Source organism: Neptunomonas sp. CHC150, assembly GCF_030397555.1.
GTDB lineage: Bacteria > Pseudomonadota > Gammaproteobacteria > Pseudomonadales > Balneatricaceae > Neptunomonas > Neptunomonas phycophila.
On record NZ_JAPNXU010000011.1, the window covers coordinates 1 to 57,671 of the forward strand.

The window sequence follows — 57,671 nt, forward strand, 5'->3', positions numbered from 1 at the left end:
AAAAAAACATCGTCACCGAGCGGGGTATCAATTGCCAACAAACGGCTTTGCTGCTTAAAATCAGCCATACACTTCCCTGTACATCACAATAATAGAAATAGACTACACACCCATATTTTAGACTTTACTACATCAATAAGCCCCTAACGACAACCTTACATACCTGTACAACGTAAACTGCCACTCAAAGTATTCCAGTGGCCGTCATTGTTCTCTACATTAAACTCAAAACCATAACTCCATGGCGACTCCTCATCGACCACCTCAAAGCTAATAGCGATACGGATATGAGCCGATTCAGGATGGCTGGTTACCTTGATACGTGATTCGTCGAATTGAGCCAAAACAGACAAATAATAACCTAAGATATCTCGAACTGTTTCGCTGCTTACATCACTAACTGATTGGCAAGAGCTGATTGTGCTAAACGGTTGATCACCTTGCTGCATCAACAGAGCAAACGCCTCAGCATGGGTTGGTAACGAAACCGCCTTATGCGACGCTTCATCATTATGAGCCAGCGCCATTTGTGCGCTCAGCATCAAAATAACTGCCCCCATAAAACGACTAATTGATGAACGTTCCATAAAAGACAGCATAACCTGCTCCTTGATAATGATTAGCAAACTGAGCTGGCGTTTGCTTAACGACTTCGTCTTTAGAGTTAGAGTAATGGTAGATATAACCATCAGCGAAAATACCAATATGCTTACGAGGTACGTTCGACATAGTTTTGCGAGCAAGATCAACGTTGCTACGTTTCGTTACAAAAGCGAGACAAGCGCTAAGGCACGGACCTTTATCACTCCACAAGCCAACTTTAGGGCATCGAGAGAAAACTTCTTGCACTCGAATTGTGGCACCTTCACCTGACGATTGCTTCTGATTACCGCATTGATAACCAAACTCATACCCTAAAACATGAGACACAAAATGCGCACAATGGTTAAGGTTATCAGCGACTAAGTTTTGGTCGCAGTGGCTTGAAATATGGTCACCTAATAATGCTTCTAGCTCTTCCTTGCTAATCATTTTGACATCCTTTGGTAAAAATAGAGCGCAATAACCTGAGCCATTGCGCTTTGTAAAACGTTACAGACGAACACCTGTAGCGATGTCATAACCAGCAGGCACACTACCTTCTGGTTGATGCTGCTCGTTCCATGTTGTGTATTTCATCTCTACTTTAGTAAAGTTAAGAGAAATGGCTTCAACAGGACGGTCACCGTTACTCATCACACTATAACCACTGATTAGCGTATTAGTCAGTGTGTACTCCATGTAAGTTTCGATACCTGAAGAGCTGGTTTGAGCCATATGAATTTTTGCTGTTTTACCTTGGCCAACGCAAGATTCAGCAAAGAATAGTGGAGAAGTCTTATCCATTTTAGTCGTTAGCGTGATCTCACCAACAACCGGCGTCGTTGATTCACGATCTTTACCCTGACCAGGTTTAGTGGTCAAGCTACGAGTCACGTTCCATTCCATTGAGTCACACTCGACCCAATTCTCGTGGCCCGCTGCCGTCACATCACCATCAATGCCATCGATTTTTAAATAAATTGCCATGAGTTTGCAGTTCCTTTTTTTGACAAATTTATGATGCAGAGAAAGCCCCTACACTTAATAATCCTTTAATTAGGCAAATTACAGCTAAGCTCAATTAAAGGGTGTTCTCCAGTTAAAACCTACTACCCTATTCGGGCTTCTCTTAGAAAAACACGCATAAAAAAGGAGGCCAGCGCTATTCACAGCAAGATACCGTGATACTCATGGAAGACATCCTTTTCTCACCTTTATTGGGTGGCAAATACCTTTATTTAGCTATCTAACAACAAATAATTGGAATGACTATGTATTTACTTTTCAGTAAATAATTGAGGAATCAAAGCCCCTTCTTCACCACAGTCATTACCTGAAATACAAAAACCACTGTTGTACAAATATTTATCGAACCACTTAATTTCATTGCGAGCAAACTGGTGGTTTTTGTTAGCCGATTCATTAATGTGGCTAATAAAGTATGCGCCTGTAGCGGATAAGAACATACGACCACGCTCAAACTCGAACTGACCCGGCTGATTCGCTAACTCACAACTGGTCCACCAATTGATGCGAGTTTCACCGTTTTGTTCCCTGATTTTACCGGAGTCTACCGTAGAACTTGTACATTTGGATTGCAGTTGTGTTTCGATAACTGTATTTAAAAATTCGCGCGGTTTGGATGTTCCCAAAGCTTGCAAAGACTCTGGATAATACTCAGACGGGTACGTTTGTAAACGCAGAATACGCTCCTTAGAAGAAGCTTCAGCAGCAGGAGCAAAAATAACGCTCCCCCCTTGCAGTGCAGGGTTAACTTGATGCTGAACTACCGCATAATCGTCAGGTAAAGCAAATCGAAAATTCTGACTGCCCGCGCTTTTTTCGGCCGCATAAGCACCACTAGCCAATGTGCTAGAAACTACTAACGCCATCACAAACGTACGACTATTTTTCATGTGCTGCATCCTGCTCATCTGTAGAAAGGTTAAAACTAAATTCGCTATTGTCATCCACATCAATATGAACCGAAGCCAACGCGTGACTATCACCCATGGACTCTAAGATTCGCATTGATATTTCAGGTAATAAACTACGATTAATAATATGGATTGCATTACGAGCCCCTGTATCGACCTCTTTACAACGAGCGACGATGGTATCTACAACAGCATCGCTGTATGTAAATTCGGCACTGTATTGATCAAGTAAGCGCTGTCCGACTCGTGCCAATTGTAAACGCACTATTCCTGTCATCACCTCGTCATGCAACGGCATGAAAGGCACTAAACGAGTACGCCCTAAGAAAGCTGGCTTGAAATAAGTTAAAAGCTCATCTTTAACAAGGGATTCTAATTGATCCGGTAACGGAGCTGTGTCGGGATCGGAGCATACGCGCGAGATGGTTTCGGTGCCAGCATTGGTCGTCATGATGATCAGAGTATTACGGAAATCAATATCTCGCCCCTCTCCATCTTTCATCGCGCCTTTGTCAAACACCTGATAAAACACATCTTGAACACCGGGATGCGCTTTTTCCATTTCATCTAACAAAATAACGCTGTAAGGCTTACGGCGAACAGCTTCTGTTAAAACCCCACCTTCTCCATACCCAACATAGCCAGGAGGAGATCCCATCAATAAAGAAACCTTATGCTCTTCTTTAAATTCAGACATATTAATAACGGTCATATTCTGCTCACCGCCATATAACAAGTCAGCTAAAGCCAGCGCTGTCTCGGTTTTACCCACACCGCTGCTACCGCAAAACATGAACACGCCGATGGGTTGTTTAGGATCTTTTAATTTAGCACTGGATATACGAACGCTTTGGCTTACTGCATCTAGCGCATGATCTTGACCAATAATTCGCTTTTTAAGCTCGCTTTGCACGTTAAGTACTTTTTGTACTTCTCCGGACATCATTCGTCCTGCGGGGATGCCCGTCCAAGAGGAAATCACTTCAGCAACCACCTGTGCATCCACGTGAGGGCGAATTAACGGAGCTTCGCCTTGGATATCTTTCAAACGAGCTAATGCCTCGTCTAGTTGCTCGCGCGTAGCATCATCTTGATTGCCATGACTAATCGCTGTACGCAGCTCAAGCACGAGCTCTACAGCTTGTTTTTCTTGCTCCCAACGGCTTTCTATATCGGCGCGTTCATTACTCAAAAGCACTAACTTTTCAGTGAGTGTTTCGATTTCTTGACTGTCACCACCGTATAATGCAACCTCGCGCTCAGCGCTGCTTAATTGCTTCTGATACTGATCTTCTAAGGCTTGCAAATCATCTAATGCAGCGGGCGTGTTACGTAACTCTAAATTAACCCTAGAACATGCGGTATCAAGCACAGAGACACATACATCCGGTAGCTGACGGCCTGAAATGTAGCGTTTTGACAGTAAAACAGAGTCACAAATCGCTTCATCTAATATCAGCACTTGGTGGTGCTTCTCAAAGGCAGGCTGCAGAGTGCGTAGCATGCGCATAGCTTGTTCTGGTTCAGGTTCTTCTACCTTTACCACTTGGAAACGGCGTGTGAGCGCGGCGTCTTTCTCAAAATACTTTTTATACTCAGCCCACGTGGTTGCAGCAATCGTGCGTAATTCACCGCGCGCCAATGCTGGCTTTAAGATATTAGCCGCGTCTCCCTGGCCACCCGAATTGCCAGCGCCAATCAGCGTATGCGCTTCATCAATAAATAAAATAATAGGCTTAGGAGACTGCTTTACTTCATCAATGACTGACTTCAATCGATTTTCAAACTCACCTCGAACACCAGCGCCAGCTTGCAGCAAGGTCAAATCGAGTATATGAATATCAACTTCTTTAAGAGAGTCCGGTACTTCCGCATTTACAATTCGTTGAGCTAGCCCTTCAACCACGGCCGTTTTACCAACACCCGCTTCCCCCGTCAAAATAGGGTTGTTTTGACGGCGGCGGCATAGAATATCAATCAGTTGCCGAATTTCGGATTCACGACCCACAACAGGGTCAAGATCACCTGCTCGCGCACGAGCTGTTAAATCAAGAGTATAAGCCTCCAGCGCTTGCTTACTAGCCGGAGCAGGCGCCATCAACGCGTCATCATCTTCATTATCAGAAGGGGCTGCCACTTGAGTTACTTGCTCAAGCTTAATCAGGTTAGGTCCATTACGCACATAGTCGGCATCGTCAAAATGACTAAACGCCTTTAAACGAGACGTAATTTGCAAGTTCATCGCCTCATCTTTAAATAAGGCTACCATAACAGCAATACCAACTACTTCATTCTCACCGTATTCTAAACTAGATAACAGCCATGCCTTACGGATGAGTTCGACAACGTTGGGAGAAAAAGAAGGGGCGCTCGTGTGACCTTTTTCAAATGATTCAAAGCGGATAAGAATATCGCCTTCGAGCTGATCAGTATTTACGCCGTATTTTTTCAATGATGACCGAACCCCAGTACGCTCCTCTTGCAGAAGGGCTAGCACTAGATGCTCGATTTCTATAGCGTAGTGGCGCTGAGTTACCGCCAAAGAAGCAGCCTTTTCGAATGCAGCAAGACTGGTTGCTGATAACTTACCAATGAGCGCGCGAGTATTCATTTAACATCCCCTGTTTTTCTGATTACGACAGTCCTGTCTTCAGATTCTTCTATCTCTGTTTCTGGTAACGTTTCTTCCTCAAAATCAGGATCTGACTCAAGAATAAACGTCTCCATTTGTTCAGCCAATTCATTGAATTGACGTTTTGCATACCCTATCTCATCGATTCTATCGACATGGAGACGCGTATAATAGTTCCCTACATACAAGCTTTGCAACGCCTGCCCTAATTGACTAAATTGGCGCGTAAAGAATCGGCATAAATAATACACAATCGCTGTAATCATAATGCAGGCTATTAAGATAAAGAGCCCCAGTGCCCAAGCTGTTCGAGTCCAAACATCAGCGACTGAGTTAGCCGAAAGCCCCATGACTACTGCACCAATTTCTTTACCGTTGAACAAAATGGGCGAGGTTAAATGGTAAATGCGATTGCCATGTTCATCACGTTTAAGCTGGAAGATATTAACATTTTGCGCTTGTTCAACTCGAACCAAATCTAAAGGAGGACGGTAAACCTTCCCCATCATATCTGGCTGCTTGCTCGCTTTAATTAATCCTTCATGGTCTGTCACATACAAATATTCAATTTCATCATTGTTCGACAACCGCTCGACGGTAATCCCCAACGCTAGGTCGTCGCCCAATAGCAAGGCCTCATCAACTTGCTCTTTTGTTTGTTGCACTAGCATTCGACCATAGCTGCCCAATACTTCCGACAAGCTGGTCGATAAATCATTTAAAGTGAAAGCCAACAAGGCTACTAACAAGGTACTTAATGCAGTTGCCACAATGGCGGTATAGCGCCAGGTCGATGTGATTTTTTCAGACCATTTTGGGTCTTTAGTAGACAATTCGACGCTAACAGCATTGAGTTGTTTGACTAACTCACCAGCACTGCTATATCGGAACGTTGGCTTTTTATGCAATAAACGGCGAATAACCTTTTTGATCGCGTGCGGGCACTTAGAAGCAGTTAGATCCACTTCCGATTTTTGAATGAGATCGACCAAGTTACGAATGCTGGACGCCTCAAATGGCAATGTACCGAAAACCAATTGGTAAAAAACCACACCCATTGAATAAAGATCACTTCGGCTATCTGGCACACCACCAGCGAGTTGCTCTGGCGACATGTAAAAAGGTGTACCGACAATTGTCTGTGTTTGGTCAAGCTCTGTTTGCTCATGCAAATAAGCCACACCAAAATCAGTCAGACGCACGCGGCCATTCGTTTCAATGAGAATATTACTGGGCTTAATATCGCGATGGATAATGCCTTTACTGTGCGCATACTCTAAGGCTGACGCCAATTGCGTCATAATATCTGTGACTTTATCCAAAGAGATATCAGTTTGCTCTTTCATCCAATCATCAAGGCTTTGACAATCCACAAACTCCATCACTATAAAAGGAACTTCGTCGACGGACCCAACATCAAAAATTTGAACAATATTGTGATGGTTAAGCTTACCTGAGACATGTACTTCGTTGAGAAAAAAGCTGAGGCGCTCTTTATCTTCCGAGAACTCGGGTTTTAGCACTTTGATGGCAAGCGTTCGTTGTAGCACAGGATCATAAGCCTTATAAACCTGTGACATGGCGCCTTCGCCAATCATTTCCTTTAATTCGTATCGTCCAAGTTGATTCATTATTCCTTCCTGTTACCGACTTACTTCGTAGATAGCATCAGCAACGTTTTGATGATTCGATGCAGCACTTAGCCACAAGCCTTCGCCCAATCGGAGTGAGTCCTGCAAGGTTGTATCATTAGCGAGAATAAAAGGTGGCTTTTCGACACCTTTAAGCACCACTTGTAAGTCAATCAAATAATCTTGACCCACATAGAGGTTAATAAGCTCTTTGAGAATGAGGAACTTTGGCTGGCCCGGTTGCAAACTTTTAAAGTCAGCAAGCGAGACTGGCGCGGTTTGTATCCGTATACTACACGACCCTTCAAACACAGAGCTGCCAATAACAAAATCTTTCCCTAGCGTGGCATTCTTACATCCAATTGTATTTCTTTGTTCTGGTTCTAGATCAAACCAACGCCCATAAAACTGTTGCAGTGTCACCTGACACCCCAACACTCGACTGATAATTTTACTCAAACCAGCCGCATTACGAGGACGTTTACTATAATACCCTGAAAAATAGAGCGCCAGTGATTCTGTATCCGTTTTGATACTTTTTTCTTTATCACCTTCTGCCAGCCCTACATAGGCTTTTAGCATCGCCTTTGCCGGGTCAACTTGACGATTTACCGTTGCTCTTGTCAGGTGCTCTTGCATGATGGGCAGACGGTTTTTTTGCCAAGCCCGATACAAAAAACTTACTGAACGTGCATTAAAGCCATCTAATAATGTTTTTAGTGCGGTATCTTTTTGTCGAGCCCTACTACTTAGTAATTCAGTGTAATGAATTGGCATGACACCCGATGGGCCCGTTAATCCAAAACACGCAATATGCAGCTTACTCTGAGTAAACTCACCATGATCAACCCGATCAATTTTTGTGCAAGCACTGCCCGGGAAAGCGGCTGACTGGATAACAGCAAAGTCGGCAAACTCTTTCTTTAGTGGTAAATCATGACCAATGGCTCCTGCGGCTACCCCTTTGCTTTTGCGTGCTGTTAATTCTAAATGCCTAAGCAACTGAAAAAACTGCATATCGGGTAACGCACTAGTTGTCATTGCGTGAGAGACCGTACTCATAGCAGTGATTGATCCCCTGCCCGCGCTGGCCAACATTTTAACTCGTGGTCTTTATCTCCCAACACCACTGACAACTGAACAAACGAATTGATATGTGTATACAACCCTAAAAACCGCTCAATAACGCTAGCAAATAAAAATGGGCTGCTGCCGGCAAATTTAGTTTTATCCAACGTTATTTCAACTTTGCTACCACGACAGAAAAATGGCATACCTCGATCATCAGCGATGCGTAATGTGGCTGGTGATACATCAGTGATTGCCACTGCATCTACTACGCTACTGCTTTCTTGATGACGCGTCACATTATAGAGAGACAATATTTTGCGCAGTGCAGCGGTCCCCTGATTACCTTGCGTCAACGAGATATAATTTAGATTCAGGTGAGATAGCAACTGCCAATAAATATCATCATCTAAACGAGGTCTAATCACATCCGTAAAAGGAATTTCTGTCCTAATACGATCCACAGCAGACGCCCCGGAACTCAATATCAGCTTTGGCTGGCTGTGCGTCTGAGACAGACGCTTAGGCAAACTACCGTTAAAACACCGTAATTGAGTTAAGACAACGGCTTCGCCTTGTTCTTTAAGAATAGGATCTATATTGATTAAGGATAGATGAGATTGGCTGCGGGTATTACCAAACTCAATTTCCTCTCGACGAGAGTGCCAACGAGCCTCAGTCGTCTCTGACGGAGGTATATCAGCTATTCCAAAAAACGGCGTCACGACTTCTATCTTGTCTTGATCCGTTGTAATCGATACGCCTTCTACACTGTAGATTTCCACTTTGTCCGGATTTCGCGCGTCAGCTACCAGAGGATATTCATAATCTTTATGCGTTAGCCTAGTAGGCTCTGAAAACTGATCATATAAATTAATAATAGGTGTAGCATTTAAGACAAAGTTTTTGGCCTCAACCGTAGCCTCTATATCCGGCACACTCTTATTAAAGTAAAAAAACAGTTCCATTTGCTGACCTTCAATGGCTAGCTTTACTGACTCACTGATTTTTAAATCGAAGAACAGAAATTTTTCAGGATAAGCAAAGTACTCTGTCAGCAATCTATAACCTATAAACGACTGTTCTGGATAAGGTAGTATTCCCTCATCCTCATTAAAGCCCACTTGAAACAGCACGTCTTCTGGGTTTAAAAAAATCGCTTTGGGATCATGATCATTCTTAGCGACCGCGATGGTCACTGTGTGGTTATGAATAAGCTCATAAAGAGCAAAACTGTAGTGGCGGTTGCCTTTAATGTAAAAGCGCAACGTCTCAAAATCAATTTTTTCGAATACAGCATCGCTATTTATTGTTGATAAACGTAGTCGCAATACCGATTCAAGGTCAGTAACTTGCTGAGGGTTAGGCGCTTGAGCTGGATAGCTCTGCAATACGGCTTTATCAACCTTAGCAGGTAAAACATCTGTTGGATAAACAGTCTTAAATCGACAGGCAAAATGCTCATCCACATCAGCCTCAATAACAGAACCTTGCTTGACTCTCGCCCGAGAGGTGAGGTCCTTTTCAGGCTCAAAACTTACAATCGAATAGCTCGGTAACGGCCGCAAATAATGGGGATACATAACATCCAGCACGCTTTGACACAGCTGAGGAAAGTCATCTTCTATCTTTTTACGAATCCGTGCGTTTAAGAAGGCTACCCCTTGAATGATCCTTTCGACATGCGGGTCTCGCGCAAGGTCATCATTAACCTGAAGTCTGGCAGCTATTTTAGGATATTCATCGGCAAACGCTTCACCGCGACGTTTTAAGTAATTCAGCTCACGCTGATAATAATCGACTAATGACTGTTTCATCGCACTTCAGACTGAAAGTTAAACTGTTTGCGGGCAGGCTCAAACGAGGCACTGATAATTACCGGCTCCGCATCGGTATAAACGCGTAGCTTTGCTTCAATTCTAAACCCAAGACGGTTTGGGTCGTCCTGCTTATCCAACAACGCAACACGGATATCACTCAAACGAGGCTCATTTGTACGAATCGCATCGAGAATTTTTCGTCGCAGCGCTTCCCGACCACTGAGGGCAGCTATGTTGATATGCGCAAAATCAGTGACCCCATAAGTTAATAAAAGCTCACCGGCTTCTAACAATTCAGCACTATTTAAGCGACTTCGGTTATTCAGTAAGTTTTCTAGGTCGCGCATTACCGACTCTTTGTAGGCGCGATAGCGTGCCGCAGGGTTATCATACCGATCCGATTGTTTATCCGGTTCATAGTCCAATACCTGCTGCATAAAGGACGATTGAAAATGCTCAGTATCAACCATACGGCCCACCTGTTTTATGACAGTTCAAGAGCTGTGAGTGTACCGATCTGCAATATCGGAACGAGTTGATCACCCACTAACAAACACTTTTGACCTGAACCAGAAACCAGCCCGGTCTCATCATTTGCAAGCCAATCAGTTGTCCTTCCCATGCACGCAGCAACATCATCACGTGAAGTATTAGCATAGATAGCGGGGACATAAGCCTGTAATGGAGGCGTCTCCTCTGTATCTCCTTTACGCTTTATAACGGCTCGGCGATACATCAGATCCATTGGTTTTTCGTAGGGGTGGAACTCAATAGATGCGATATTTTTCCAAGCGAGCCAGGCATACCCTTTGCGTGCAGAAAACACTTCTAGGCCAAATGCGGTTAAATCATCAGGCTCTGCAAGCTCACCACGAATCTCATCATCTTGTAGCTGACACACAACAGGCAAAAGAGGACGCTGGCCAGTTATCGCTTCAGCCTTCTCTGACGTTAACGAACCGTTTTGAGCATTAGTTACCAACGCATACGCGTCTGATAGTAAATCGATCTCATCATCAAATAATGCAGGCACTTCACTACTGGCTTTCTTATAGAAAGCATGGCGCTGAATTTCACAATCAATCATTTCACCGATGACTTTTAACGTCATATAAGAAGGCAAGTCATCCTTCTTTTGAAACTCTAAAAACTCTAACTGCTTTTTAGCTTTATCGAGCTCCCCCGCAAAAAGATACAACTGCAGTAACAGCCCTCTCCCTTCACCATTTTCTGGATTATCTCTAACAAATGCTTTGGAATGCACAAGCGCTGCCTGTAAATCGCCTGCTTTATATAACTCACCAATACCTTTGATATCCATATCTACCCTGTCACCCTGTTTGATACGACTTCAGCGCTGAACTGAATCGATGTTTCTATAGATTCCAATTGAAAGTGCGGCTTTAAATGCGCCACACAAGTATAAGACCCACTGCCTCCCGCTTGCTCTCTGACACTAACACGCGCCTCACGCAACGGGTATTGAGCCAACAGAACGTCACTTGCCTCATCCGTTGACATCACATAATTCATAATCCAAGTTTGTAGGAACTGACGACATTCCTCAGTGGTCGAGAATGCCCCCACTTGGTCTCTTACAATAACTTTCATATAGTGCGCAAACCGCGAAGTACAAAGCACATACTGCAACATAGAAGAGTAACGAGCATTTACGCGTGCTTGTGCCGTGTTGTAATAAAGTGGGCTTTGGATCGACGATGCACTATAGAACAAACCACTAGCGCTATTGACTGAGTAACAAACAGGAATAAACCCATGATCCGATAACGAGCGCTCTAACGCATCAGGGATCATAACCTCAGCCGCGATATGAGACTGGCCATCAATGTCAGAATCGTGGGATATAAACCCCGGCACCACGCCTCCACCAAAATAGCGTTTACCGGTAATTTCAGCTAGCCATCCTGTATTCGAAAAACAACGAGCCATCACAGCGCCCAGTGCAAAAATAGCCCCCACTTTCAGATAATCGCTGCGTTTTTTTATCCCTTCACGATAGACAAAGCCATCGTTTCTAAACCGGCTGGGTCTATAAGTTTTACGCAAATATAAATAGGGTAACGTTAATCCAATAAAGCGGGCGTCTTCTGTCTGGCGCAGGGCTTTCCATCGAATAAATGACTCTTGCTGATAGGTTCGATCCAAATCGAGCTGGGAGTGCATTGACGAGAAATCATCTAAATCGAGTAACGATGGGTCTGCATTAAAAATAAAAGGAGCAAAACTTGCAGCAGCAACGGCGGCAAGCCCAGAAAGAACGCTCAGATCATCTCTACCAGAGCGCTTAGGTGTCAGACCAATTGCATAGTTGCAGAGCATGGCACCAAAAGGCTCACCACCCGCCATACCAAACTCTCGACTATACACTTTGTGGAATATTTCGCTGTGATCAATCTCGATCGCACGGGTTATGTCTCGCGCTAATTCATCCCAAGTAACATCCAATAATTTAACTTTAACTTGCTGAGCAAATGATGTCTGCTCTAACAAATACTGGCACCCCATCCATGTGGATTCTAGAGCTTGAAACTGAGGGTGATGGAGTATCGCATCTACTTGCTGTTCAAGTAGCTGGTCTATGCGAGCAATTTCACGGTTAAGTAAGCTGAGGACTGTGAGGCGAGAATGCTTCGTGCGCAGTGAATCTGCACCGAAATAATCGACGAGATCATGTATCCAAACACATTTGTTCAGGTTTGCATCCGACCCTAAAGGGTGATCAAGCAGTTCCATTAATACCTAATACATCCATGTTGACCAATACCAGAAAATTACAGTAGGCAACAACATGCCTACTGTAATACTACAACCTGATCGACCTACTTACCGAGTTGTGGGATACGAGCAACCATTCGCATAGATGCACTCAACTCTTCCATTTGCAGCCATGGACGCATCCAAGCAACCACATTGTACGAACCAGGACGGCCCGGCACTTCAGTTACCTGAACTTTACCAGCACGCAGCGGATATTTTGCTTTCATATCTGGACCCGAATCCGGGTTGTCATTGACATAGTTGAGCAACCAACGGTTTAGCCACTGCTCTACATCATCAGCTTCCATAAATGAGCCAATTTTGTCGCGTCCCATCACTTTCAAGAAATGCGTAAAGCGAGAGGTAGCCATAATGTAAGGCAAACGAGCCGAGATAGCCGCATTGGCCGTAGCTTCGGGTGTGCCATATTTAGTAGGCTTTTGAGTAGATTGGCCGCCAAAGAACACAGCATAGTCAGTGTTTTTATAATGGCATAATGGCAAGAAGCCCATTTTAGATAGCTCAGCTTCTCGGCGATCGGTAATGCCGATTTCAGTTGGGCACTTAAGGTCCATGTCGCCATCATCACTCGTAAACACGTGTGTAGGTAAGCTATCAACGCGACCACCGCCTTCAGCGCCACGAATAGCCGTACACCATCCTGTGCTAGCAAAGGACTCAGTTAAACGAGCACCCATTACATACGCAGCATTCATCCAACAATAGTTATCATGATCAGCCGCACGGGATACGCCATTCTCGTCAATAGGCGCCTCTTCGTAGCCGAAATCATCGATTGGGCTAGTTTGAGAACCATATGGCAAGCGCGCTAGTGCTCGTGGCATTGTCAAGCTTACAAAACGTGAATCTTCAGAGTCACGGAAACCGCGCCATTTAGAATACTCTTTAGAGTCGAAGATCTTCTCAAGATCTTTAGGACGCGATAGTTCTGTCCAGCTCTCTAGACCAAATAACTCAGGGCCTGACGCCGCGATGAATGGGCAAAATGCAGCCGCCGATACGTTAGACATTTTTGAAAGCAGCTCGATATCATCCGCATGATTAGAGAATTCGTAATCACCTACAATGGCACCAAAAGGCTCACCACCCGGCGTACCGAATTCTTCTTCATACAACTTCTTGAACATTTCGCTTTGGTCAAACTCAACCGCTCTATCTAAATCTTTAAATAGATCTTTTTTGTTGAGGTTGAGCACTTTTAACTTTAATGAAGAGCTTGTTGCACTGTTATCAACAAGGTATTTCAAGCCGCGCCATGAACCCTCAAGCTTTAAGAACTCCGGTGCATGCATGACTTCTGCTAGCTGAGTGGATAACTTAGCGTCAAGCATCGCAATCGCTTTGTTGATAGTTTTTGCAATGTTGCGGTCCCAAACAACCGTTCCGTCCATTGCTTCATCAACCAGTGTTTTAAGCAAATCTTTAGCCACGTCGCTTTCAGTTTGCTTTGTGGCACTGATTACTTGGTCCAGCAAGCCGCCAGTTTCTTCAAGAAGCGTGGTTGCATTTTGCTGAGTAGCTGTAGTTGTATCAGTCATCCTTGTCACCTTACTCAGTTTCGCCTGCCTTCAGCTCTTTCGACAATGATTGCATGTCGTCCGTGCTCTGTAATACTTTTTCCAAAAGAGTTTCTAACTCTTCGGAGCGGTCTGCTTTCGTTAGCAAGTCACGTAGTTTATTACGTGTTTCCATTAAATTTTTTAACGGTTCGATTTGCTCAACAACACGACCTGGCTCAAAATCTTCCATCGACTTAAATTCAAGGTCGACTGACATAGAGCTATTGCCATCCTGCAGCGTATTATCAACTTTGTAACGAAGGCCCGGCGCCATTTTTGCCATGACTTCATTTAGGTTGTCACTCTCAATTTGAATGAACTTACGATCTTTCAAACTTTTAAGTGCATTGGCCGGATTATTACCGGTGAAATCACCCATAATACCCATGACAAATGGAAGCTCTTTATGTACAACAGCACCTTCGGTTTCAACATCATAAGTAATGTGAACACGTGGTTTTCTGACTCGTTCGAGCTTCTTATGAATGCTTTCGGTACCCATAAGTATTCCCCTTTATTTCCCTATTAAGTGCGTTCGATTCTAACTAATTAGAATCTTTTGATAATCCAATTAAGCGGAAGAACTGATGTCTAGTTGTGTCATCGTCGAGTAGTTCATCCATTAACTCTGCCAATCCCATTCTTCCCCAACGCTCAACACGCTCCATCTGATAAGACAAAGGCGAGTGTGGTTCGGTATCCCTGAAAAAGGCACTAAGCCTCGACACCATAATCAGCGCTTCCTCGCGAGAGGATGGGTAGTACGCTTCAGGTCGGAATTGTACTACGGTATTCTGAGCCGATTTAGATGAGCGTACTTCAGGTTTATCGCTATCGTCTTCAGGCTCAGACGCCTCTTCCTCAGCCGGCTTTGGATCCTCTAAAATAGAAGTATCAATGCGGGCAATCGCTGCCAGCGCATCCCAAGCTGTAGAAAGAACGTTTTTAATCGCCGATGTCGGCGGAGAATCATAGCCACATTGATCCTGTAAAAAGTCATCAATAGAGGCAAAATTTTGTTTGCATGCGTCGATGGCACGTGCCGTCGTTTTGATCTGGGCACTGTCGGTGCCTTGCATTAATTGCTGAAGTTGATCGATTGTTTTAATGCCATCATCGATTTTGCGCTGACGCTTACTATCATCTGTCAGCTGTGCTAAATCACATGCTTTTATGTAATCCCAGCCACTAATCATTTCTCCAGCAGGTGTAGTAATGACAGAAGCCATACGAATAGGCATGACCAAGGTGCCTTCTCCATTATCGCCATTTAGGCCAGTTAACGGAAATAAGGTAGCACTGATCCCCTCTTCATCAGGAAGCGGATAAATCCCCCCCCAATACTCTCGCAGGGTTTGATCGATAACATCGAAAACTTCAGCAAGGCCCACAAAGCCGTCAACCCGAATAGTCGCTTCGGCGAGCCATGCCAGTACTTCAACATCTTTACTTTGCGTTGCCAAAATGTCGACACAGGCGGTTTGGACTTGCTTCCATTCTGACCCCAGAGCGTACAGGTCCTCAAGCGATAGCGCACGCCGCTCTTGTGCACGTATAGCGTTGCGTAAGTCGCGCAACTCATAGAAGGCATCGGCGTATTCGGGGTGATTCCGAATATCAAACCCTGCTTTCACATCTGCATTGATGGGTGTTAGTGCTGCTGAAAAATCCATTTACTGCCTTTTATATCCTTGTTGCACAGAGGGCGTGTCAACGTTAGTGAACAGAGCCCCTGTGTACATTATTCAATATTGCTTAATTTATCGAGCAATTTTTGACAACGCGCTTTATAAATTCCTGCTTGCCCATGTGTAGGGTCAGCAGCCAATACTTTATTAAATTCAGCAATGGCCAAATTTAGCTTTTGCTCTTGGTAGTACTTTAAGCCCTTAGCGTAAGGCTTAGAGACTAAACTGTCCGTTAATCGATTCAGCACCGCATTCCCTTGCGCCGAACGATCTGGCACTTGTTTAAGTAAACGATAGGCACGAATCTGTTGGCCTGCAGCGTTCGCCGCTAAGGCCTGCTGCTCTAATGGGTTACCTTGAGGTACTTCTTCTACAGCTTCGGGTTCAGATGGCACATTAGCTTCACTCTCTACTGCTGGAGTACTCGCTTCTGCTACCTCTTCGACAGCGCTAACGTCAGTTTCTAATTCAGCTGCACTATCATCAACCACCCGCTCAGCCGCTTCTTGGTTCTGAGCAGAGGTTACTTCACTTTGTTGATCACCCTCGGTCTCCACTGGCGCGGCTAATGTATCTTCCAAGCCTTGCTCAATGTCTTGGGCAACTTTGGCCTCATCCAGAGACGGCGCCTCAGCTTCCACAGTGACATCCGGCTTGCTTAGCGGCTCTATCGGTGTAGCAACAGTCGTCGGTGTGATTGCTACGGATGGCTCATTTTCTACTGGCTCCACCACCGGCTGAGCTACAGTAGGAGCTGACGGTTTAGGTGCGGCTGGTTTAACAACTTTACGTGGTTTTCTAACGACCGGTTTTGGCGTCTTATCAGGGCGAGGCAAACTGATAACCGCTCCAGCTAATAGCGTGCTATCACTTAGGTTGTTGTAACGCATGATAAATGGGTAGTAATTTGAACTACCGTAGATTTTACGAGATAAACCTTTAATGGTGTCACGCTTTTTAACAGTATAGTTGGCCACATCGCTGTTCTGATTAAAGTTTTTTGCTTGCGCAAAAACCGATGGCTCATTAACCAACTGGCTCATCAGTAGAGCCGCGGTCTTATTATCGGGATCTAAGTACAATGCTCGACTCAAATTCAAACGAGCATCAGCGTAGTCTGCAGACGAGAGTATTACTGATTCGGCACGTCGCAAATAAGTGTTTCTACTACCTTTTGTAACAGGGTTAAGGTAATGCACGCCTACTTGATCTAGACCCATGTATTCAGGAAAGCTATCTTTGAGCAAGTCATCGTCATTGACGATACCCACTCGGCTCAGGCCGCCAACAGATCGATCGTCAACTTGCTGCTGCACAGCACATCCTTGGAGAAGAACAAACACAGAGACCATACTGGTCAGTATTACGCGTTTCATCGATTACATCCTGTCCACAATTAAAGCGGTAACGTTATCGTTCGCCTGGCGAGCTAGCGCCATGTTAATTAAGTTTGCTACAGCACGTTGTTTGTCTTCGCTGTAGTAAATAGCTTTGCCTAAGTCTAATTGCTCAATGACATTCGATAGTCCGTCACTGCACAACAAAAACCTATCTCCTGGTTCGAGTTCTAAATAAATCGTGTCTAAATTCAGCTCTCGGCTAACCCCTAAAGCCCGAGTTAACATATGGCTAGCGGGGTGAGTTTTTTCTGACGATAAATCTTCAATCAGACCTCGACTGACCAGCTCCTCGAACTGTGTATGATCTCGTGTGACCATTTCAAAAGCCGTTTCACGCATACGGTATAAACGCGAATCGCCCACCCATACGACAGCACCCCGACCTCCTCTCACTAACAACGCTACTACTGTTGTGCCAATGAGATCCTCACCATAAAAGCTGTCAGACATATCACATAACGCTTGGTTCGCTTCTTGGAGGATTGATATGGTCTCAGTTAACAGCTCATCAAGTGACTGAGGCTCTTTTTGTTGCAAGCTTTCTAAACTCTGCGTGACTAAATGGCTCGCTATACCACCTTCTTTGTGGCCTCCCATACCATCAGCAACACACCATACTCCAGAGTGATCCAAAACAGCTAAACTATCTTGGTTTTCCTCTCGCACAGAGCCCACGTCCGTTTGGCCGTAGCCATTCCAGTTTTTATCTGCCATTGACTTCCATTTACTCCGATACGCTACCGACTAACATAAACTGGTAGTCATTCGCGTCGGGCATCTGACTAAAGCTACATAACGGTTTGACGTGGCCATTGATATCCATCATTGACCACCACAAAGTAACATCGCCCAATTGAACGATCATTTTATCTAATTGTTCTTCTACATTTATGACCGACTTAGGGGTTTCTATTGGCAACATTAATTGCTCACCCACTTCAAAATCGGCTGTAAACTCATCTAACAACACTTGTAAATCATAAACCGTGAGGCGTTTCTGCAATGCTTGAATACCGGCATTCTCTAGCACTTCCAAAAGTGTTGTCGCTTCCCGAAACAACCATTCTGTTCGCCTTTTCTCAGTATCGAGCTTAAACAGTAAGAAAATAGGAAAGTAACGCCCAACAGAATCAACACTAGGCAACATGATACCCGTAACAGCCCCCTTACGGTGCTCTGTAACCGGCAAATAAAATCGCCAAATAGGAGAGACCAAGTACGCCGTAAGCCAGTCACTATCACTCATGACCTCTTTGCTTTTGAAGATGACTGTTTGCATCCAGTCATACAGCTCTGCTGTTAACTCAGAATCAACATTCACACTCACAAAATCAGCGTGTGATGGCAATTTTCCGTATATACCGATTGCTAGCCCAGCCATCACTGACACCTCACTTGCCGAAGTTCCGCCATTTGGAATGGGTTGTAAACACTGCCAGCACGCAACTCTAACGAGACGGTAAACTCATTCTTGAGCCTAAATGTTAGTTTGTAGCGTTCCCGGTCCATGCGCTCCACTTTGGCTTGATCAAACAGTCTAAACAGCGCCCAATCGCCTTGCTCTGTAATCGATTCTTGGCCGGCGCTGGTCACAATAACTAAGCGTGCTAAACCACGATCAGCGTTACGAGCCTGATCAGGCCAGCGGAAACGTTTTCCACTTTGCGGGCCATGGGCATATGTCATCTGCTGCCCATTTACAAACAAGCTCATCCGCAATATGGACTTATCCATATTAATAGGGCGTAACTCAAAGCTGATAGCTGGGTCAGGTGATCCTGTTCGATAGAAAGTATCCCGGATGACACGCCCTATCTCTAATTGACGCAAGACTGATTCAGAAAAACCTAAGCTAACGCCATTATTCTCATTCCAACGCCATGGTCGGCGAGAGGTATCGATATAATCAACAACGACATCATCAAAATATCGCTCTAAAATACCACCAGGACCAAAGTACGCTGAGACATCATCGAGTGTCGCCTCTCGGCTACTGCGTTTATTAAACGGGTAACGATTAGCCAACATATTGGTACAATGACGCGCCACTTCGTTATCCCACTCACGCTGCATATACCCTTTAGCATCTTGTGCTGTTTGTAATTTAGCGCGATCCGAAATTTTATCGAGCAGTGTCGATAAAGGCTTAGGTTGTCGAGCAGCCTCTACATCCATTTCACGAAGGACAGCCGCCGACCCAAGCGGGTCAGAAGCGTTTTCGAAAGCCACTTTTCCTGTATTTGCTGCGCCATCAATAGCACTCATATAGACATAGAGCTCGTCCAGCATTTTAATGGTTTCTTCAATAGGCGGAGCGTGCTCATCATCGCCTTCGGTTAGCTTATTCAGCTCTGCAAAGTACTCGATTACTGGGTTCGAACGCACCTGTACTTGCTCTTCTATTTTCTCATCAAGCGCTGGTGTTTCCGTATCACCTGCTACATTCTCAAGCGCCCCCAAAAGCGAAAACGCATCAGATGAAGTGTTAGTGCTAATCGATTTAAGCAAAGGGATAATAGGAGAGTTAGGCCGTGATAGCTCTTTAAGAATGGCCAGTGTTTCACGCGGATTTGTCATAGGCGCAAAATCCAAAGACTCCAAGTAGCTTTTCCAGGTACTCAAGTAATCATCCAAATACATAGACTCAACCTGAGTTTGCAATAGCTCACCATTCAAACCAACAGACTCCAGTCCGTACTCATCACCCATGACCCATTCATCGGTCAGGTAACGTTCAATCATTTCATCACGATCAACAATGAAGTAATGCTGGTAACCTGCTTTTGTAAAGAACCCGTCAATTTCGCTGGTGATAGGCTGTCCATTTTTAAACTGGAACAAGTAAGCCGCTTCGCTGCCAATAGCATCAACCATGCGATAAGGTGCTAGCTCTTTGTTTAACATCCCTTCTTCTTTTAAGCGGAAGTAGAAACGACGGGCTGGGGGTAAAGTGCTCAACAAAGTTCGAACACTAGCGACCAACTCATCGTTGGGCTGCAAAGGCGTTTCTTTGGGTAAGTATTCTAATAAAGCATCAAGATGTGCTTGTAAGTTTTCGTATTCATTTTTACGAATATCACGAGGAAGCACACGTTTCCAATCGTCCAGCACCCAACTTTTCACTGACGCTGGCTCCAAATGCGCAGGGTCACTGAGCATCAAATAAACGCGTAAGGTGTCGTAAAGGTACTCTGCATCATTACGCTTTTCATATAAGGCCGATTCTATTTGCACTAACAAACGCGGCAAGAAAGTTTTATACAATAAACGACCATAAGCATCACTGGCTTCTTGGCCTAACTTATCGCCTTGATATAAACCGAAATGACGCCAGCTTTTGCCTCCTTCTTGGATGTCATCATAGCCTGTCGGCAACGCACGCACTGTATTAAGTGCATCCACCGGTACCAAAACATCTTTCTCATAACGGCTAATATCTGCAATAACCGCTTCTGCTTCGACTGTTTTAGCCTGCACCTCATCAACTAGTGACTTATTCTCTAGGTAGCTGTAAATCCATAACCCCGAAAGTGCTACCGCTGCCGAAAAAACAAGACCGTAAGCCAATGAGTGCAGCACAAACAGACGACGTTCGTGCTTAATATTAATACCGGCTAAACCGGACTCGCGAAAAATAACTTTAGTGAACAGGTTATGTAAGAAATACCCCTTCCCTTTACCTGATCGCTGTGTCGAGCCATCTGTACGCAACCCAAATCGCGAACCAAGTGCATTAACAACACGATCCAAGGTCGTACCATCTTGCGTGCCGCTGGTGAAGTAAACACCTCGTAACAACGGTTGCGTCTCGAAGCGCGTAGGTTTGAAGATTTCCTGTAAAAAAGTGGCTATTGGATCTTGCAGCAAACCTAGAGTACGCGGGAAAACGTAGATCAAATCCCGACGGTTAATATCAGATTCCATTTGCAAACGATCAGCTTCACGTGACTGAACGCGTTCTTGCAGAGTGCGAAATTCCATTAAAAACTGCGGGACAACATCTTGTTCTTCACTATCGTCATCATAAGGATAAGTAAAGCCCCAGACTTGCTCTCGCTCTTCGCGGCCTAAGTCATCAAAATACTCAGTAAAGCCGGGCAACAAATCAAACTTAGTAATCGTAATATAAACCGGAAAACGTATCTGAAATGTTTCTTGGAACTCTTGTATACGCTGCTTAATAAACTTGGCATGAGTGATTAAGTCCGACTCTTGCATTTTGAGCAAGCTATCGACTGGGAACGTAATAATCAGCCCGTTAATAGGTTTACGACTACGAAACTTTTTAAGCAAGCCTAAAAAGCCTTTCCACTCAACTTCATCTAACTCATTTTGATTATTTTGCGTGGTATAACGGCCCGCCGTATCGAGCAGCACAGACTCATCTGTAAACCACCAATCGCAGTTACGTGTACCACCTACGCCTTTAACAGACGCCCCCACTGAGTCCATGAGCGGAAAATGTAAGTCGGAATTAAGTAAGGCCGTTGTTTTACCTGAACCGGATGGACCGATAATGACATACCATGGCAGCACATAAAGGTAATTCCCCTTGCCGCCTTCTTTTGTTTTTACTTTTTTAAGCAGGCTCAAAGCCTCCTCAAATTTGTGACCTAATTCAGAGACCTCTTGCTTACCTAGCTCTTCTTTTGGCGTTTTATCCGTTGCCGACATTTCGGTGGCAAGCTGTTCATTTTTCTTTTTGGCCATCAAATGTGTACGTAATTTATACACCAGTGCCATAGCAAACATGCTGCCAATCATCATGCCCCGAGTCATGGCCGAGCCAAAGGGGTCCGAACCTCCCATCGTTACTGCCGGTAATACAAACCAAATCAATACGGCAATAATTATAAGGGCTGCAAATCCCAAAACCGTTTTCAACTTCCCTGCGATAGACGTTAGCAGACGCATTATTCGTTCCCTCCATTCGTGCGCCAAACAACATTTGATAACAATACAATCTCTACACGTCTGTTCTTGGAACGTCCTTGTGCGGTTGAATTATCGGCGATAGGGCTAGTGTCCGCCTTGCCCTCTGCATCATAACGATCAAATTCTTGTGTGTTATTCGCTAACAACTTTGTGACTTCTTCTGCTCGGGCTAACGATAAATGCCAGTTAGATGGGAATTTAAGCGTGTTGATAGGCTGACTATCAGAGTGCCCTTCAACCAAAACTTTGCCATTCACCTCATAAAGCGCCAAGGAAACACGGCGCAATAAAGGCTTATAGTCGCCATTGATAGTGGCCTGTCCCGACTGGAAGAGGCGATCACCCTGGATAATTATTCGTACCTGACCATCGCGCTCTTCTACTGCGAGCAAGTTTTGATCAATTTCTGGTTTCAGGAAGATCCGTAATTTTTGCAGTGCTGACAAATCAACCACTTTAGGGCGGTCAAAAGATGTTTCAGCCTCACTACCCAGTGTTGCTAATGCTTGGTAAGGAGGGTTTGATATTTGGTTAAGTTGATATAATAAAAAGAAAAATATGATTGATAGAACCCCTGCTAATACAGAAGCAAAAACCCATAACGGCATAAAGCGACGCAAATTGCGGTTTGCAACGGTTACGCCCTGCCAATGCGGTGATAACTGTCGTGCAGGCTCCCCACGCTGTGTACGTATCGTGCGATATAAACGTGCCCGCACCTCAGCCAAACGACCCACCCTATCAGCTTCGACAGCATAACGACCTTCAAAACCGAGTGTTAGGCATACATACATCAACTCCAACAAATCGATATTGGTTGAAGGATCTTTTTCAAGGTTTTCGAGCATTACGAAAAAGTTTTCGCCGCCCCACGTTTCTTTATGAAAATGGCTTAGTAAACTGCGCGTTTGCCAATCACTTTGTCCACCCCAAGGGGTATTGAGCACAACCTCATCTAGCACAGAACAGAGGATATAACGTCCTATCATAACCGTCCGAGAATCAATGCCCGACTTGCGCGCAACAGCTTCGTATTGCTCGATTTCCTCGACCATTTGCTGACGCAACAACCCCGCACTGGGGTTGGAATGAGACTTTTTAATTGTGGGAATCAGTGAAAGCAGCTTGAACGCTGCATTTTCTAAGCGATTAAACCCTGAACTGATGAACTTATCAGCATCATCAAACAAGGTGCTCCAATTACCACTATCGCTAAACGTTTGGGCAGGTGCTACATCTGCTGTTGCTGGTCTTCCTCCCGGCGTCGGGATTATAACCGTGCGATCACCTTTAAAATCCATTTTTCATTACATCCATGTTTGCTAGTAAGGCGCTATTTAATAGCCCATAACTCTAATTTAACACCGGGAAATTGATTACCAATATGCAACGCCAATCCTTTGGAGGCATGTATCACGTTCCACCATTGCCCTTGCGTATCTAACTCAAAATAGACAGCCCCCGAATAATAGGGAACTTGCCTTGGAGCAACAGGTAGAGGCTCAATTCTTACGCCTGGCAACTGTCTGTTAACTAAGTTATTAATCTGCTCAATTGGCCCCACTTTAGCCTGTACTGGAAACAAGCGACGTAAATCTTCACGAGGCATATCCGCTCTAACCGACAGCACAAAATTAGTCGCCGCTATTTCTGTTTCAGGAATAAACCCTACTCTAATCCCAAAGCCTTTTTCGCTCAGCTCGATTCGAACCGCGCTCTGATCCAGCATTGTACTGAGTGGCTGCTGTAATAGTTGCTCTAGTGCCGTAAAGGTAGCTTCTAAATCCAGATGCTGATAAACCGGCATCTCAGCTACTTTTTTATCGGGATGTGTAAATGTAGCCAACTCACCTGCGAACTGAATCAATGTTTGATAAACAGTTTGCGGATGTAGTTGATCACTGACTAGATAATGCGCCAACACAGGCTCGTATCGATTTAACAATTGAAGTAGTAGAAAGTCGGCCATTTCGGCAGAGCCACCACCGGACGTTGACTTAATACGTTCAGCTAATGCTTCGCTTCGCATATGGGTCAAGCCATGGATTTCTTTCAAACTACGACCAAGCCCTTCTACCGCAAGGAAATCAAGCGCTGGCGGAATAAACCCTTCGTCCAGAATCACCGAACGATTTTTAATCAGCTTAACTCGCGCGATAGGTATTGCCGAATATTGCTGATGATACTGCTGCTGCGATAGCACAGATAATTTTTTCCCTGCAACCTCCACATCAGCCAAGCTGCGACTACCCATGACGACGTCAGAAACTTCGATATTATCAATACGAAAGCGTGCATTGGCATCAGGTGCTGCTTGTCTATCCATCTCTTTTGCGCCGGCTCGCCATAACGGCAACCCTAGATAAATCAATCCCCCCTCATCCTCAACACTGAGCGATATGGGTTCGGGGACATCATCCTCTGCTGGTACATTAATAGGAGTACCGTCAGGCAAAATAGCGCGGCAACGCCTTATGACTATATTACCCAACCGTAAAGCCGACTCATCAATATCAAGCTCTGATACTCCCCAACCATAGCTGGTTAATTGAGCATTGAGCGATGAGACCATTCCTTCAACATAGCGATCCTGCTGCTGAAAATGCTGAGGGCGTATAAACATCCCCTCAAGCCATGCGACCTTTTTATGCCAACTCATTGCCTTACTCCTGATCGGTCAGCAGTATGCGGCTTGTCAACGCTAAAGCCCGCAATGTCATTACCTTTTGCGAACTAATCATTCTTTTCAAAAAGCCGCGCGAGTCACGTACCTGGATCACATCTTTCCAGACTGCATTATCAATATCCTGATAAGCCGCAATGATCGCTATATATTGCGCGTCAGGCTTAAGGTCAGTTTTAAGCTCTTCTAATTGGCTAGGGCTCATCAAGAAAATGCGCGTATCTAATAATGTCGACTGCAAAGGCTCTTCATTATAAAGCGTGAAAAAATCAGCCTGATCAAACTCCGACAATGAATTCAGCTGATACAAACGGATCTCTATTGGTGAAGGCACACCGTTACTATCAGGGTTAACATCATGCGCGGCTTCTATAACCATTTCGAGCTTGATATTAGTTTCTTCGTCTTCAGAAAAAGGGTTCATGGATGAGCACCCTGATAATAAAGCGACACATAGAATCAGACTAGCAACATGCCGTAGTACCATCATTTGTCCAAACTCCTTAACTGATCTTCATAAGCTTTACCAAACTCGGCGGAAAACAGGTCTTGAAATTGATCTTCCATCATGGCGCAGATATCATCATAAAAATCGACATACTCAAGCCAATAATCCACGCGCTGCCGCCCCAAAATACCCTTTTGATGACGCGGGCGACGATCAAATTTACGTTGCAAATCTTCCGGATTAAAGCGCTCTAACAAGTGAGCAAAAGCGGCTTGAATACCGGACATCATCGCCAACTGGTGTGCCTGAATATCTTTAAAGCCCTCATCTACCGCTCGTGGCGCTGACATGTAAGCAGCCGAATCAGCTAGCATCATAATTTTTAATGCTTCTGTTCCCGATGGCGAAAATTTCAGAGGGTTATTATCTACTGGGCGAATCATAGTTTGCTGCAGACGGAATTCACTTTTAACCAAACTACGCGTCGCTAAGGTCTCTACTACTCCCTGAGAATAGTTCTTAATCATAGCGCCCATTTCTTGAGCAAGCTGTGATTTATCTTTGCCTTCCAGCAAAGCAACAGGGATACCCGCCGCTTCTAAAAACTCGTCAAAGAGATCCGATTGACCAACCTCACCCGTCGAAGGTGTTTTATTTGTCTCTAGCGGCTCATGGAGTGGCGCCTGATGATGAGTCACTGTCTTAAATTGAGTTTGTGCAAGCGTCACCTCAGGCTCAGGGCGAGCAGCAAATGCGGAGCCATCCTTCTCCTCGAAGGTCGATTTAACCGGCACATTTTTTGGCTCTTTATTCAGCAGTGCAGCCAACTCGTTTTCGGCGTCTTGCTGCTCTTTATCAAGTACCGGCGCTGGATCTGGTTCAAGAGGCGCCGCAGGCTTTTCATTTAACAAAGCTAGTGCAGCATCAATAATTGAATCAGCTGCAGGCTCAACCGTATCAACAACTTGTTTAGTAGCGGGAGGTTCTGCGCTTTCAACAGGAGTACTTAAAGACGCTTTTTCTGTTGACGGCTTGCGTGGCGTGGAAGTAGAAGCAGCATTGATCAACCCTTCAAACTCCTCATCAACAGAAGGTGCAGGCACATCCACTGCCAACTTAGCAGGTGCAGGGCTTGAAGTACTTACCGCTGGTTTTTCTACCGGCTCAACAGGCTCTTTATCGCTAGCAGACGGCTGACCTAACAAATCCAACCAGTTATCAGGAATAGATGGAGCAGGCTCTTTGTCGGTATCGGTCTGTGGCGCATCATTTAACAACGCTTCACGGTTAGCAGTTTGAGGCCGCACTGAAGGCTGTTTGGCTTCTGGTGGCTTGAACTGCTCCCGCTCGGGAGAAACCGGAGCCATTAACTCACTGACACTTGGTGTTTCAGAAGACAACTGGTGACTTTTAGGAGCGAGTAGTTCATCAATCTCGCTAATAGCGATCTCTCGTTCACCTTGGACTGCCACCTGATCCATAATTTCAGAGAACTCAGGTGTCGTCTCACGAGTATCGTTAGGTGTTAGCAGCTCCTCTATGTCGGTTTGAGAAGCAGTACCATCAAAGGGCGAACGCAAGTCCACTCTGATTTTAAACTCGCCGATCGTCAACATATCGGCATTTTTTAGAATAACCGTCCGACCACGTCCTACAGGGTCTTCGTCATCATTAACGAAAACACCATTCGTACTGATGTCGGTTAGATGGTACTCGTCATTTTTTTTATGAATAACACAGTGCTTGCTGGAGATATGAAGGCGAGCATCGGGCAGAACCCACGTATTGTCCGCAGACCTTCCAATAGAAAAAATGTCTGAATTAACATCAACTTGATAGACATCACCAAGTAACTGGCGCTGCCCACTGGTAACTGTGAGTCTTAAGTCCATTTAAACAACATCCTGTGTCAGTAAAACATCCATCATCTGATGGCCGACAATAGTAGAACAACCAGCTATAAATTTAAAGCAAATAGATAAGCTTTGTCTGCTATAGATAACAAAAAAAGTTACACTGGATTCCCCACTATCTGAGTGTGAGCATTCTCGCATAAGCCATTTGAAATAGTAACGAGCGTACTAATAAATTGGCTGTATCTGTGATAGCGTTCAGTTCGAAAGGTTCAGGCTAAAAAACGATCTAATCGTCATCTCTATATCAACAAAGCCGGTTATAAGGACAGCACATGCCCGCATTGGAAACAGGGATCCCGCTATGGCAGCTAATCAAACACGCTACTCAATGGCTTACCAATCTAAATAGAGCCAATAATAAGCGCAAACTGGAGTCTATCTCTGCTTTACGAGAAGTTGTTCTAGCAGCAAGAGCTACTTCAGTCTATGTTCAGCACATTAATAACGCGGGCATAAGGAGCCATCAAACTGAGGCTCAATTAACAGAGCGATGGACCCAACTAGGGTACACTCTTGAAGACTTAGGCATTCACAAACTAGCTAAGCGCTGTCATGTTTCAGGCACATTTTGGTACAACCCAACCCAAGCCGACCAAGATTTTTTAGAAAAAGCGGATATCGGCTTACAACGTATGCAAACCTTGGCCAATAGCATGCTACAAACACTCAAGTGATACGCCTCACCACCTGAGTGCCGCCCACCTTTACGCTACTTTTCGGCGGTCGTTTTCAACATTCCTAAAGCATGGGTCACATTACTCTGCTCTTGCTGACCAAACCACGCAAGCTGCTCGTGAAGATCAACCACTTCACCCACGATGATCAGCGCAGGCGCCTCTAGCTTCGCATCGGCCTGTTTATCAACGATATCTTCCAGGGTTCCCGTCAATACACGCTGATCGGCCGCCGTCCCTTTAGACACAATAGCAATCGGCGTGGCAGACGGCTTGCCATGATCCAGCAAACCTTGAACCAAAACAGGCAAGGTATGGAGCCCCATATAAAACACCACCGTTTGATTAGGGTGCACTAGCTCCGCATACTCTAAGGCTTGCTGGCGATTCTTAAGCTGACCGGTTACAAATTTGACTGACTGCGCATAGCCTCGGTGCGTTAGCGGAATACCAGCATACGTGGAGCAAGCACTTGCAGCGGTAATGCCCGGCACCACCTGAAAAGGGATACCATGTGCTTTCAACTCTTCTAGCTCTTCGCCACCACGACCAAAAATGAAAGGGTCGCCACCTTTCAGGCGAACAACACGTTTTCCTTTTTTAGCATGCTCAACCAACAGCTGATTAATACCTTCTTGAGGGACAGCATGGTTATCTCGACGCTTACCAACATACACCAAGTCTGCGTCACGACGACAAAGATCCAACACTTCTTTGGATACAAGGTTGTCATAAAAGACGACATCTGCTTGCTGCATCAAGCGCAACGCTTTAAACGTAAGCAACTCAGGATCACCGGGACCAGCCCCTACCAGGTAGACCTCTCCACTTCTATGCCCCGTATCACCTTGCTCTATAGCCGTTTTCAGCTGTGCTTCCGCCTCTTCATTGCGCCCAGAAAACACCTTTTCCGCGATCTGACCTTCTAACACATTCTCCCAGAAGCGACGACGATCATTCAACGATGTAAAGCGTGCCTTCACTTGGCTTCTAAATCGGGCAGCCAAACCACCCAAGCGACTGTACCCTGAAGGGATTAGCGTTTCTAAACGCGCCCGAAGCAGCCTTGCCAATACAGGTGATTCGCCGCCAGAAGTAATACCAATAACGATAGGGGAACGATCCACAATAGCAGGGAATATGAACGTGCATAACGCAGGCGTATCCACAACGTTAACGGGGACATTCTTATCGAGTGCATCAAAATGAATCCGCTCATGCAGCGCGTTATCATCGGTTGCAGCTATTACCAAACACTTACTATCAAGCAATGAGGGGTGATATTCACCGATAATGATTTGATCATCAGGGTCACGCAGCATAAGCCTTAGCTCATCAACAACCGCATGAGAAACAACCGTTAACGACACGCCAGCCCGTTTTAGCAAACGCGCTTTACGCAAAGCGACATCGCCACCACCAACTAATAGCGCCTGACGACCTTTAAGATTAAAGAAGAGAGGTAAAAAATCCACAATGAACCCTCAATGACTGAACGAGCCAACAAAACCTTAATGGCTCAGGCAATGATCACTTCGGGCCCATTCAGTGGAAATTAGCGAGTAAAGTTACAGCTGAGTGTGCAATCCACACTCGCGATTTTCAACCGCTTTTGTAGGGTCAAAGTAATCATGCTCGTTTGGCAGATTATGCTGTTCAAGATACGCCTCAAGATCAGCATCTGTCCAATTGAATAATGGAGCCACCTTAATTATGCCGTCTTTGCTGGCAGAAACAATTTCAAGTGACTGGCGAAACTCGGTCTGATCTTTACGAATCGCGTTTAGCCACAAATCCGGCTTCAACTCGGCCAAAGCACGCTGAAAAGGCTCAAGCTTAACTTGACGAGTAAACTCATCATGCAACTCATCACCTACATCAGGAATACCTTTCATCAACACATTACGGCGCGCCGATGTTTGCTGAGGAATGTATGTTTCTACATTCAAGTTTAAGTCTTGAATTACTTTTTCAGCAAAGCGATAGGTAGCTGATGTATTGTAACCCGAATCAACCCATAACACTTTAATATCAGGCTTTGCTTGAACAGCCATATGCAGTATGACGGATTCGTAAGGTCGAAAATTCGTAGTTACTAACGGGCTCTCAGAGTTTTCTATTGCCCAGGCAATAATTTCTTGAGGCGTTTTACCCTCAAGCGCCGCATTAGCAGCCGCTAAATCAATACTCATTACACTTCACTCCTTTCTCCTGCACATATTTGGCAGGAGAATCTCACCTTATTAGGCTTAACGACGGAAAATAGGACGCGGATCTGCAGCTGTACCTTGATAGTTCACCGTAATTTCAGTGAACGCTTTAAGCGTGTCATCACTGAACGCCTCATCACTAATATCAAAAGCGTTAAAGCCACAGTTTTCCATGTACTCTAGGCGGTCTCGACCAACATCACCTACAGCCCGCACCTCTCCTTTAAAGCCTGCGCGCACAACCTTACGCGCAATACTGAAACCACGACCATCACGAAAAGCAGGGAAATCAATTGCCACCAATGACAGCTCAGACAAACAAGCAATAAGCGCCTGCAAATCATCATCACCATTGACGACCACAGCCACTTTTCCCTCACGCGCTAGCAACTGTGTTTTATTCTCTAGGTAATAGGCAAAAGGAACGACAATATCACCTACCGGTAAGTCCGCATTCGCCTCGATAGCATCCGCAGAGACAAACTGCCATGGATCATTTTCAGCAACCGCTCGATTAATTAACAGGGGCATAAACTCTCTCCTTAAACGGTGCAATACCTAAGCGCTGAACAGTGTCAGCAAACGACTCTTCTTCAGTGCGGTTTTCAACATAGACCGACAAAACGGTTTGCAGGGTTTTAGCAACATCATCTGCGGCAACCGCCTTACCCAGCACCTTACCTAGACGTGCATCGGCTTTAGATGAGCCACCCAGCGTAATTTGATACCAATCTTCGCCTTTCTTATCCACGCCCAAAATACCAATATCAGCGACATGATGGTGACCACATGCATTGATACAACCAGACATATTGAGTCGTATATCACCCAGATCATACAAATGATCCAAATCATCGAAACACTGGTTGATCTGCTCTGCAATATTAATGGTTTTAGCGTTTGCCAAAGCACAGAAATCAAAGCCTGGGCAGCAAATCATATCGGTTAACGTACCGACGTTGGCACGCGCCAACTCATTAGCCTCTAACACCTTCCATAACGCATATAGATCGGATTTTTTAACTTCACCCAAAACGAGGTTTTGATGATGCGTAGAGCGAATCTCACCCATGCTGTATTGGTCAGCCAAATCAGCCACCAAATCCATTTGCGCATCAGTAATATCACCCGGTGCTTTCAACAGCGGCTTAAGAGACACAACCACTGCACGATAGCCATCCACTTTGTGCGCTACCGTATTGCGCTCATACCAAGCATTAAAGGCTTTATCATCTGCTAATTGCTGCGCCAAGCTGGTGTCATTAGCCGCAGAAAGATCATAATCCAGCGGTTTGAAGAATGATTTAGCACGCTCAATTTCAGCCTCAGTCAATGTTAACTGACCATCCTTACCAAAGGATTGCCATTCTGCTTCGACTAACTCAGAAAATGCTTCAACACCCATCGCATCTACTAAAATTTTGATACGCGCTTTGTATTTGTTATCACGACGCCCATTGAGGTTATAAACACGTAAAATAGCATCCAGATAAGATAACAAATGCTGTTTTGGCAGAAAGCTGCGTACTACCTTACCAATAAACGGCGTACGGCCTAAACCACCACCAACCAGCACTTCAAAACCAACCTCACCTTCATCATTACGCACAATATGTAGACCTATATCGTGCACTTGAGAAGCGGCACGATCTTCAGGACCACCTGTTACTGCTATTTTAAATTTACGTGGTAAATAAGCGAATTCCGGATGCAATGTTGACCACTGACGAATAATCTCGCAATACGGGCGCGGATCTTCAATCTCGTTCGCATTAATACCTGCATACTCATCCGTTGTAGTGTTACGGATGCAGTTACCAGAAGTCTGAATAGCGTGCATCTGCACTTCAGCCAATTCAGCCAAAATATCAGGCACTTCTTCCAGCTTAGGCCAGTTATATTGAATGTTAGTTCGGGTGGTGAAGTGACCATAACCCTTATCATACTTACGGGCGATATGAGCCAGTTTACGCATCTGAGTAGAAGACATCAGACCGTACGGCACTGCCACGCGCAACATTGGCGCATAACGCTGAATGTATAAACCATTCATTAATCGTAGCGCTAAAAAATCATCCTCTGGCAGCTCACCGGCCAAAAAACGTCGTGTCTGATCTCGGAACTGCTCGACTCGTTCCTGAACCAGCGTCTGATCGACTTCATTATACTGATACATGTTTCACCCATTTGGCAGTTAACTGCCCACTTTGATTCTTAATTAATGTCTAAAATTTCTAATTATGATCAGCCTGCCAAGACAAAGCGCAAGCCGATAGCAAACAACACAGATCCCATAATAGGCTGCATTACCTTAGGCGAAAGCTTTGCACCTAGGTAACTGCCGACAAACACGCCCGGCAAAGAACCTATTAACAAATACCCCAGTAACGCCAAATCCACACTACCCATAGTGTAATGACCAGCTCCCGCCACACCCGTCAAAATAACAGCGTGAAATAAGTCGGTACCAACGATAGTTGGCATGCTCATCCTTGGGTACAAGGTAATCAACAGCGCCGTTCCCAGCGCACCTGCACCGACGGAAGATAATGTGACCAAGCACCCCAGCACAAGACCCATAACAAAAGTTACATAAGGTCTTATTTTTCGTGCGCTAGATACCCATGGTTTACTCTCTTGCTGCAGCGCAAACTCACGAATGCGGTTACGCCCAAAAACAGCAATAGACGTTAGGATTAATGAAAAACCTAACGTTAGATTCATCAAATGCTCGATTTGCGATAAATCAGCAAACCCTTTTAGATAATTAAGGGTCAGCAGACTGCCGGGAATACTACCCAACAACAGCAAAATCACAACCCGCCAAGCAATTAATTGTTTGCGCGCATACGCAAAAACCCCACCACTTTTGGTCACAGACGCGTATATAAGGTCCGTACTCACGGCAACAACCGGAGGTATGCCAAATATCACGATCAAAATAGGGGTCATTAATGCCCCACCGCCGATACCTGTAAGTCCGACAACAAAGCCAACTAGCAGCCCAGCAAAGCTATAAGCAAATTCCATAAACGTCAGATACCAGTATCATTGTGCAGATAAATTTCTATGCGGCATAATACCAGCAATTTATATAACCTAAAATAATAGTTTTTTATTTTCTTATACCGAAAGGCGATATAAGAGACATTACCTCACCAAACCTAAGCGTTTGCTCTAAGCACACCGCCATATATTCCATTTAGAAATAACAAGATTGCTATTTATTCCTTTTATTAGATAAGCGTCTTTGCAATAATGCGCCCCATTCTAGAGGAGCTGCACCCACAACCTTCAGCTTCGACTAACCTATTTTAAAGTTAAATGAGTAGGCACATACTGATGACATCTTTACCAGAACACCGTCTGACCCACTTAAAACAGCTGGAATCAGAAAGTATCCAAATTATTCGCGAAGTAGCCGCTGAGTTTGACAACCCAGTTATGCTTTACTCTGTCGGTAAAGACTCAGCTGTTATGCTGCACCTTGCTCGCAAGGCCTTTTTCCCTGGCAAGCCTCCCTTCCCTCTACTGCATGTGGATACCACATGGAAGTTTAAGGAAATGATCAGTTTCCGTGACAAAATGGCCGAAGAAGTAGGCATGGACTTGATCGTCCACATTAACCAAGAAGGTGTAGATATGGGCGTAGGCCCATTTACTCATGGGTCATCTAAGCACACCGACATCATGAAAACGCAGGCACTCAAGCAAGCACTCAACAAATACAAGTTTGATGCCGCTTTTGGTGGTGCCCGTCGTGACGAGGAAAAATCACGAGCTAAAGAGCGCGTGTTTTCTTTCCGCGATAAGAACCATCGCTGGGACCCAAAAAATCAGCGCCCTGAGCTATGGAACATCTTCAACACACGTGTTGACCAAGGCGAAAGCATTCGTGTCTTCCCACTATCCAACTGGACAGAGCTAGATATCTGGCAATACATCTACCTAGAGAGCATTCCGATTGTTCCTCTTTACTACTCAGACATCCGTCCTGTGGTTGAGCGCGATGGCATGCTCATTATGGTCGACGACGAGCGCATGCCTTTGCAAGAAGGCGAAAAACCCATGATGAAAAATGTGCGTTTCCGTACGCTAGGCTGCTACCCATTAACTGGGGCTGTTGAATCTGACGCAGCAACATTGCCTGAGATCATTCAAGAAATGCTACTAACGACCACATCGGAACGCCAAGGCCGCGCCATTGACCACGATTCATCTGGCTCAATGGAGAAAAAGAAAATGGAAGGTTACTTCTAGGCACAACAACAGCCCGCTTCAATAACGCAAGCCAACGCGTTAGAGGCAGGGATAAATGCCTAGCGCAGTACAAAACCTGTATTGCATCCATTTTTAGGAACGAATTTGTAGAGAGTAAAACTCATGAGCCACCAGTCTGATCTTATTTCAAGCGACATCAAAGAGTATTTAAACCAGCACGAAAACAAAGAGCTATTGCGCTTTTTGACTTGCGGCAGCGTAGATGACGGCAAATCCACACTTATTGGTCGTCTTTTACATGACTCAAAAATGATTTATGAAGACCAGCTCGCGGCAATCCAAAGTGATAACGCTCGTGTAGGTAACGCTGGCGAAGAACTGGATCTCGCATTGCTAGTTGATGGCTTACAAGCCGAACGCGAGCAAGGAATTACAATTGATGTAGCGTATCGGTATTTTTCGACAGACAAACGCAAATTTATCATTGCGGACACCCCAGGGCACGAACAATACACGCGCAACATGGCTACCGGTGCTTCGACATGCGATCTAGCCATCATCCTGATTGATGCTCGCTATGGTGTACAAACGCAAACTAAACGCCACAGCTTTATCGTGTCGCTATTAGGTATCAAGCACACGATTATTGCTGTCAACAAGATGGACCTCGTTGAGTTTAGCGAAGATCGATTCGAGCAAATCAAAGCAGACTATCTCGCTTTCTCTAATCAGCTGGATTTGCCGGATATTCAATTTGTTCCGATGTCAGCATTAAAAGGCGATAACGTTGTTAACGCCTCTGAAAAAATGGCTTGGTACGATGGCCAGCCATTAATGAAGTTGTTAGAGACGGTGCCGGTTATCAATGATCAGAACTTTGATGAATTACGCTTCCCCGTTCAATATGTTAACCGCCCAAACCTGGATTTCCGCGGCTATTGCGGCACGTTAACATCGGGTGTTGTTCGCCCCGGTGATGAAATTACCGTTATGCCTTCTGGCAAAACCTCACGCGTAAAATCGATTGTTACTTTTGACGGCGAAATCCCTGAAGCCTTCCCTCCTATGGCTATTACATTAACGCTAGAAGATGAGATCGACATCTCGCGCGGTGATGTCCTCGTCAATAGTGCTCAGGTCCCACGTACCACTAATCGTTTCGATGCTTCATTGGTATGGATGTCTGAAAACTCATTGGTTCAAGGCAAACAGTACGATATCAAATTGTTAACTAGTCGCGTTGCTGGCTCAATTACTGCTATACGCCATAAAATTGATGTTAACACCTTGGAAACGTCATCCACCGCCACCTTAGGCCTTAATGAGATTGGCCGTTGTGAGCTAACACTAGAACGCTCAATTATCGCTGACAACTACAAATCGTTCCGTGGCACTGGCTCTTTTATTGTCGTAGACCGCCTAACAAACGAAACAGTAGCAGCTGGCATGATGATTGAAGCCGATCAGCAAGCCGACCTCAACTTATTTGAGAGTTCACAAGTCTCAGCAAAAGATCGCGCAGGCCGTTTTGGCCAGAAGGCCGCTATTGTCAAAGTTGAAGGTCCTTATGCGAGCAGCCTGATCTATTCGCTTGAAAAAGCCCTGTTTGATCAAGGCCGTGTTGCCTCAGCGCTAGTTAGCACCGAGATTACAGCTGAGCTAGCCGATAAAGTTGATGCCGTTGCCCAACTCCTAAAACAACAGGGCATCATTGTGTTAACCGATACCGGCACTAGCAACACTGATTTGCTGTTAACAGCCAATAATGAGCTAGATTCAGATCAACTCAAGCAAGCAGTAGCCTCGTTGCGGGAGCAAGATCTGGTATAATTGCGTTAATTCAGCGGCGGGCTGCTCGAAAAAGACTTTTTTAGCATTACCTGTCGCCGTTACCACATGGAAAACGTTGGTAACGTTAACGCATACCAGCAAGGTACTCATTAACCTTTCCGACGGTCTTTAGCCGTCGGAAAACGTTTTGAAGCAGACAATATGACCGATTTCCTTCTGATTCTCGTCAGCACAGTATTAGTGAATAACTTCGTTCTAGTGCAGTTCCTAGGGCTATGTCCGTTTATGGGCGTTTCTAATAAACTAGAAACCGCCATGGGCATGTCATTAGCGACCACGTTCGTACTGACACTGTCATCTGTCTGTAGCTACCTTGCTTATACCTACTTATTACAACCTTTCGATTTAGGCTACTTAAGAACCATTTCATTTATATTGGTTATAGCCGTCGTTGTGCAGTTTACCGAGATGGTGGTTAAGAAAACGAGCCCTCTTCTTTATAAGGTGCTAGGCATTTTCTTACCCCTTATCACAACTAACTGTGCCGTGCTGGGTGTAGCACTATTGAACATAAAAAAGCAAAACGGCTTTATGGAGTCTATCTTTTACGGATTTGGCGCCGCCGTTGGCTTCTCGTTAGCGCTTATCTTGTTTTCCGCTATCCGTGAGCGTATTGCTGTTGCCGATGTTCCTACACCGTTTCGTGGAGCTGCCATAGGCATGGTAACCGCAGGTTTAATGTCACTAGCATTTATGGGCTTTACCGGCCTCGTCTCGTTTTAGTAGGTGTCAATAATGAGTGCCGTATTAATTGCCATATTGGTCTTGCTGGGTTTAGCCGTCGTGTTTGGCTTAATTCTCGGTTATGCCGCCGTTCAATTTAAAGTAGAAGGCAACCCTATCGTTGATCAAATTGACGATATATTGCCACAAACACAGTGTGGGCAGTGTGGCTACCCTGGATGCCGTCCGTATGCCGAGGCCATTTCTAATGGCGACGCTATCAACAAGTGTCCTCCTGGAGGCCAAAGCACCATCGATGCATTAGCAGACCTATTAGACGTTGAAGCAGTACCTTTGGATTCCGAGCACGGCGAAGAGCAAATCAAAAAAATAGCCTACATTCGTGAAGACGAGTGCATCGGCTGTACCAAGTGTATTCAAGCCTGCCCTGTCGATGCCATCGTTGGCGCAGCAAAACAAATGCACACCGTAATAACCTCCGAATGCACAGGCTGTGATCTATGCGTAGAACCCTGCCCTGTTGATTGTATTGATATGTTACCTATCCCAACCACGTTAAACACATGGAAATGGGAGCAGCCCGTGCCGGGCGTTGCATTAATTGCAACCGACTCAGGCCGAGGAAGTGAGCAGCGAGGCGCAGCATAATGGGCAAAATATTCGCCTTCCATGGTGGTATCCATCCACCCGAAAACAAAAAGCAATCAACACGTTCGCCCATACGGCCAGCCCCCGTACCAGCGCAATTAACGGTTCCGTTACAACAGCACATTGGTGCACCGGCAAAACCGTGCGTTCAACCAGGGCACCATGTACTCAAAGGCCAGGTCATTGCTCTTGCACAGGGCAAAATTAGTACCTCAGTCCATGCTCCTTCGTCCGGCACCGTAATCGAAATTGCGCCTAAGCCTGTACCCCATGTATCTGGTTTAAGCGCCCCTTGTATTGTTATAGAAACCGATGGCAAAGACACATGGATTGACCATACCGGTTTACCCGATTATACCCAGCTTAAACAGAATGAGCTTATCGACTATATCCGGCACCATGGCATTTCCGGTATGGGCGGAGCTGGTTTCCCTACGGATATCAAGCTACATCTTGGCGACGACCACATAGTGAACACGTTAGTGATCAATGCCGCTGAGTGCGAACCCTACATCACAGCTGACGATATGCTGTTGCGTGAGCGTGCAGAACAAGTTATTGGCGGTATAGAGATCATTAATTATCTGCTACGCCCCAGCCATATTTTGATCGGTATTGAAGATAACAAATCACATGCCATACGTGTTTTAGAGGAAGCGGTACGGAAGAGTTCTCTGAACATCGATATTGTTGTCGTGCCAACAAAGTACCCTTCAGGCGGCGAAAAACAACTCATTAAATTATTAACAGGTGTGGAAGTCCCTAGCGGCAAAATTCCCGCCGATGTAGGCATCGTATGTCAAAACGTGGGCACCGCTGCTGCAATTCATCAAGCGGTTACACAGGGCATACCTTTAATTTCACGTATTGTGACCGTAACTGGCGATGCCGTTAGAAAACCACAAAATCTAGAGGCTTTAATTGGAACGCCTTTCAAAACGCTGCTCACAGCTGCCGACTTGCAAGAAAATAAGCTAAGTCGCTTAGTTATGGGTGGGCCAATGATGGGATTCACTATTGAAGACGATCAGATCCCAGTAATTAAAACCTCAAACTGCATCATCGCCGCCACGTTAGATGAAATGCCGCCCGCCCCACCCGCACTAGCGTGCATACGCTGCGGTTTATGCGAGCAGGTCTGCCCTGCGGAGCTATTGCCACAACAATTACATTGGTTTGCTAAAAGCCGTGAACTTGAAAAAGCAAAACATCACAACCTATTTGATTGCATTGAGTGTGGCGCGTGCTCCTATGTTTGCCCGAGCAATATTCCGTTGGTGCAATACTACCGTTATGCTAAAAACGAAATTCGAGAAGAAGAAGCAGAACAACGCAAAGCTGAGCAAGCTCGCCAGCGCTTTGAAGCTCGTCAGGCACGCTTAGAGCAAGAGAAGATCGACAAAGAAAATCGCCGCCGCGAGCGAGCAGAGCAAGCTGCGAAAGCCCAAAAAGCAAAACAAGCGGCCCCTGCCAGCGAGTCTACACCTAAAGCAACAGCGCCTGGCGATGAACTCAAGAAACTAAAAACAGCGGCCGCCATTGCTAGAACAAAGCTAAAGAAAGCACAAACTGCGCTAGAAAAAGCTAAAGCCGAAGGGATGGATGATCTTTCAGAGCTGACGGAACAGCACCAATTGGCCGAAAAAGCAGCCAATGAAGCCCAGCAAGCATTTGAGCAAGCCGAAAAGTCCGCGGCTACCGCCGCTCCATCTGGGCCTGATCTCAAGCAGCTAAAAACGCAGGCTGCAGTGGCTCGTACAAAGCTCAAAAAAGCACAGCAAGCACTTAAAAACGCAGAAGAAAAAGGGCAAGACGGTATTGAATCTCTGCGCACTACCGTTCAAGAACTTGAGGCAAAGGCAGCCGCAGCCCAGCAGGCGTTCGACGACGCCGAACAAAGCAACGAGGCTAGTCATACTGCGCCGGGAGAAAATCCTAAACTCAACGGTTTAAAAGAAGACGCCGAAAAAGCCAAGGCGACACTCGATAAGGCCGAAAAAGCATTAGCTGCAGCGATTGAATCAGGCAGCCCTGCGGCCGAAAAAATGAAAGCAGGTGTCGAAAAATTATCAGCTAAATACCAAGCCGCCCAATCAGCTTATGAAGCGGAAGCTAAAAGTACGACACCCACAACTGCCCCCGCCAAGAAAGAAGAGGCCCAGCTTGACGCAAAGACACTGAAACAGAATGTGTCGATTATGCGTACCAAGCTCAAAAAAGCTGAAAAGGCATTAGGGGAAGCCGATGCAGGTTCGGATACCGCTGTCGAATTAAAAGCCGAAATTGACCGGCTCACCTCGCTACATAACGAAGCAAAGCTTGCTCTAGAGGCCGTCGAGGCTAAACAGCAGGCTGATGCCGCGAAACAAGGTATCGACCTCAAGCAATTGAAAGTCGATGCAGCAATGGCTAGAGCGGCTGTCACAAAAGCTGAACGAGCCATCAAAAAACAGCAAGAGACAGAACCTGAAGCAGAACTGACTAGTTTAAAAGAGTCGCTTGTAGCCGCGCAAAACCATGCCGAACAATTAAACAAAACTTTAAGCCAATTTGAGTAGGAAACATTATCGCTATGGCGCTAATTCGAGTGACATCACCGCACGTTCATAAACCAGCAGGCACCTCTGAGGTCATGCGTCTGGTTATTCTGGCAACCGTGCCCGGAATTTGTGCGATGACCTTTTTCTTCGGCTGGGGCACTCTTATCAATTTAGTCTTAGCTTGCAGTCTGGCTTTAATGTTTGAAGCTATTTGCATTAAAGCCCGCCACCGCCCGATCTCCTTCTATCTGAAAGATAACAGCGCTTTGGTTACAGCGGTGCTGTTGGCATTATCCCTCCCTCCATTTGCTCCTTGGTGGCTCACTACGGTTGCCGTATTTGTAGCCATAGTTATCGCCAAGCAGCTTTACGGTGGAATAGGACAAAACCCGTTTAACCCAGCGATGATCGCTTATGCATTAGTACTCATTTCTTTTCCTATCGAAATGACACGCTGGACTGGTCCTTTTGTCATGCAAGCGGCAGAAGGCTGGCAAGTACTCAGCTTTACAGACACGCTCAATGTTATTTTTGGAGGATGGCAAACGGCTGCGGACGCTTTCACTTCAGCAACGCCACTAGACGAGATGCGTCACCGAGCAGGCATGACAACAACCGAAATTTGGCGTAGCTCCAGCGTGCTCGCCAACATCGGTGCATGGCATGCGGTTAGCGCCGCTTATCTCATGGGTGGTATTTTCTTACTGTATAAAAAAATATTTACATGGCACACGCCCGCCTCTCTTATATTAACCCTAGCAGCGGTCTCGTTGCTCTTTTACGTCATTTCACCGGATAACTATACCGATCCAATTTTTCACATTAGCGTAGGCGCGACAATCTTCGGTGCTTTCTTCATCGCTACAGATCCCGTTTCTGCAGCAACGAGCAACATTGGCAAAATTTGGTATGGCGCAGGTATTGGCTTATTAATTTATATCATCCGCACGTGGGGGAACTACCCAGATGCGGTTGCGTTTAGTGTACTTATTATGAACTTAGCCGCTCCTTTTATTGACCAATACACCCAACCACGCACATATGGTCATAAGTCAGCTAATCGCGGCATGAAGGAGTAGGTCATGGAGCTTATAGCCTCATTACGTAAAAACACCTTGGGCATCTCTATTTTTGCCATTGTTACAGCTGGGCTGATAGCCGTAACACAAGTACTGACTAAAGATACGATTACCGAAAACCGTCGCCAGGAAGAAGCGAGTGCGCTTTATCAAATTATTCCTCAAGCGAACATTGATAATGATCTTCTGAGCAGCAAAATTCACATACCAGCACCCGAGCTAGGTTATGACAATGCGGGAGTTTACCAAGCCCTGAAAGACGGGAAAGTAACCGCTGTCATTTTACCTGTGATCGCTCCTGATGGTTACTCCGGTAACATTAATCTCATCGTTGGCGTTAATGCAGACGCGTCCGTTGCGGGTGTTCGAGTACTTGCACATCAAGAAACACCAGGATTGGGTGATAAAATTGATTTAAAAAAATCACCTTGGATCTTAAGCTTCAACGGCAAACAATTTACTGGCGCTATTGATTCTGAATGGGCTGTCAAAAAAGACGGTGGACAGTTTGATCAATTTACCGGTGCCACTATCACTCCGCGCGCTGTTGTCAGTGCCGTAGGCCGTGCCCTACAATTTTTTGAATTAAACCGTGACGAGCTTCTGGCACCAACGACAGGCTCAACAGCCACCCAAGCCCCACGTGAGGATGCATCATGAGTATCGATTATCGAAAAATCACAACGGATGGCCTATGGACTAACAACCCTGCACTTGTTCAGTTATTGGGGTTATGCCCATTATTAGCGGTTACCGCATCCGTCGTAAATGCGCTGAGCTTGGGGGTGGCCAGCACACTTGTGTTAACAGGTTCCAACCTAACAGTGTCTATATTCCGAAAGTTTGTTCCAGATGCAGTACGTTTACCTGTGTTTGTGATGATCATTGCGGCTTTTGTAACGGTCATCGAGCTATTAATGCAAGCCGTTACCTATGAGCTTTATCTTATTCTTGGCATTTTTATCCCACTCATTGTTACCAATTGCGTCATCATGGGTCGCGCCGATGCATTTGCTTCAAAAAATCCGGTCCAAGCTTCTGCACTTGATGGGTTCATGATGGGGCTTGGTTTTACTCTGGTACTTATCGTATTAGGCGGCTTAAGAGAAGCTCTAGGATCAGGCACTCTTTTTGCTAATATGCAGCTATTGTTTGGACCTGTGGCGCAAAACTGGGAAATTACGCTAATAGAGGATTACAAAGGCTTTTTGTTTGCTATATTACCTCCTGGGGCATTTGTTGGTTTAGGACTGTTGATCGCTGTTAAAAACATTATTGACGCACGCGCTAAGCAACAGGCTGCGAAAAGTAAGCCCGAAAAAGAACCCAGCGAAAGCCGCCGAGTTAGAGTTACAGGACAAATCAGCTAGTACACATTCAAAGCAAACCTCTGTTTTCTTTGAATGCACTTTTCCTGTAATTTCAAAGAGAGTAAAACAGCATGATTAAGGAACGCTTTTGAATACGCCTATTCCTGTCGTTATTTGTGATGACTCCTCCCTCGCCAGAAAACATATGGCGAGGTCGCTACAAGGCTGGAATGTTGATATAACCTTTGCATCAAACGGTTTAGAAGCGCTTGAGGCAATACAAAACGGCTTAGGGCACCTTGTATTTTTAGACTTGAATATGCCCATCATGGATGGTTATCAGGTCCTAGAACGCATTCAACGAGACGATCTCCCCACGCTTGTACTCGTGGTTTCAGGCGACATACAACCCGACGCAACCAAGCGCGTAAAGTCACTAGGGGCCTTAGATTTCATCAAGAAGCCAATCAACGAGCAAATCGTTAGTGACATTCTGCATCAGTATGGCCTTTTACAAGAGCTAAGCCCTAATTCAGAACAACCCAAACGCCATAACCCCATAGATACTACGATTGATTTACAAAGCTATTATCAAGAAATCGCTAACGTTGCTATGGGGCGAGCAGGCGACCGACTAGCTAGATTACTGGGAGTCTTCATCCACCTCCCAATTCCCCGGGTCCGCTTAATCAGCATTAATGAACTTGCGATGACTTTGCAAACACATATCCAACGCGAGGCCAGTGCAACCGTCAGCCAAGGCTTTGTTGGATCCGGGATAGCCGGAGAAGCGCTGCTACTTTTCACCGAAACAAGCATCAAGGATATGGCAACATTGATGCGATACGACGATGCACTCACACCCGAGGCCGAGCGAGAAATACTCATTGATCTTGCCAACGTGCTCAGCGGCGCCTTCATAAATAGTCTAGCATTACAGTTAGACGTAAATTTTAGTCAAGGCCCCCCCTCCATCATCGGGTTGCATGGTAACTTACCAGAAATGGATACCCAGCAAAAAAACTGGGAAAAGACCTTATCTATTGAAATAGGATATCGGATTGGAGAGAAAACCATCAGTTGCGATCTGTTATTGCTCTTTACTGAAGACTCTTTAACCACTATGAATAACCGAGCCAAATTTTTCGAGACCTTATGAGCACAGAAGATCAAAGCGTTACCGAGTTACATCAGCAACTCAGCTTACTCCAAAACCTTGATGTCGGCGTTCTCATTTTAGATAGGGAATACCGCATTAGGCTATGGAACGAGTTTATGGAAAACCATTCAGGTCTTTTGTATAACGATGTGAACAAAAAGAACGTTTTCGAACGCTTTCCCGAGCTCCCAGTGCAATGGTTTAAGCATAAAGTCGATTCGGTATTTTTATTAAAGAACCGATCCTTTATCACATGGGAACAGCGCCCGTACTTATTCAAATTTAAAAGTTACCGCCCTATCACCGGCCTTGCGCCCACCATGTACCAAAATGCAACTCTGTTACCCTTACCCTCTCCAACGGGTCGTATCGAGCAAATAGCTATCCTCATCTATGATGTTACTGATACAGCATTAAGCCGCCAAGAACTTGAGTCAGCGAACCATCAACTAAGAACCCTCAGTGAAACTGACCAGCTCACAGGCTTGTACAACCGAGGCTTCTGGGAAAACCGGCTCAAAGACGAGTTCTCTCGTTACGCTCGCAGCTTGTCTAGCTCAGCATTAATCATGTTAGATATTGATTACTTTAAAAAAGTAAACGACCAATACGGCCACTTAGCCGGTGATGCCGTTCTAAAAAACCTAGCCCACATTCTACGTGAAGCCACACGGACAACCGACTACGTAGGGCGCTACGGAGGAGAAGAGTTTGCACTGCTTTTAATCGGTACAACCGCTCGCAAGGCACAAAGCGTCGTTGAACGCATCCAAGAGCTCATAGCCGCGGCACGTGTATCGGTTGATGATTATACCATTACTTATACCGTGAGCATGGGGCTCACCGAAGTGCACCCCATATTCCAAACTCACGAACAGTGGATAAAAATGGCCGATCAAGCCTTGTACCTGTCCAAAGAGAATGGGCGTAACCAAATGACCCTATTAGTTCCTGACAGCTAACCAACCGACCAAAACGCTTCTTTTTTATGAATAAAACCAAACGATTTGAAATTTTTAGTCGCTGGCAAGCAGAGAATCCTCATCCCAAGACAGAACTTGAATACACGACCCCTTTCGAGCTGCTAATTGCTGTTATTTTATCTGCCCAAGCTACAGACGTCAGTGTTAACAAGGCCACCCGCAAGTTATACCCAATAGCCAATACACCCGAAACCATTTATGCCTTGGGGGTAGATGGATTAAAAAGCTATATAAAAACCATTGGCTTGTTTAACAGCAAAGCAGACAATGTCATCAAGGCCTGCAAAATGCTTATTGATCTTCACAACTCAACGGTACCGGATAACCGTGAGGCGCTAGAAGCGCTCCCTGGGGTCGGGCGTAAAACGGCTAACGTTGTGCTTAATACAGCCTTTGGGCAACCAACCATGGCTGTTGATACCCATATATTCCGCGTCGCTAATCGAACCAAAATAGCCCCCGGAAAAAATGTTCTTGAAGTTGAAAAGCAGCTATTAAAGTTTATCCCTAAGCCTTTCTTGATTGATGCCCATCACTGGATGATTCTACATGGCCGCTATGTATGCACAGCACGCAAACCCAAATGCGGCAGTTGCATCATTGAAGATTTATGCGAATTTAAAGAAAAAACAGAGCCATCAGGTTAAAAAAAAGCGTTTATTACAGCTTGTACACTTTTCCCCAATATCTGTGGATAACTTTGTTTATATCTTTTTAGTAGATTGCTATAAGCCCCGTATTTACTGGCTCGTCAGCAAATTGCTCGATTTTCAACCAACACAAATAAACACTTCAAAATCAACAGCTTACATTAATCAACAGAATTTTTAATAAAAAAAATCTTGTTTTTTCTTACCTAGGTGTTCTACAAAATTAGTATGTGGATTATCTATAAAAAAGAGATAAATTTGCTAGATTAATGCTTGAATTATTCATAGATATCGCGTTGCAGTGGATATTTTGAGCGCTGATCATTCTTCTGTAGATAACTTTTACAAAGTCAGGAGGTAATTAAACAACAGTGGTGATACTAAGAGCCGCCAGATACTATATAAGGCAGCTCATTAATCTTACTAGGAAGGGTTAGCAAACTAACCAGCTTGCTATAGAGGCGGCTAACGCTATTGAGAGTGTTAATCCTCTGGTAGCTCTATTTCAATATGTGTTTTTGGGACACAACAGCACGTCAAAATCTCGTCGTCATTAAGATCAACCAGACTCTCTTGAACGTACTCGACTTCGCCGTCAATCAGACGCACCTTACAGCAGCCACAATATCCGCCACGACAGCTGTAAGGAGCCGGTATCTCTTGAGCCTCTAATGAATCAAGCACCGTAGGCTCATATTGATAGTAAAACGTATGAAAATGATTAACTTTAATACGTGGAATCGACATACCTGTCACCTAGAAATCGAAGTCGTCAAAATCACCATCGTCAACTTCGTTGTCAATTTGCCCCACTAGATATGAACTGATTTCAGATTCTTGAGGAGCGACCTGAACATTATCACTGACCAACCAAGCATTCATCCAAGGCAATGGATTTTGCTTAGCAGGGAACATTTCAGAAAAGCCTAATGCCTTCATGCGGACATTAGTTATGTACTCAACATAATCGCTTAAGATTTGAGCATTCAGGCCAATAATAGATCCTTCACTAAACAAGTATTGAGCCCAATCCTTCTCTTGCTGAGCCGCCTCAGCAAATATAGCCAACGCATCCTCCCGGCACTCTTGAGCAATCGACTTGAATTCAGGATCATCATTGCCCGATGCCAATAAATTCAACATGTGCTGCGTACCCGTTAAATGCAAAGCTTCGTCACGGGCAATCAATTTAATGATTTTGGCATTACCTTCCATGATAGCTCGCTCAGCAAACGCAAAGGAGCACGCAAAACTTACATAAAAGCGGATTGCTTCCAATACATTGACAGAGACCAGCGTCAGGTACAGCTTCTTCTTAAGATTGCGCATCGAAACATCATAAACGCGCCCCTTAAACGTATGCACCCCTTCGCCATGGATCGAGAACACCGTATTAAGCTCAATCAACTCATCATAAAGACGGGTTACAGAATCGGCACGCTTAACGATTTCTTCGTTCGTAACGATCTTATCGAAAACCTCAGAAGGCTCCGTAATTATATTACGGATAATATGCGTGTATGAGCGGCTGTGAATGGTTTCACTAAACGCCCATGTTTCAAACCATGTTTCTAACTCAGGAAGGGAAACAATGGGTAAAAACGCAACATTGGGTGAGCGACCTTGTACCGAATCGAGCAAGGTTTGGTATTTCAAATTACTCAAAAATATATGCTTTTCGTGCTCCGGCATGTTCATAAAGTCCTTACGGTCTTTACTTAAATCAACCTCTTCCGGACGCCAGAAAAATGAAAGCTGCTTTTCGATTAACTTTTCGAAAATAGGATATTTTTGCTTATCGTAACGTGCCACGTTAACACTTCTGCCAAAAAACATAGGCTCTAGGGTGGCATCATGACTGGATGGATTAAATGTAGAATAGGACATAGTTATCTATACAGCGTAAGAAAGACTTAAAAGGGGAAGCAACCAGCAAGCATAATAATCACTTACTGGCGCTCATGAATACTAGCTTACAATTTGCAGGCGCCGCCTTCACAGCCACCGTCGTCTTGCTCGTCTTTCGCACCATCTCGGGTGTTATGGTAATACAGTGTTTTAAGGCCGTATTTGTAGGCTGTCAGCAAGTCTTTTAATAGCTGCTTCATAGGCACTTTATCACCCGGGAACACAGTTGGATCATAATTCGTGTTAGCTGAAATCGACTGGTCAACAAACTTCTGCATAATCCCTACCAACTGAAGATAACCTTCATTAGATGGGATTGACCAGAGTAATTCATAGTCATCTTTAAGCGCCGAATATTCGGGAACTACTTGCTTCATAATCCCATCTTTACTCGCCTTAACCGATACAAAACCACGAGGCGGCTCAATACCATTGGTTGAGTTTGTAATCTGAGATGACGTTTCGCATGGCATGAGTGCAGTTAGGGTACTGTTACGTAAACCAAACTCACGAATGTCTTCACGCAATGTTTCCCAGAAGTAGTGTAATGGCTCATCACAGAACTCATCGATTTCACGCTTGTAGGTATCAATAGGCAAAATGCCTTTAGCATAGGTTGTTTCATTAAAGAGCGGGCATGGCCCCTTCTCTTTAGCCAACTCATTAGAAGCTTTAAGCAAGAAGTACTGAATCGCTTCAAAAGTACGGTGCACAAGACCATTCGCCGAACTATCCGAATAGCGCACACCATTTTTAGCAAGGTAATAGGCAAAGTTAGTCACACCCACACCCAGCGTCCGGCGATTTTCCGTCGCATTGAACGCAGCAGGAATCGGATAATCTTGGTAATCCAATAAATTATCTAAAGCACGAACAATCAGATCGGATAAGTTTTCCAGCTCATCTAAGTTTTCTAACGCTCCCAAGTTGAATGCTGAAAGCGTACAGAGGGCAATCTCACCATTTGGATCATTCACATCGTCCATGGCCTTAGTAGGCAACGCAATCTCAAGGCACAAGTTGGATTGTTTAACGGGTGCCACAAGCGGATCAAATGGGCTATGCGTATTACAGTGATCTACGTTCTGAATGTAGATACGGCCAGTCGAAGCGCGCTCTGAGGCCAATAAACCAAATAACTCGACGGCTTTTATTGTACGTTTACGGATATTTTCGTCTTGCTCGTATTGAACATATAAACGCTCGAACTCATCCTGATCAGCAAAGAACGCATCATACAACCCAGGCACTTCATGCGGGCTAAACAACGTAATATTTCCACCTTTAATTAGGCGCTGATACATCAGTTTGTTGAGTTGAACCCCGTAATCTAAATGGCGAACTCGGTTTTCTTCAACTCCACGGTTATTCTTTAATACAAGTAAAGACTCAACCTCTAAATGCCACAGTGGATAAAACAAGGTTGCTGCACCACCACGCACACCGCCTTGTGAGCACGATTTAACAGCCGTTTGGAAGTGCTTATAGAAAGGTATACAACCCGTGTGGAATGCCTCACCGTTACGTATAGGGCTGCCGATGGCACGAATGCGACCAGCGTTAATACCAATACCAGCACGTTGCGATACGTATTTAACGATCGAACTCGCCGTCGCATTAATCGAATCCAGGCTATCACCACACTCAATCAGTACACATGAGCTAAATTGACGTGTTGGAGTACGCACCCCCGCCATGATAGGCGTAGGTAACGAAAGCTTGAATAGAGAGGTCGCATCATAAAAACGCTTAACATAATCCAAACGCGTTTCTTTTGGGTAAGAAGCAAACAAGCACGCAGACACCAACATATAAAGGATCTGCGGGCTTTCATAAATTTCGCCTGTGACACGGTTTTGAACCAGATATTTACCTTCCAGCTGCTTAACCGCTGCATAGCTAAAGTTCATATCACGTGTGTGATCAAGGTAGCTATTAAGCTCGTCAAATTCTTCGCGCGTGTAGTCTTCAATTAGATGTTTATCGTAACGACCAGCTTCGACCATCGCTGTTACATGGTTAAACAAATGTGGGGGCTCGTAGCTACCGAATGCTCGCTTACGAAGATGAAAAATAGCTAAGCGAGCGGCAAGGTATTGATAGTCGGGCGCGGTTTCAGAAATCAAATCAGCTGCTGACTTGATTAGGGTTTCATGGATGTCTGATGTGGTAATGCCTTCGTAGAACTGTATGTGCGATTTGAGTTCAACTTCTGATGGTGCAACTTGGTCTAATCCTTCAGCGGCCCAAATAACAACTCGATGAATCTTTTCGAGGTCTATCGGCTCTTGTCGTCCATCACGTTTAGTAACCATCAAATTCTGCTGCATACCGAAGCTATTCCCCACAAAAGATAAATACGGATGAAAGTGAAATTTTTTCTTGATTTTTAATAAAGATCGCGGCTGGTATTAATGAAATATTAAGCCGAAGTAACACTAGTGTCTTAACTACGTCATAAACACTAGATATTGTACAACCAGAAAAAACAGGCACTAAATATAGAGAAAAATGCCTTTATTTCAACTCTTGATTTTAGTGAAAATCTATGCCGATTTACGCCTAAATCCAGCCAATATCAAGCCAACCCTAGCTCTCATGGGGATAGCGACCGCATGACAAAAAGATTAAGAAATTTTTTCAACTCGCAAGAATATAAGGGTCTTAAATTTCATGTGAAAAAAAAGAGAAAAAAGCCCATAAAAGCATTTACATAACCTGCTTTTATCTCTATTATTCGCCCCCTCTTCTGGTGGGGTTCCCGAGTGGCCAAAGGGATCAGACTGTAAATCTGACGCGCAAGCTTCGATGGTTCGAATCCATCTCCCACCACCATTTTTTCTAAGCCAAGCTCGTTACGTTTGCTTATTGGCTAAAAATGGCTACCACCAATCCCTTCTTTTTTATTAACTGAGCCCCAGAGCTTTTAATCACTCTTAGGTGCTGGTATGTGCCCACCAGGTCGATAATAGCGCATAGCGGCTTGCTTACGATAATCAGATGGTGTCATTCCCTTTAGGCTAACAAAACGACGATTAAAATTGGCGATGTTGTTGAATCCCACTTGGAAACAAATATCCGTAATCGACTCAGTTGTCCCTACTAAACGCTCGCAGGCGCGGTTGATTCTTAAGTTATTAACAAACTCAATAAACCGTATCCCGGTACTGCGTTTGAAAAACTTAGAAAAATAAGTCGGCTTCATTCCTACCTCGCTCGCTACATCTTCTAAGGTAAGCCCCGCTTGGTAATGCTGCATGATGTAATTTACCGCAACGTTTACCCGATCAATTGCTGACTCGTCCAGCAAAGGGTCAAACGATGTTGACGATAATAAGCGATAATCTTTTTCACGCGATAGCCGCTCAAGAATGTTAAAAAAGAGCACCAATCTACTAAAACCACTGGTCTGAGAAGCCTGACGAAACAAGGGTTCAACTTCTAAAGCTACACTTTGCTCAAACATGACTCCCACACTGGCCTTTTTTAACAAATCATCAATCATGCCCATTTCAGGCATGATTGCCTTACATTGTTGAATAAAGTCTCCAGAGAACTGCAGCAACATATCCCTCAAAGGCGCGGGTTCATCTTCATCTAACCGGCTAATCCAATTATGCGGCAAGTGAGGCCCTGTCAGAACTAAATGCATCGGACTAAAATTGCCAATGTAATCGCCTATAAACATTTTACCTGACGTTGCCACAATCAAATGCAGCTCATATTCTTTATGACAGTGCCAACGAATTAAAGGCGAGTCAGCCCCATGTTGCAGGTAGCGAACCGAACCCGAATAATGTGGATCTGAAAGCTCCAGCTCTAACTTAAAAGAGGTATCTAAAGGCGTATCGTTACGCGGTGCCATAACTGACCTCCGCTTCAGGATAATGCGCTGCCACTGCTAATAAGTAAGCTCGATAGGCCTGTTCATAAGCCTGTACAGCATCCAGTTGTGGCTCTGCCATCAACGCGTCATTCATTACGACTAGATCAGAGCACAACTCGGCCAAAGAGACGTCTTGGCCTTGCTCATGTAGATCACACCACACAGCTTGAATAGCTCCCCCTAATGCCGCCGCCTCGCTGCTGACAGGGCAAACAACACGGGTATTCATCACGTCAGCAACTAACTGCCGCCAGACTGGGCTTTTCGCGCCACCACCAATCAAGCAGATTGTTTCACTGCGCACGCCCGATTCTCTTAAACGGTCTAAACCGTAACGTAAAGTGAATGTTGTGCCTTCCACTACTGCCCGACATAAGTGGCCTGGTGTCATGTTTTGCATGTTTAAACCGAGCAGACTGCCCGTAGCATCGGGTAGGGCTGGTACTCGCTCCCCGTTAAGAAAAGGCAACATGGTTAACCCCTCTGCTCCGATTGGCGTATCAGCAATTAACTGATTGAACGCTTCTAAGTCCAGACCTAACGTGTCACGCATTTTATTAGCAGCACTGGTTAAGTTCATTGTGCATATGAGAGGTAACCAACCATTGTTAGATGAACAAAAAGAAGCGACATCTGGATGTAAGCGGGAGGGAGCCGTCGACGAGTACGCATAGATGGTTCCCGAGGTACCAAGGCTCATGGTAACCATGCCATCTTCAATATTAGCGGTGCCAATTGCCCCCATCATATTATCGCCCCCACCACTGGATACAATAACGTTATCAGATAACCCCAATGCTTGAGCAAGCTCTTTACGCACCCGCCCAATGGATTGCTGCCCTGAAAGGATAGGCGGTAGCGCATCTGCCAATTGTCCGTCGGAGCTTATCAGAGACAATACGTCCGTATTCCATTGGCGGGTGCGTACATCAAAGTAACCCGTACCCGATGCGTCACCGCATTCGGTAGCCATCTGTCCGGTTAGCCAGTAATTAATATAATCATGCGGTAGTAAAATATGAGCTATGTTTGCAAAATTTTCTGGCTCGTTCTTTTTTAGCCAGAGCAATTTTGAAAGGGTATAACCGGTTGCTAAGACCAGCCCTAATTGCTCAATGGAACCTGACTCTTCTCCCAACATAGCGAGCAGCTCAGCATTTTCAGGAGCAGTTTGGGTATCACACCACAATTTAGCCGGGCGAATAACCTGCCCTTCACGATCAAGAACGACCAAGCCATGCTGCTGTCCCGAGACTCCAATTCCACGGATGCAGCGTGTATCAATACCCGCTTGTTCAACGGCAGCGTGATACGCTAGGACAAAGGCGTCCGTCCACCAATGCGGTGATTGCTCTCGACAGCCATTTGATTCACTGACCAAAGCATGAGGAGCGTAGCCTTCACCGCGCACCTTTTGCTGCTTAGTATCTAGAATGACGACCTTAGTACCTTGCGTACCGCAATCAACACCAACATACATTAAAGCGCCCTCTTATGATTATTCTTGAGCGTCACACCCACTTCATTATCCCAAACGGTTTAAAATTAAGGCTTCTAGTTTTCCTTGGTCTTTTTCAAAACCTCGAATACCTTCAGCTAACTTTTCTGTTGCCATCGCATCTGCATTAAGCGCGTGACGGAAAGCCGGTTCAGTTAAAGCGTCCACCTCTACAGGTGATGCATCAGTAGCCACTAGAGAGGCGTTTAGCGATCCTTCTGTTGACGCTAATTCTTCTAGCAGTGCTGGGCTAATGGTTAGTCGATCACAACCAGCTAACGCAATAATTTCACCGGCATTACGGAAGCTTGCTCCCATAACAACCGTTGGGTAGCCCTGCTGACGAAAGTAGTTAAAAATACGTGTGACAGATTCCACACCTGGTTCTTCTGATGGTGCATAGTTAGCGTCAGGATTTTCCTTACGGAACCAATCTAAGATACGGCCTACAAATGGGGAGATAAGGTAAACCCCCGCTTCTGCGCAGGCTTGGGCTTGGGCAAAACTAAAGATTAGCGTCAAGTTGCACTGAATCCCTTCTTTTTCAAGAATTTCAGCCGCACGAATACCTTCCCACGTTGCCGCTAACTTAATCAGAATACGCGACCGACTAACCCCTGCCTGCTCATAAAGAGCAACCAACTTGCGGGCCTTAGCTAGACTAGCCGTTTGGTCAAAAGATAAACGAGCATCCACTTCTGTTGAAACTCGACCAGGTACATGCTCAAGAATTGCCACACCCATAGCGACAATTAGACGGTCGCTAGTTTCTTCCAAGGCTGCATCTTTAGTTAAATGTAAAGCGTTCACTTCAGTAACAATGTCATTCAGTAAGCCATCGTAGCTACCAGACTCTGCCGCTTTTAAGATTAACGAAGGGTTTGTCGTTGCGTCTTCAGGCTTAAATCGTTGAATCGCTTCTAGATCTCCAGTATCAGCAACAACAGTACTTAGTGATTTAAGCTGTTCTAGTAAATTCATGCGCACTCCAAAACTAATTAAATTCGATGAGGTTTCCCTACCTGCCTATCTTACCTGCAAACGCGCGCGGGTCACCCTTAACGACGACTAATCGGCCAAATAAAACCATCAACTTTCAGTATTTCTAGTGATTCCAGCAATGAGTTACAGCGAGCATCCGCAATCGCGAACTTTTCTGGCGTGGGGTGGTTTTTTTCAGGTACGGCAACGACGGCCATACTGGCTGCTTTACCAGCAATCACACCGTTGACAGAGTCTTCCCAGACCATGCAACGCTCAACAGGCATTGATAAACGTTGAGCACATAACTCAAATACCGCGGGGTGCGGTTTAGATGCGTTCACCTCAGTCCCTGAAGTGAACATGTGCACAGGTAAATGGTGCCGAGACACTACCGCCTCGATAAAATGCAGAGGCGAAGAAGAGGCTATTGCCAATGGAATTTTTTGATCATTAAACCAATGTAAAATGGCTTCGGCCCCAGGCAGCAGAGCCGCTGTCGTAATCATTTGGCCCATACGGTCTAACAAACCGGACAGCAGATCCTCTATTACAATGCCTGCATCAGTAAAACGTTTTGCCATACCCTCACAAAAAGCGAGCGTGCTGCGACCTTGAAATGGCATTAGATCGGCCTTTACGAGATCAATACCATAGAGGTCTTTCATAATTTGAGCCTCAGCCGACATCCACACCGGCTCGGAATCAATTAAAAGACCGTCCATATCAAAAATTGCAGCTAACATCGAATCAGAGGTATGGCTCATTAAACGCTCCACGTTTTTACAGGTTGAGTACCTGTTTTAGCGTTGCATGCACACCCTGACTCTGCAAGCGTTCCAGTTGGCACGTGAACGCTTCAACAAATGCTGTACTTTTAGGGATGTCAGAACCAAAGACATCTTCCAAAGCGAGTATGTTTTCAACTAAGGCGCTCTTATCCGCAACGGCCAGCTTCAATACTTCTGACTGCGGGTCTACGATAGGATAATGGTTTCCCTTCTCATCAACCCCATTCAAGTAATGAGCCCACGCAGCCACTATTAATGCGGTACGATCTAATGGCGCCCCAGCTTGAATCTGTCCACGTAGAGTAGTCAGTACAAATTTGGGTAATTTTGCCGCTCCATCAGAGCAAATACGCGCTAACTGGTCACAAATGGCACGGTTAGAAAAACGTTTAATTAATGTGTCTTTGTATTCGGTGAGGTCAATACCCGGCACATCCGCCAGTAAAGGCGTGACATCAAGATCCATATACTGACGAACATAAGCACAAAGCAGTTCATCTTCCATGGTTTCATGAGCAAACTCATAACCCAATAGAGCACCCAAATAGGTCATAGCCAAATGACTGCCATTAAGAAGCCCTATTTTCATCTCTTCGTATGGCGTTACGTCAGATGTAAATTGAACACCAACCGTTTCCCACTCAGGGCGGCCATTGCAGAACTTATCTTCCACAACCCATTGCAAAAAAGGCTCGGCTACAACAGGCCATGCATCTTCAATACCGGTCTCATCAAGCAACTGCTGCTTATGAGCATCACTTGTCATCGGTGTAATACGATCTACCATCGCGTTCGGGAATGTTACATTCTCAGCAATCCAGTCATGTAAATCACTGTCTCGTAACGCCGAAAAGCTTAACAACGCTTTGCGCACAACATCACCATTGTGCGGCAAGTTATCACATGACATAACGGTAAACGGCGCGACACCAGCATCACGACGACGTGCCAACGCCTCAGTCATCAAACCAAATACGGTATTAGGCGTAGCGGGATGCTGGAGGTCATGCAACACATCGGGATGCGATGCTTTAAACTGGCCTGTACTATCATCAGTAAAATAGCCACCCTCCGTTACTGTTAGCGAAACAATACGTGTGCTTGGAGACGACAGTGTTGCCAATAGTTCTTCTCGATCATCTTGCACAACTAAGAAGTTGTTAATGACACCTACTGTTTGGATGTCTGTATTCTCACCGTCACCCAACTCGTACAGCGTATATAAGTAGTCCTGAGCAGCCAAAGCATCGCGCATACTGCGATCAGCTTCTCGAACACCAGCACCACAAATACGCCATGTTTGCGCCTTACCCAGGTTAAGTAACATTTCTGTATAAATGGCCTGGTGAGCGCGATGAAAACCGCCCACACCAAAGTGCACGATACCCGCTGAAGTGGCAGCACGGTCATACGCAGGCTTAATAATAGAGTTAGGCAATTGAGCTAATGCCGCTTGTGTTATTTTCATTTTTTACGCACCTCGTGCTCATTTGGGGGTTTGAACACCGCAAATGGCTTCGAACATAGATCACGGGTCAAACTGGATTAGCCGTATGGCTAATCCGCTGTTTCTTTAAGCCTTTGCAAGGCGCGGCAGTGCTTTACCTTGAGCATCAAATAGGTGGCTATGCTGCAAATCAAAACTAAGACCTACCATTTTTCCGTATCGGCCTTCGAAATCGCCCGGTGCTCGTACAGTCAAAGGTTCGCCACTGTCAGTTTCTACATAACAGTACGTATCTGCTCCTAGGTGCTCAGATACCGTTAATCGGCCTTGATAAGCGCTTTCTTCGGGCTCGGTTACCGTGATGTGCTCAGGACGAACACCCAACGTAATAACCTCACCCGCTTGCAACGTGCCACCATCAACTGGGACTAAGAACTGACTACCACCGCTCACTGTGATTTCGACACCGGCCTCATTCACTGATACCACTACACCCTCTAAGAACCCCATTTTGGGGGTACCTATGAAGCCCGCCACAAACTTATTAACGGGGTGGTGATAAAGTTCAAGAGGACTACCGACTTGTTCGATATGGCCACCGTTAAGAACAACCACTTTATCTGCCAGCGTCATCGCTTCGACTTGATCGTGCGTTACATAAATCATGGTGGCATTTAAATCTTGATGCAGACGCGCAAGTTCTAAACGCATTTGCACACGTAAAGCCGCATCTAAGTTCGATAATGGCTCGTCAAAGAGGAAGATTTTAGGGTGGCGTACAATGGCTCGACCAATCGCTACACGTTGACGCTGACCGCCAGACAAAGCTTTCGGCTTACGATCTAACAAGTGATCGAGCTCTAAAATTTTGGCTGCATCGGATACTTTAGCGTCCACTTCGGCCTTATCAATACCAGCCAAATCCAATGCAAACGACATGTTTTTACGGACTGTCATGTGTGGATATAGGGCATACGTCTGGAATACCATGGCTAAATCACGCTTAGCCGGTGCTGTATCAGTGATTTCTACATCATCGAGCTCAATCTTACCGCTGGTTACCTCTTCCAGCCCCGCAATGAGACGCAATAATGTCGATTTACCGCAGCCAGATGGGCCTACAAAAACAACAAACTCATGGTCGTTTATTTCTAGATCAATGCCTTTAATAATATCGACATTATCAAAGCTCTTTTTTAGATTTGTTATTTTAAGATCAGACATGAGAAACCTCGTTCCTTACTGAGGCGGTCAATCAACCACCTCATCAATATTCAGCTAAAGCTGGCGTTTAATTTCGCCGCACTTACATATAACGTTTATTTAACCGCACCAAATGACAAGCCACGTACCAACTGTTTCTGGCTCAGCCATCCAAAGATCAGGATAGGCGCACAAGCGAGCGTAGAGACCGCTGATAACTTAGCCCAAAATAGCCCCTCTGGACTTGAGTACGAGGCAACTAAGGCGGTTAATGGGGCGGCTGTAGACGCTGTTAGGTTAAGAGACCAAAACGCTTCATTCCAACTCAAGATAAGGGCCAGCAGAACTGTAGACGCTAATCCACCTTTTGATATAGGAAGCAAGACACGGACAATTTCCTGTATGGGTGTTGCACCATCTAAGCGCGCTGCTTCTAAAATATCTTTTGGAATTTCTTTGAAGTAGGTATAAATCATCCACACCATGATCGGTAAGTTAATCAGTGTGTAAATAATAATGAGGCCGGTACGCGTATCTAATAAGCCAAAGTCTTTGAACAACAAATAAATTGGCACTAGCACGCCCACTGGCGGCAACATTTTTGTTGATAACATCCACAATAACGTCGACTTTGTCCGTTTTGTCTCAAAAAAGGCCATGGAATACGCCGCTGGAACTGCGAGCAGCATTCCAATAAAAGTGGAACCAAAAGAGACAACCACTGAGTTCCACGCATAAGTTAAATAACTACTGCGGCTATTGATCTCAATATAGTTTTCTAACGTCGGCATAAAGAACAGCTGTGGTGGAGAGGAGAAGGCCTCAATCTCCGTTTTGAAGCTCGTCAAAA

At 45.2% G+C, this 57,671-nt stretch carries 49 protein-coding genes and 1 tRNA gene (1 of these 50 running past the window's edge); 13 read left to right on the forward strand and 37 right to left on the reverse strand.

The window, feature by feature from the left end; translation table 11 throughout:
* Positions 1 to 155 precede the first annotated feature (155 nt).
* From OW491_RS14020 to tagH, 22 genes are all read right to left on the reverse strand, one after another.
* Positions 156 to 599, reverse strand: a complete 444-nt coding sequence (locus OW491_RS14020) for a hypothetical protein (RefSeq protein WP_290036563.1) — start codon at positions 597 to 599, stop codon at positions 156 to 158.
* Positions 568 to 1,032 carry a hypothetical protein gene (locus OW491_RS14025; RefSeq protein WP_290036564.1) on the reverse strand — a complete coding sequence of 155 codons (465 nt, stop codon included), beginning with the start codon at positions 1,030 to 1,032 and terminating at the stop codon, positions 568 to 570. Before OW491_RS14025 ends, OW491_RS14020 begins: the two co-directional genes overlap by 32 nt.
* A 60-nt stretch (positions 1,033 to 1,092) precedes the next feature.
* A complete protein-coding gene (locus tag OW491_RS14030) occupies positions 1,093 to 1,569 on the reverse strand; it encodes a type VI secretion system tube protein Hcp (RefSeq protein WP_075171618.1) in 477 nt (158 codons plus the stop codon).
* A gap of 290 nt (positions 1,570 to 1,859) precedes the next feature.
* On the reverse strand, positions 1,860 to 2,498 hold the full coding sequence (locus OW491_RS14035; protein ID WP_075171617.1) for a hypothetical protein: 639 nt from the start codon (positions 2,496 to 2,498) through the stop codon (positions 1,860 to 1,862).
* The gene (gene tssH / locus OW491_RS14040; RefSeq protein ID WP_290036565.1) at positions 2,488 to 5,130 is read right to left on the reverse strand and encodes a type VI secretion system ATPase TssH; all 2,643 of its coding nucleotides are present in this window, start codon (positions 5,128 to 5,130) and stop codon (positions 2,488 to 2,490) included. The genes OW491_RS14035 and tssH overlap by 11 nt, the downstream gene beginning before the upstream one ends.
* Positions 5,127 to 6,782 (reverse strand): serine/threonine-protein kinase, encoded by a 1,656-nt coding sequence (locus tag OW491_RS14045; protein WP_075171615.1) that lies wholly within the window; start codon positions 6,780 to 6,782, stop codon positions 5,127 to 5,129. The genes tssH and OW491_RS14045 overlap by 4 nt, the downstream gene beginning before the upstream one ends.
* Before the next feature lie 12 nt (positions 6,783 to 6,794).
* Positions 6,795 to 7,844 (reverse strand): type VI secretion system baseplate subunit TssG, encoded by a 1,050-nt coding sequence (gene tssG, locus OW491_RS14050; RefSeq protein ID WP_290036567.1) that lies wholly within the window; start codon positions 7,842 to 7,844, stop codon positions 6,795 to 6,797.
* On the reverse strand, positions 7,841 to 9,667 hold the full coding sequence (tssF, locus tag OW491_RS14055; RefSeq protein ID WP_075171613.1) for a type VI secretion system baseplate subunit TssF: 1,827 nt from the start codon (positions 9,665 to 9,667) through the stop codon (positions 7,841 to 7,843). Before tssF ends, tssG begins: the two co-directional genes overlap by 4 nt.
* Positions 9,664 to 10,140 carry a type VI secretion system baseplate subunit TssE gene (gene tssE, locus OW491_RS14060; RefSeq protein WP_075171612.1) on the reverse strand — a complete coding sequence of 159 codons (477 nt, stop codon included), beginning with the start codon at positions 10,138 to 10,140 and terminating at the stop codon, positions 9,664 to 9,666. Before tssE ends, tssF begins: the two co-directional genes overlap by 4 nt.
* Positions 10,141 to 10,154: 14 nt before the next feature.
* Positions 10,155 to 10,991 (reverse strand): type VI secretion system accessory protein TagJ, encoded by an 837-nt coding sequence (locus tag OW491_RS14065; RefSeq protein WP_290036568.1) that lies wholly within the window; start codon positions 10,989 to 10,991, stop codon positions 10,155 to 10,157.
* A gap of 2 nt (positions 10,992 to 10,993) precedes the next feature.
* Positions 10,994 to 12,424, reverse strand: a complete 1,431-nt coding sequence (tssC, locus tag OW491_RS14070; RefSeq protein ID WP_290036569.1) for a type VI secretion system contractile sheath large subunit — start codon at positions 12,422 to 12,424, stop codon at positions 10,994 to 10,996.
* 86 nt (positions 12,425 to 12,510) lie between these two features.
* The gene (gene tssC, locus OW491_RS14075) at positions 12,511 to 14,007 is read right to left on the reverse strand and encodes a type VI secretion system contractile sheath large subunit (RefSeq protein ID WP_178968411.1); all 1,497 of its coding nucleotides are present in this window, start codon (positions 14,005 to 14,007) and stop codon (positions 12,511 to 12,513) included.
* Positions 14,008 to 14,017: 10 nt separating this feature from the next.
* Positions 14,018 to 14,530 carry a type VI secretion system contractile sheath small subunit gene (gene tssB / locus OW491_RS14080; RefSeq protein ID WP_075171608.1) on the reverse strand — a complete coding sequence of 171 codons (513 nt, stop codon included), beginning with the start codon at positions 14,528 to 14,530 and terminating at the stop codon, positions 14,018 to 14,020.
* 43 nt (positions 14,531 to 14,573) lie between these two features.
* On the reverse strand, positions 14,574 to 15,701 hold the full coding sequence (gene tssA, locus OW491_RS14085; RefSeq protein ID WP_075171607.1) for a type VI secretion system protein TssA: 1,128 nt from the start codon (positions 15,699 to 15,701) through the stop codon (positions 14,574 to 14,576).
* 68 nt (positions 15,702 to 15,769) lie between these two features.
* A complete protein-coding gene (locus OW491_RS14090; RefSeq protein ID WP_290036570.1) occupies positions 15,770 to 17,092 on the reverse strand; it encodes a LysM peptidoglycan-binding domain-containing protein in 1,323 nt (440 codons plus the stop codon).
* 3 nt (positions 17,093 to 17,095) lie between these two features.
* Entirely contained in the window at positions 17,096 to 17,830 is a 735-nt protein-coding gene (locus tag OW491_RS14095; RefSeq protein ID WP_215149974.1) for a protein phosphatase 2C domain-containing protein, read from the reverse strand.
* A 10-nt stretch (positions 17,831 to 17,840) separates the two neighbouring features.
* Positions 17,841 to 18,497 (reverse strand): type VI secretion system-associated protein TagF, encoded by a 657-nt coding sequence (gene tagF / locus OW491_RS14100; RefSeq protein ID WP_075178815.1) that lies wholly within the window; start codon positions 18,495 to 18,497, stop codon positions 17,841 to 17,843.
* Positions 18,497 to 22,030, reverse strand: a complete 3,534-nt coding sequence (tssM, locus tag OW491_RS14105; protein WP_290036573.1) for a type VI secretion system membrane subunit TssM — start codon at positions 22,028 to 22,030, stop codon at positions 18,497 to 18,499. The genes tagF and tssM overlap by 1 nt, the downstream gene beginning before the upstream one ends.
* Entirely contained in the window at positions 22,030 to 23,352 is a 1,323-nt protein-coding gene (gene icmH, locus OW491_RS14110; protein WP_290036575.1) for a type IVB secretion system protein IcmH/DotU, read from the reverse strand. The genes tssM and icmH overlap by 1 nt, the downstream gene beginning before the upstream one ends.
* A 32-nt stretch (positions 23,353 to 23,384) precedes the next feature.
* Complete coding sequence (gene tssK / locus OW491_RS14115) at positions 23,385 to 24,710, reverse strand: type VI secretion system baseplate subunit TssK (RefSeq protein WP_290036576.1); 1,326 nt, start codon at positions 24,708 to 24,710, stop codon at positions 23,385 to 23,387.
* 4 nt (positions 24,711 to 24,714) lie between these two features.
* Positions 24,715 to 25,224, reverse strand: coding sequence for a type VI secretion system lipoprotein TssJ (tssJ, locus tag OW491_RS14120; RefSeq protein WP_075171600.1), 510 nt, complete (start codon positions 25,222 to 25,224; stop codon positions 24,715 to 24,717).
* Positions 25,221 to 27,074 (reverse strand): type VI secretion system-associated FHA domain protein TagH, encoded by a 1,854-nt coding sequence (gene tagH, locus OW491_RS14125; RefSeq protein WP_290036578.1) that lies wholly within the window; start codon positions 27,072 to 27,074, stop codon positions 25,221 to 25,223. Before tagH ends, tssJ begins: the two co-directional genes overlap by 4 nt.
* A 296-nt stretch (positions 27,075 to 27,370) precedes the next feature.
* Here tagH and OW491_RS14130 point away from each other — a divergent pair, with 296 nt between their 5' ends.
* Positions 27,371 to 27,772 (forward strand): hypothetical protein, encoded by a 402-nt coding sequence (locus tag OW491_RS14130; protein WP_075171598.1) that lies wholly within the window; start codon positions 27,371 to 27,373, stop codon positions 27,770 to 27,772.
* A gap of 35 nt (positions 27,773 to 27,807) precedes the next feature.
* Here the strand turns inward: OW491_RS14130 and cysG are convergent, their stop codons facing one another.
* From cysG to OW491_RS14155, 5 genes are all read right to left on the reverse strand, one after another.
* On the reverse strand, positions 27,808 to 29,247 hold the full coding sequence (gene cysG / locus OW491_RS14135; RefSeq protein ID WP_290036579.1) for a siroheme synthase CysG: 1,440 nt from the start codon (positions 29,245 to 29,247) through the stop codon (positions 27,808 to 27,810).
* 93 nt (positions 29,248 to 29,340) lie between these two features.
* Positions 29,341 to 29,964, reverse strand: coding sequence for a phosphoadenosine phosphosulfate reductase family protein (locus tag OW491_RS14140; RefSeq protein ID WP_290036581.1), 624 nt, complete (start codon positions 29,962 to 29,964; stop codon positions 29,341 to 29,343).
* Positions 29,965 to 30,021: 57 nt separating this feature from the next.
* Positions 30,022 to 30,513, reverse strand: a complete 492-nt coding sequence (locus OW491_RS14145; RefSeq protein WP_178968403.1) for a DUF934 domain-containing protein — start codon at positions 30,511 to 30,513, stop codon at positions 30,022 to 30,024.
* On the reverse strand, positions 30,497 to 32,158 hold the full coding sequence (locus OW491_RS14150) for a nitrite/sulfite reductase (RefSeq protein ID WP_075178809.1): 1,662 nt from the start codon (positions 32,156 to 32,158) through the stop codon (positions 30,497 to 30,499). Before OW491_RS14150 ends, OW491_RS14145 begins: the two co-directional genes overlap by 17 nt.
* Before the next feature lie 68 nt (positions 32,159 to 32,226).
* The gene (locus OW491_RS14155; RefSeq protein WP_075171593.1) at positions 32,227 to 33,012 is read right to left on the reverse strand and encodes a sulfite exporter TauE/SafE family protein; all 786 of its coding nucleotides are present in this window, start codon (positions 33,010 to 33,012) and stop codon (positions 32,227 to 32,229) included.
* A gap of 312 nt (positions 33,013 to 33,324) precedes the next feature.
* On the opposite strand from OW491_RS14155, the gene cysD reads away from it, so the two are divergent.
* The 11 genes from cysD to nth all read left to right on the forward strand — a co-directional run bounded on the left by cysD (position 33,325) and on the right by nth (position 45,104).
* A complete protein-coding gene (gene cysD / locus OW491_RS14160) occupies positions 33,325 to 34,242 on the forward strand; it encodes a sulfate adenylyltransferase subunit CysD (RefSeq protein WP_075171592.1) in 918 nt (305 codons plus the stop codon).
* Positions 34,243 to 34,365: 123 nt separating this feature from the next.
* A complete protein-coding gene (cysN, locus tag OW491_RS14165) occupies positions 34,366 to 36,033 on the forward strand; it encodes a sulfate adenylyltransferase subunit CysN (protein WP_075171591.1) in 1,668 nt (555 codons plus the stop codon).
* 162 nt (positions 36,034 to 36,195) lie between these two features.
* On the forward strand, positions 36,196 to 36,777 hold the full coding sequence (gene rsxA, locus OW491_RS14170) for an electron transport complex subunit RsxA (protein ID WP_075171590.1): 582 nt from the start codon (positions 36,196 to 36,198) through the stop codon (positions 36,775 to 36,777).
* A 12-nt stretch (positions 36,778 to 36,789) separates the two neighbouring features.
* Complete coding sequence (gene rsxB, locus OW491_RS14175; protein ID WP_075171589.1) at positions 36,790 to 37,386, forward strand: electron transport complex subunit RsxB; 597 nt, start codon at positions 36,790 to 36,792, stop codon at positions 37,384 to 37,386.
* Positions 37,386 to 39,944: an electron transport complex subunit RsxC gene (gene rsxC / locus OW491_RS14180; protein ID WP_290036582.1), complete on the forward strand. Its 2,559-nt coding sequence runs from the start codon at positions 37,386 to 37,388 to the stop codon at positions 39,942 to 39,944. The genes rsxB and rsxC overlap by 1 nt, the downstream gene beginning before the upstream one ends.
* Positions 39,945 to 39,958: 14 nt before the next feature.
* A complete protein-coding gene (gene rsxD, locus OW491_RS14185) occupies positions 39,959 to 41,005 on the forward strand; it encodes an electron transport complex subunit RsxD (protein ID WP_290036584.1) in 1,047 nt (348 codons plus the stop codon).
* 3 nt (positions 41,006 to 41,008) lie between these two features.
* Positions 41,009 to 41,665: an electron transport complex subunit RsxG gene (rsxG, locus tag OW491_RS14190; protein WP_290036585.1), complete on the forward strand. Its 657-nt coding sequence runs from the start codon at positions 41,009 to 41,011 to the stop codon at positions 41,663 to 41,665.
* A complete protein-coding gene (locus OW491_RS14195; RefSeq protein WP_290036587.1) occupies positions 41,662 to 42,375 on the forward strand; it encodes an electron transport complex subunit E in 714 nt (237 codons plus the stop codon). Before rsxG ends, OW491_RS14195 begins: the two co-directional genes overlap by 4 nt.
* An 88-nt stretch (positions 42,376 to 42,463) precedes the next feature.
* Entirely contained in the window at positions 42,464 to 43,474 is a 1,011-nt protein-coding gene (locus OW491_RS14200; RefSeq protein ID WP_246283321.1) for a response regulator, read from the forward strand.
* Entirely contained in the window at positions 43,471 to 44,436 is a 966-nt protein-coding gene (locus tag OW491_RS14205) for a diguanylate cyclase (protein ID WP_075171583.1), read from the forward strand. The genes OW491_RS14200 and OW491_RS14205 overlap by 4 nt, the downstream gene beginning before the upstream one ends.
* A 26-nt stretch (positions 44,437 to 44,462) precedes the next feature.
* Positions 44,463 to 45,104 (forward strand): endonuclease III, encoded by a 642-nt coding sequence (gene nth / locus OW491_RS14210; protein ID WP_277252801.1) that lies wholly within the window; start codon positions 44,463 to 44,465, stop codon positions 45,102 to 45,104.
* A gap of 486 nt (positions 45,105 to 45,590) precedes the next feature.
* On the opposite strand, the gene yfaE is transcribed toward nth, so the two are convergent.
* The 3 genes from yfaE to nrdA form a co-directional block, all read right to left on the reverse strand.
* The gene (yfaE, locus tag OW491_RS14215; protein WP_075171581.1) at positions 45,591 to 45,854 is read right to left on the reverse strand and encodes a class I ribonucleotide reductase maintenance protein YfaE; all 264 of its coding nucleotides are present in this window, start codon (positions 45,852 to 45,854) and stop codon (positions 45,591 to 45,593) included.
* Between the two features lie 9 nt (positions 45,855 to 45,863).
* Positions 45,864 to 46,994, reverse strand: coding sequence for a class Ia ribonucleoside-diphosphate reductase subunit beta (nrdB, locus tag OW491_RS14220; RefSeq protein ID WP_075171580.1), 1,131 nt, complete (start codon positions 46,992 to 46,994; stop codon positions 45,864 to 45,866).
* Between the two features lie 86 nt (positions 46,995 to 47,080).
* The gene (gene nrdA, locus OW491_RS14225) at positions 47,081 to 49,345 is read right to left on the reverse strand and encodes a class 1a ribonucleoside-diphosphate reductase subunit alpha (protein ID WP_290036589.1); all 2,265 of its coding nucleotides are present in this window, start codon (positions 49,343 to 49,345) and stop codon (positions 47,081 to 47,083) included.
* A 421-nt stretch (positions 49,346 to 49,766) separates the two neighbouring features.
* On the opposite strand from nrdA, the gene OW491_RS14230 reads away from it, so the two are divergent.
* Positions 49,767 to 49,850 (forward strand) — tRNA-Tyr (locus tag OW491_RS14230).
* A 91-nt stretch (positions 49,851 to 49,941) separates the two neighbouring features.
* Here OW491_RS14230 and OW491_RS14235 read toward each other — a convergent pair.
* The 7 genes from OW491_RS14235 to OW491_RS14265 all read right to left on the reverse strand — a co-directional run.
* On the reverse strand, positions 49,942 to 50,880 hold the full coding sequence (locus tag OW491_RS14235) for an AraC family transcriptional regulator (protein ID WP_075178803.1): 939 nt from the start codon (positions 50,878 to 50,880) through the stop codon (positions 49,942 to 49,944).
* Positions 50,867 to 52,381 (reverse strand): xylulokinase, encoded by a 1,515-nt coding sequence (xylB, locus tag OW491_RS14240; RefSeq protein ID WP_290036591.1) that lies wholly within the window; start codon positions 52,379 to 52,381, stop codon positions 50,867 to 50,869. Before xylB ends, OW491_RS14235 begins: the two co-directional genes overlap by 14 nt.
* 45 nt (positions 52,382 to 52,426) lie before the next feature.
* The gene (tal, locus tag OW491_RS14245) at positions 52,427 to 53,380 is read right to left on the reverse strand and encodes a transaldolase (protein WP_290036592.1); all 954 of its coding nucleotides are present in this window, start codon (positions 53,378 to 53,380) and stop codon (positions 52,427 to 52,429) included.
* A gap of 77 nt (positions 53,381 to 53,457) precedes the next feature.
* Positions 53,458 to 54,147 (reverse strand): HAD family phosphatase, encoded by a 690-nt coding sequence (locus OW491_RS14250; RefSeq protein ID WP_246813242.1) that lies wholly within the window; start codon positions 54,145 to 54,147, stop codon positions 53,458 to 53,460.
* Between the two features lie 16 nt (positions 54,148 to 54,163).
* Complete coding sequence (locus tag OW491_RS14255) at positions 54,164 to 55,639, reverse strand: mannitol dehydrogenase family protein (RefSeq protein WP_290036594.1); 1,476 nt, start codon at positions 55,637 to 55,639, stop codon at positions 54,164 to 54,166.
* Between the two features lie 105 nt (positions 55,640 to 55,744).
* On the reverse strand, positions 55,745 to 56,842 hold the full coding sequence (gene ugpC / locus OW491_RS14260) for a sn-glycerol-3-phosphate ABC transporter ATP-binding protein UgpC (protein ID WP_075171574.1): 1,098 nt from the start codon (positions 56,840 to 56,842) through the stop codon (positions 55,745 to 55,747).
* Between the two features lie 95 nt (positions 56,843 to 56,937).
* A protein-coding gene (locus tag OW491_RS14265; RefSeq protein WP_075171573.1) for a carbohydrate ABC transporter permease crosses the window boundary here: on the reverse strand, positions 56,938 to 57,671 show its 3' portion. Its footprint extends 100 nt past the window's final position; the window shows 734 of its 834 coding nt (coding positions 101–834); its start codon lies beyond the right edge, outside the window; its stop codon occupies positions 56,938 to 56,940.

Coding starts and splice junctions, on each gene's coding strand:
- cysN (WP_075171591.1), top strand. CDS start 34,366: ATGAGCCACCAGTCTGATCTTATTTCAAGCGACATCAAAGAGTATTTA.
- OW491_RS14095 (WP_215149974.1), bottom strand. CDS start 17,830: ATGGCAGATAAAAACTGGAATGGCTACGGCCAAACGGACGTGGGCTCT.
- tssC (WP_290036569.1), bottom strand. CDS start 12,424: ATGGAACTGCTTGATCACCCTTTAGGGTCGGATGCAAACCTGAACAAA.
- rsxB (WP_075171589.1), top strand. CDS start 36,790: ATGAGTGCCGTATTAATTGCCATATTGGTCTTGCTGGGTTTAGCCGTC.
- OW491_RS14250 (WP_246813242.1), bottom strand. CDS start 54,147: ATGAGCCATACCTCTGATTCGATGTTAGCTGCAATTTTTGATATGGAC.
- tssK (WP_290036576.1), bottom strand. CDS start 24,710: ATGAGTTGGCATAAAAAGGTCGCATGGCTTGAGGGGATGTTTATACGC.
- OW491_RS14025 (WP_290036564.1), bottom strand. CDS start 1,032: ATGATTAGCAAGGAAGAGCTAGAAGCATTATTAGGTGACCATATTTCA.
- OW491_RS14140 (WP_290036581.1), bottom strand. CDS start 29,964: ATGAGTATTGATTTAGCGGCTGCTAATGCGGCGCTTGAGGGTAAAACG.
- tagF (WP_075178815.1), bottom strand. CDS start 18,497: ATGGCTGGGCTAGCAATCGGTATATACGGAAAATTGCCATCACACGCT.
- OW491_RS14035 (WP_075171617.1), bottom strand. CDS start 2,498: ATGAAAAATAGTCGTACGTTTGTGATGGCGTTAGTAGTTTCTAGCACA.
- ugpC (WP_075171574.1), bottom strand. CDS start 56,842: ATGTCTGATCTTAAAATAACAAATCTAAAAAAGAGCTTTGATAATGTC.
- icmH (WP_290036575.1), bottom strand. CDS start 23,352: ATGGATTTTAAAGGTGATCGCACGGTTATAATCCCGACGCCGGGAGGA.
- xylB (WP_290036591.1), bottom strand. CDS start 52,381: ATGTATGTTGGTGTTGATTGCGGTACGCAAGGTACTAAGGTCGTCATT.
- nrdA (WP_290036589.1), bottom strand. CDS start 49,345: ATGCAGCAGAATTTGATGGTTACTAAACGTGATGGACGACAAGAGCCG.
- tssA (WP_075171607.1), bottom strand. CDS start 15,701: ATGGATTTTTCAGCAGCACTAACACCCATCAATGCAGATGTGAAAGCA.
- OW491_RS14065 (WP_290036568.1), bottom strand. CDS start 10,991: ATGGATATCAAAGGTATTGGTGAGTTATATAAAGCAGGCGATTTACAG.
- tssG (WP_290036567.1), bottom strand. CDS start 7,844: ATGAGTACGGTCTCTCACGCAATGACAACTAGTGCGTTACCCGATATG.
- OW491_RS14155 (WP_075171593.1), bottom strand. CDS start 33,012: ATGGAATTTGCTTATAGCTTTGCTGGGCTGCTAGTTGGCTTTGTTGTC.
- OW491_RS14145 (WP_178968403.1), bottom strand. CDS start 30,513: ATGCCCCTGTTAATTAATCGAGCGGTTGCTGAAAATGATCCATGGCAG.
- tssH (WP_290036565.1), bottom strand. CDS start 5,130: ATGAATACTCGCGCGCTCATTGGTAAGTTATCAGCAACCAGTCTTGCT.
- rsxA (WP_075171590.1), top strand. CDS start 36,196: ATGACCGATTTCCTTCTGATTCTCGTCAGCACAGTATTAGTGAATAAC.
- tssM (WP_290036573.1), bottom strand. CDS start 22,030: ATGCGTCTGCTAACGTCTATCGCAGGGAAGTTGAAAACGGTTTTGGGA.
- OW491_RS14235 (WP_075178803.1), bottom strand. CDS start 50,880: ATGGCACCGCGTAACGATACGCCTTTAGATACCTCTTTTAAGTTAGAG.
- cysD (WP_075171592.1), top strand. CDS start 33,325: ATGACATCTTTACCAGAACACCGTCTGACCCACTTAAAACAGCTGGAA.
- OW491_RS14205 (WP_075171583.1), top strand. CDS start 43,471: ATGAGCACAGAAGATCAAAGCGTTACCGAGTTACATCAGCAACTCAGC.
- tssJ (WP_075171600.1), bottom strand. CDS start 25,224: ATGATGGTACTACGGCATGTTGCTAGTCTGATTCTATGTGTCGCTTTA.
- OW491_RS14195 (WP_290036587.1), top strand. CDS start 41,662: ATGAGTATCGATTATCGAAAAATCACAACGGATGGCCTATGGACTAAC.
- tagH (WP_290036578.1), bottom strand. CDS start 27,074: ATGGACTTAAGACTCACAGTTACCAGTGGGCAGCGCCAGTTACTTGGT.
- tal (WP_290036592.1), bottom strand. CDS start 53,380: ATGAATTTACTAGAACAGCTTAAATCACTAAGTACTGTTGTTGCTGAT.
- rsxG (WP_290036585.1), top strand. CDS start 41,009: ATGGAGCTTATAGCCTCATTACGTAAAAACACCTTGGGCATCTCTATT.
- nrdB (WP_075171580.1), bottom strand. CDS start 46,994: ATGTCCTATTCTACATTTAATCCATCCAGTCATGATGCCACCCTAGAG.
- OW491_RS14090 (WP_290036570.1), bottom strand. CDS start 17,092: ATGAAACGCGTAATACTGACCAGTATGGTCTCTGTGTTTGTTCTTCTC.
- OW491_RS14150 (WP_075178809.1), bottom strand. CDS start 32,158: ATGTATCAGTATAATGAAGTCGATCAGACGCTGGTTCAGGAACGAGTC.
- OW491_RS14045 (WP_075171615.1), bottom strand. CDS start 6,782: ATGAATCAACTTGGACGATACGAATTAAAGGAAATGATTGGCGAAGGC.
- OW491_RS14255 (WP_290036594.1), bottom strand. CDS start 55,639: ATGAAAATAACACAAGCGGCATTAGCTCAATTGCCTAACTCTATTATT.
- OW491_RS14020 (WP_290036563.1), bottom strand. CDS start 599: ATGCTGTCTTTTATGGAACGTTCATCAATTAGTCGTTTTATGGGGGCA.
- tssE (WP_075171612.1), bottom strand. CDS start 10,140: ATGGTTGATACTGAGCATTTTCAATCGTCCTTTATGCAGCAGGTATTG.
- tssC (WP_178968411.1), bottom strand. CDS start 14,007: ATGACTGATACAACTACAGCTACTCAGCAAAATGCAACCACGCTTCTT.
- tssB (WP_075171608.1), bottom strand. CDS start 14,530: ATGGGTACCGAAAGCATTCATAAGAAGCTCGAACGAGTCAGAAAACCA.
- rsxD (WP_290036584.1), top strand. CDS start 39,959: ATGGCGCTAATTCGAGTGACATCACCGCACGTTCATAAACCAGCAGGC.
- OW491_RS14030 (WP_075171618.1), bottom strand. CDS start 1,569: ATGGCAATTTATTTAAAAATCGATGGCATTGATGGTGATGTGACGGCA.
- nth (WP_277252801.1), top strand. CDS start 44,463: ATGAATAAAACCAAACGATTTGAAATTTTTAGTCGCTGGCAAGCAGAG.
- OW491_RS14130 (WP_075171598.1), top strand. CDS start 27,371: ATGCCCGCATTGGAAACAGGGATCCCGCTATGGCAGCTAATCAAACAC.
- tssF (WP_075171613.1), bottom strand. CDS start 9,667: ATGAAACAGTCATTAGTCGATTATTATCAGCGTGAGCTGAATTACTTA.
- yfaE (WP_075171581.1), bottom strand. CDS start 45,854: ATGTCGATTCCACGTATTAAAGTTAATCATTTTCATACGTTTTACTAT.
- rsxC (WP_290036582.1), top strand. CDS start 37,386: ATGGGCAAAATATTCGCCTTCCATGGTGGTATCCATCCACCCGAAAAC.